This is a genomic window from Blastopirellula sp. SH421 (assembly GCF_057808535.1).
This window is the reverse complement of record NZ_CM173712.1, coordinates 3,741,661-3,799,331: the sequence shown is the minus strand read 5'-3', so window position 1 is coordinate 3,799,331 and position 57,671 is coordinate 3,741,661. Positions and strand designations below refer to the sequence as shown.

At 54.6% G+C, this 57,671-nt stretch carries 47 protein-coding genes (1 of these 47 running past the window's edge); 35 read left to right on the top strand and 12 right to left on the bottom strand.

The window, feature by feature from the left end; all coding sequences use genetic code 11:
• The 8 genes from SH421x_RS15540 to SH421x_RS15505 form a co-directional block, all read left to right on the top strand.
• Positions 1-755, top strand: partial view of a PSD1 and planctomycete cytochrome C domain-containing protein gene (locus SH421x_RS15540; protein ID WP_488850235.1) — the 3' end only. Its footprint begins 2,332 nt before the window's first position; the window shows 755 of its 3,087 coding nt (coding positions 2,333-3,087); its start codon lies off the left edge, out of view; the stop codon is at positions 753-755.
• 28 nt (positions 756-783) lie between these two features.
• On the top strand, positions 784-2,187 hold the full coding sequence (locus SH421x_RS15535) for a DUF1501 domain-containing protein (RefSeq protein WP_488856447.1): 1,404 nt from the start codon (positions 784-786) through the stop codon (positions 2,185-2,187).
• 322 nt (positions 2,188-2,509) lie between these two features.
• On the top strand, positions 2,510-3,490 hold the full coding sequence (locus SH421x_RS15530; RefSeq protein ID WP_488850234.1) for a DUF1559 family PulG-like putative transporter: 981 nt from the start codon (positions 2,510-2,512) through the stop codon (positions 3,488-3,490).
• A 22-nt stretch (positions 3,491-3,512) separates the two neighbouring features.
• Positions 3,513-3,968: a carboxypeptidase regulatory-like domain-containing protein gene (locus SH421x_RS15525; protein ID WP_488850233.1), complete on the top strand. Its 456-nt coding sequence runs from the start codon at positions 3,513-3,515 to the stop codon at positions 3,966-3,968.
• Positions 3,969-3,995: 27 nt separating this feature from the next.
• Entirely contained in the window at positions 3,996-4,997 is a 1,002-nt protein-coding gene (locus SH421x_RS15520) for a DUF1559 family PulG-like putative transporter (RefSeq protein ID WP_488850231.1), read from the top strand.
• Between the two features lie 50 nt (positions 4,998-5,047).
• On the top strand, positions 5,048-6,607 hold the full coding sequence (locus SH421x_RS15515; protein WP_488850229.1) for a DUF1553 domain-containing protein: 1,560 nt from the start codon (positions 5,048-5,050) through the stop codon (positions 6,605-6,607).
• A gap of 37 nt (positions 6,608-6,644) precedes the next feature.
• Positions 6,645-7,934, top strand: coding sequence for a DUF1501 domain-containing protein (locus tag SH421x_RS15510; RefSeq protein ID WP_488850228.1), 1,290 nt, complete (start codon positions 6,645-6,647; stop codon positions 7,932-7,934).
• On the top strand, positions 7,931-9,472 hold the full coding sequence (locus SH421x_RS15505; protein ID WP_488850226.1) for an EF-hand domain-containing protein: 1,542 nt from the start codon (positions 7,931-7,933) through the stop codon (positions 9,470-9,472). The genes SH421x_RS15510 and SH421x_RS15505 overlap by 4 nt, the downstream gene beginning before the upstream one ends.
• A gap of 68 nt (positions 9,473-9,540) precedes the next feature.
• Here the strand turns inward: SH421x_RS15505 and SH421x_RS15500 are convergent, their stop codons facing one another.
• The 9 genes from SH421x_RS15500 to SH421x_RS15460 all read right to left on the bottom strand — a co-directional run bounded on the left by SH421x_RS15500 (position 9,541) and on the right by SH421x_RS15460 (position 21,638).
• Positions 9,541-10,680 (bottom strand): ABC transporter permease, encoded by a 1,140-nt coding sequence (locus SH421x_RS15500; RefSeq protein ID WP_488850225.1) that lies wholly within the window; start codon positions 10,678-10,680, stop codon positions 9,541-9,543.
• A gap of 12 nt (positions 10,681-10,692) precedes the next feature.
• Positions 10,693-11,388, bottom strand: coding sequence for an ABC transporter ATP-binding protein (locus tag SH421x_RS15495; protein WP_488850224.1), 696 nt, complete (start codon positions 11,386-11,388; stop codon positions 10,693-10,695).
• Positions 11,388-12,995, bottom strand: a complete 1,608-nt coding sequence (locus tag SH421x_RS15490) for an efflux RND transporter periplasmic adaptor subunit (RefSeq protein ID WP_488850223.1) — start codon at positions 12,993-12,995, stop codon at positions 11,388-11,390. The genes SH421x_RS15495 and SH421x_RS15490 overlap by 1 nt, the downstream gene beginning before the upstream one ends.
• 12 nt (positions 12,996-13,007) lie before the next feature.
• Complete coding sequence (locus tag SH421x_RS15485) at positions 13,008-13,535, bottom strand: hypothetical protein (protein ID WP_488850222.1); 528 nt, start codon at positions 13,533-13,535, stop codon at positions 13,008-13,010.
• A 54-nt stretch (positions 13,536-13,589) separates the two neighbouring features.
• Positions 13,590-14,756, bottom strand: a complete 1,167-nt coding sequence (locus SH421x_RS15480; protein WP_488850220.1) for an ABC transporter permease — start codon at positions 14,754-14,756, stop codon at positions 13,590-13,592.
• Positions 14,757-15,350: 594 nt separating this feature from the next.
• A complete protein-coding gene (locus tag SH421x_RS15475; protein WP_488850219.1) occupies positions 15,351-18,899 on the bottom strand; it encodes a protein kinase domain-containing protein in 3,549 nt (1,182 codons plus the stop codon).
• Between the two features lie 15 nt (positions 18,900-18,914).
• Positions 18,915-19,520: an RNA polymerase sigma factor gene (locus SH421x_RS15470; protein ID WP_488850217.1), complete on the bottom strand. Its 606-nt coding sequence runs from the start codon at positions 19,518-19,520 to the stop codon at positions 18,915-18,917.
• A 195-nt stretch (positions 19,521-19,715) separates the two neighbouring features.
• Entirely contained in the window at positions 19,716-20,693 is a 978-nt protein-coding gene (locus tag SH421x_RS15465; protein WP_488850216.1) for a redoxin domain-containing protein, read from the bottom strand.
• 81 nt (positions 20,694-20,774) lie between these two features.
• A complete protein-coding gene (locus SH421x_RS15460; RefSeq protein ID WP_488850215.1) occupies positions 20,775-21,638 on the bottom strand; it encodes a sigma-70 family RNA polymerase sigma factor in 864 nt (287 codons plus the stop codon).
• Positions 21,639-21,888: 250 nt separating this feature from the next.
• Between SH421x_RS15460 and SH421x_RS15455 the strand changes: the two genes are divergently transcribed.
• From SH421x_RS15455 to SH421x_RS15435, 5 genes are read left to right on the top strand one after another with little or no spacing between them, the layout of a single operon-like run.
• Positions 21,889-23,226 carry an NAD(P)/FAD-dependent oxidoreductase gene (locus SH421x_RS15455; RefSeq protein ID WP_488850213.1) on the top strand — a complete coding sequence of 446 codons (1,338 nt, stop codon included), beginning with the start codon at positions 21,889-21,891 and terminating at the stop codon, positions 23,224-23,226.
• Positions 23,223-24,107 carry a DUF1365 domain-containing protein gene (locus tag SH421x_RS15450; RefSeq protein WP_488850212.1) on the top strand — a complete coding sequence of 295 codons (885 nt, stop codon included), beginning with the start codon at positions 23,223-23,225 and terminating at the stop codon, positions 24,105-24,107. Before SH421x_RS15455 ends, SH421x_RS15450 begins: the two co-directional genes overlap by 4 nt.
• Positions 24,108-24,124: 17 nt before the next feature.
• Entirely contained in the window at positions 24,125-25,444 is a 1,320-nt protein-coding gene (locus SH421x_RS15445) for a class I SAM-dependent methyltransferase (RefSeq protein WP_488850211.1), read from the top strand.
• Positions 25,423-26,517, top strand: coding sequence for an SAM-dependent methyltransferase (locus SH421x_RS15440; RefSeq protein WP_488850210.1), 1,095 nt, complete (start codon positions 25,423-25,425; stop codon positions 26,515-26,517). Before SH421x_RS15445 ends, SH421x_RS15440 begins: the two co-directional genes overlap by 22 nt.
• On the top strand, positions 26,502-27,290 hold the full coding sequence (locus tag SH421x_RS15435; protein ID WP_488850209.1) for a DUF1295 domain-containing protein: 789 nt from the start codon (positions 26,502-26,504) through the stop codon (positions 27,288-27,290). The genes SH421x_RS15440 and SH421x_RS15435 overlap by 16 nt, the downstream gene beginning before the upstream one ends.
• A gap of 5 nt (positions 27,291-27,295) precedes the next feature.
• Here the strand turns inward: SH421x_RS15435 and SH421x_RS15430 are convergent, their stop codons facing one another.
• Positions 27,296-29,845, bottom strand: a complete 2,550-nt coding sequence (locus tag SH421x_RS15430; protein WP_488856446.1) for an alpha/beta hydrolase-fold protein — start codon at positions 29,843-29,845, stop codon at positions 27,296-27,298.
• Between the two features lie 729 nt (positions 29,846-30,574).
• On the opposite strand from SH421x_RS15430, the gene malQ reads away from it, so the two are divergent.
• From malQ to SH421x_RS15320, 22 genes are all read left to right on the top strand, one after another.
• Positions 30,575-32,182 (top strand): 4-alpha-glucanotransferase, encoded by a 1,608-nt coding sequence (malQ, locus tag SH421x_RS15425; protein WP_488850208.1) that lies wholly within the window; start codon positions 30,575-30,577, stop codon positions 32,180-32,182.
• A 158-nt stretch (positions 32,183-32,340) separates the two neighbouring features.
• On the top strand, positions 32,341-32,856 hold the full coding sequence (locus SH421x_RS15420) for a hypothetical protein (RefSeq protein WP_488850207.1): 516 nt from the start codon (positions 32,341-32,343) through the stop codon (positions 32,854-32,856).
• 41 nt (positions 32,857-32,897) lie between these two features.
• Positions 32,898-33,203, top strand: a complete 306-nt coding sequence (locus tag SH421x_RS15415) for a hypothetical protein (RefSeq protein ID WP_488850206.1) — start codon at positions 32,898-32,900, stop codon at positions 33,201-33,203.
• 23 nt (positions 33,204-33,226) lie between these two features.
• Positions 33,227-33,385, top strand: a complete 159-nt coding sequence (locus SH421x_RS15410) for a hypothetical protein (protein ID WP_488850204.1) — start codon at positions 33,227-33,229, stop codon at positions 33,383-33,385.
• Between the two features lie 443 nt (positions 33,386-33,828).
• On the top strand, positions 33,829-34,836 hold the full coding sequence (locus tag SH421x_RS15405) for an AAA family ATPase (RefSeq protein ID WP_488850202.1): 1,008 nt from the start codon (positions 33,829-33,831) through the stop codon (positions 34,834-34,836).
• Between the two features lie 43 nt (positions 34,837-34,879).
• On the top strand, positions 34,880-35,755 hold the full coding sequence (locus SH421x_RS15400; protein ID WP_488850200.1) for a DUF58 domain-containing protein: 876 nt from the start codon (positions 34,880-34,882) through the stop codon (positions 35,753-35,755).
• A complete protein-coding gene (locus SH421x_RS15395; RefSeq protein ID WP_488850198.1) occupies positions 35,752-36,741 on the top strand; it encodes a hypothetical protein in 990 nt (329 codons plus the stop codon). The genes SH421x_RS15400 and SH421x_RS15395 overlap by 4 nt, the downstream gene beginning before the upstream one ends.
• A complete protein-coding gene (locus tag SH421x_RS15390; protein WP_488850196.1) occupies positions 36,741-37,808 on the top strand; it encodes a vWA domain-containing protein in 1,068 nt (355 codons plus the stop codon). The genes SH421x_RS15395 and SH421x_RS15390 overlap by 1 nt, the downstream gene beginning before the upstream one ends.
• 63 nt (positions 37,809-37,871) lie before the next feature.
• Positions 37,872-38,966: a vWA domain-containing protein gene (locus tag SH421x_RS15385; protein ID WP_488850194.1), complete on the top strand. Its 1,095-nt coding sequence runs from the start codon at positions 37,872-37,874 to the stop codon at positions 38,964-38,966.
• Positions 38,967-38,986: 20 nt separating this feature from the next.
• Positions 38,987-40,357 (top strand): tetratricopeptide repeat protein, encoded by a 1,371-nt coding sequence (locus SH421x_RS15380; RefSeq protein ID WP_488850192.1) that lies wholly within the window; start codon positions 38,987-38,989, stop codon positions 40,355-40,357.
• Positions 40,358-40,433: 76 nt separating this feature from the next.
• The gene (locus tag SH421x_RS15375) at positions 40,434-43,295 is read left to right on the top strand and encodes a BatD family protein (RefSeq protein WP_488850190.1); all 2,862 of its coding nucleotides are present in this window, start codon (positions 40,434-40,436) and stop codon (positions 43,293-43,295) included.
• Positions 43,296-43,389: 94 nt separating this feature from the next.
• The gene (locus SH421x_RS15370) at positions 43,390-44,874 is read left to right on the top strand and encodes a sensor histidine kinase (protein WP_488850188.1); all 1,485 of its coding nucleotides are present in this window, start codon (positions 43,390-43,392) and stop codon (positions 44,872-44,874) included.
• Positions 44,864-46,231, top strand: coding sequence for a sigma-54-dependent transcriptional regulator (locus SH421x_RS15365; RefSeq protein ID WP_488850186.1), 1,368 nt, complete (start codon positions 44,864-44,866; stop codon positions 46,229-46,231). The genes SH421x_RS15370 and SH421x_RS15365 overlap by 11 nt, the downstream gene beginning before the upstream one ends.
• 478 nt (positions 46,232-46,709) lie before the next feature.
• A complete protein-coding gene (locus SH421x_RS15360) occupies positions 46,710-47,669 on the top strand; it encodes a DUF1559 family PulG-like putative transporter (protein ID WP_488850184.1) in 960 nt (319 codons plus the stop codon).
• A gap of 46 nt (positions 47,670-47,715) precedes the next feature.
• Positions 47,716-48,195: a carboxypeptidase regulatory-like domain-containing protein gene (locus SH421x_RS15355; protein ID WP_488850182.1), complete on the top strand. Its 480-nt coding sequence runs from the start codon at positions 47,716-47,718 to the stop codon at positions 48,193-48,195.
• Entirely contained in the window at positions 48,192-49,394 is a 1,203-nt protein-coding gene (locus tag SH421x_RS15350; RefSeq protein ID WP_488850180.1) for a PepSY-associated TM helix domain-containing protein, read from the top strand. Before SH421x_RS15355 ends, SH421x_RS15350 begins: the two co-directional genes overlap by 4 nt.
• Entirely contained in the window at positions 49,394-50,560 is a 1,167-nt protein-coding gene (locus SH421x_RS15345) for an ABC transporter substrate-binding protein (protein WP_488850178.1), read from the top strand. The genes SH421x_RS15350 and SH421x_RS15345 overlap by 1 nt, the downstream gene beginning before the upstream one ends.
• Positions 50,553-51,608 (top strand): FecCD family ABC transporter permease, encoded by a 1,056-nt coding sequence (locus tag SH421x_RS15340; protein WP_488850176.1) that lies wholly within the window; start codon positions 50,553-50,555, stop codon positions 51,606-51,608. The genes SH421x_RS15345 and SH421x_RS15340 overlap by 8 nt, the downstream gene beginning before the upstream one ends.
• Positions 51,605-52,393, top strand: a complete 789-nt coding sequence (locus SH421x_RS15335; RefSeq protein ID WP_488850174.1) for an ABC transporter ATP-binding protein — start codon at positions 51,605-51,607, stop codon at positions 52,391-52,393. Before SH421x_RS15340 ends, SH421x_RS15335 begins: the two co-directional genes overlap by 4 nt.
• A gap of 6 nt (positions 52,394-52,399) precedes the next feature.
• Positions 52,400-53,752: an MFS transporter gene (locus SH421x_RS15330; RefSeq protein ID WP_488856444.1), complete on the top strand. Its 1,353-nt coding sequence runs from the start codon at positions 52,400-52,402 to the stop codon at positions 53,750-53,752.
• A 14-nt stretch (positions 53,753-53,766) separates the two neighbouring features.
• Positions 53,767-54,513, top strand: a complete 747-nt coding sequence (locus tag SH421x_RS15325; RefSeq protein ID WP_488850172.1) for a class I SAM-dependent methyltransferase — start codon at positions 53,767-53,769, stop codon at positions 54,511-54,513.
• A 241-nt stretch (positions 54,514-54,754) separates the two neighbouring features.
• The gene (locus tag SH421x_RS15320; protein WP_488850170.1) at positions 54,755-55,237 is read left to right on the top strand and encodes a hypothetical protein; all 483 of its coding nucleotides are present in this window, start codon (positions 54,755-54,757) and stop codon (positions 55,235-55,237) included.
• Between the two features lie 179 nt (positions 55,238-55,416).
• Here the strand turns inward: SH421x_RS15320 and zigA are convergent, their stop codons facing one another.
• Positions 55,417-56,655: a zinc metallochaperone GTPase ZigA gene (zigA, locus tag SH421x_RS15315; protein ID WP_488850168.1), complete on the bottom strand. Its 1,239-nt coding sequence runs from the start codon at positions 56,653-56,655 to the stop codon at positions 55,417-55,419.
• Between the two features lie 96 nt (positions 56,656-56,751).
• Complete coding sequence (locus tag SH421x_RS15310) at positions 56,752-57,300, bottom strand: hypothetical protein (protein ID WP_488850166.1); 549 nt, start codon at positions 57,298-57,300, stop codon at positions 56,752-56,754.
• Between the last annotated feature and the right edge of the window lie 371 nt (positions 57,301-57,671).

Here is a 57,671-nt window from a genome sequence, read left to right as displayed (position 1 = left end):
ATGACTGGAGCTTGAAGCATCTGCATCGTTTGATTGTCTCGTCGGCGACTTATCGCCAGTCTTCGCGTGTGACAGCGGATGCTTATGAGCAAGACCCGTACAATCGTCTGCTCGCCCGCGGGCCCCGGTTTCGGGTGAGCGCCGAGATTGTCCGCGACATCGGTTTGGCGGCAAGCGGGCTGCTCAACGAGAAGATCGGTGGTCGCCCGGTCTATCCGCCGGCGCCAGACTTTTTGTTTCAACCGCCGGCCAGCTATGGGCCGAAGACTTGGAACGAAGCGACCGATCAGCAGCGCTATCGCCGGGGGTTGTACACGTTTCGCTTTCGCAGCGTCCCCTATCCGATGTTCGAGACGTTTGACGCCGAGCCGGGGAATATTTCGTGTGTGCGCCGCAATCGGTCAAACACGCCGCTGCAAGCGCTGACCTTGCTGAATGAACCGCTGTCACTGGAGTGCGCCGCCGCGCTGGCGGCGCGTACATTGCAAACCGCAGGCGAGACCGACGCCGAGCGATTAGAGTACGCGCTGCGCTGCTGCATCGCACGCGTCCCGACGGCGGAAGAAATCGCGATGCTGCAAAATATGCTCGACAAGCAACGCGCGCGGATCGCCGCCGGTGAACTGGACGCTGCCGAAATTTTGAAAGCGCCCGCAGCCGCGACCGTCGCAGGAGAAGAGGCCAACGAGTTGGCCGCCTGGACGTTGGTGGCTCGCGTGATGCTGTGCTTGGACGAAACGATCACGAAAGAATAATTCCACGCAACGTGGAAGGGATAAGATGATGACGCCAAACGAGATTTCTCGCCGCTGGTTTTTGCGTGATTGTGGGGTCGGTTTGGGTTCGATCGCGCTGGCCGACCTGCTGCGCGATGACTCGACGGCTGCGGCAGTCGATCCGCTGGCGACGAAACAACCGCACTTTGCCGGGAAAGCAAAGAACGTCATCTTCTTATTTATGGCTGGCGCACCTAGCCATTTGGAGATGTTTGACTACAAGCCGCAATTAGAAAAGTTTGACGGGACGTTGCCTCCGGCGGAATTGTTGGACGGGTATCGCGCCGCATTTATCAACCCGAATTCGAAGCTGTTGGGGCCGAAGTTCAAATTTGCCAAGCACGGCAAGTGCGGCGCCGAGATATCGGAACTGTTACCTCACACGGCCAAGATTGCCGATGAGCTGGCGATCGTGAAGGCGATGAAGACTGACGCCTTTAATCATGCGCCGGCGCAGATCATGATGAACACTGGATCGCCGCTGTTTGGCAAGCCCAGCTTGGGCGCGTGGACGATGTACGGGCTAGGGGCCGAATCGCGCAATCTGCCGGGCTTTGTGGTGTTTAGCTCTGGCAAGAAGGGGCCCAGCGGCGGCTCAAGCAATTGGGGGAGCGGGTTTCTGCCGACGGTTTATCAAGGGGTTCAACTGCGCAACGTGGGGGATCCGGTTTTGTATCTCTCGAACCCGGCCGGCATGGATGCGTCCGTGCAGCGCGATACGCTGGACACGATCAATCAGCTGAATGCGCAGCGTCTGGCGGCGACCGGCGACCCAGAGATTGCGACGCGGATCAATTCGTTTGAGATGGCGTACCGGATGCAGTCGAGCGGGCCAGAGCTGATGGATTTGTCTTCAGAACCGCAGCATGTGCTGGATATGTATGGAGTCGATCCCGACAAACCGTCCTTCGCTAAGAACTGTTTGTTGGCGCGTCGCCTGGTCGAACGTGGAACGCGATTTGTGCAACTGTTTCACGAAGCATGGGATCAGCACGGCAACTTGAAGAAAGACTTGCAAGAGAACTGTTTGGCGACTGATCAGGCCTGTGCGGCGCTGGTGCAAGATCTGAAACAACGCGGGCTGCTGGAAGATACGCTGGTCATATGGGGAGGCGAGTTTGGTCGAACGCCGATGGTTCAGGGGGGCGGAGACGATGGCCGCGACCATCATCCCAATGCGTTTACGATGTGGATGGCTGGCGGAGGAGTGAAGGGGGGCGTTTCGCACGGCGAAACCGACGACTTTGGTTTCAACACGATACGTGACGGGGTCCATGTCCGCGATTTGCACGCCACGATCCTGCACCTGCTGGGGTTTGACCACAATCGATTATCGGTCAAATTTCAGGGGCTAAGCCAAAAGCTGACCGGGGTAGAGCCTGCTCGCGTGGTGCAGGAGTTGATCGCTTAAGCTTACCGCTTGCAGACTTCCGGTGCGTCATCATGGCGCGTCTTGATATCAGATCGCGTCGCTTGGATCGACACGCATGTCGATTGGGTCGACTAGCGGCACGCAAAAATGCATGCTTGCAAGCGGGTGTCAGCGACGACGAATTAGAAAATGGATTTCTTTGCGCCAGCATTTCTTCGGCTGGCGAAGCGCCCTGATTCTAACTGGGGAGTAAACATCGGCGACAACGACGATGGTTGGTATGGGATATGCAGGTTATGTCCGCAACCCATCGATCGCTTGCACCGGATCGTGAACTAGAGCAGCAGGAGAAAGCAGCAACGTGAAGAAACTTCCCCGACGTGGATTTACCTTGGTAGAGTTGCTGGTGGTGATTGCGATTATCGGCGTTTTGATCGGGCTGCTGTTGCCGGCGGTGCAGCAAGCCCGCGAAGCGGCGCGGCGATCACAGTGCAGTAATAATCTGAAGCAACTGGGATTGGGGTTTCACAATTTTGAGAGCGCCTACAAGGGACTGCCTCCGCGTCGCTTTCGCGCCATTGATCATGGATATACCGGCTGGGGAACTTTTCTGCTCCCTTACATTGAGCAGCAAAATATCTACGACCAATACAATTTTGCCTACGATTTTTACGATCCGATCAATAAGCCGGCGGTAGAAACGAAGTTGTCCGCGTTTGTGTGCCCTTCGACGCCGCGAACACGCGATACGGTGATCGCTCAAAAAGCGACCAGCTATTCGGTCAATACGGACAAAAGTACGGTGTTTGAAGTCAAAGGCTGGATTGATTACTTAACTCCCAACGGCTTTTATTTGCCGTCTACCGGTTGGGGCGCAGGTTTAACCAACGCCGATAACACGCAGCAAGCGCTGGATGATTCGTGGGGAGATGTGCCGAACTATACGCCGCGCAAGTTTGCCGATATTACCGATGGCCTGACAAACACGCTGATCTTAAATGACACGGCTGGTTGGCCTGATCTGTATGAAGGACGTCGCAACACCGGAACCGATATTACGCTTTTGAATCGTGGATCATGGGCCGGCTGGCAATCTTGGGTTTACGCACCTTATTCGCAAGACGGGACTTTGAATGCGGTTAACAATGCCGCTTCTGGCGATCTGCTGAATTGTTCGATGAACTGCGGCAATCGATTTCAGATCTATTCGTTTCATCCCGGCGGTGCCAACATCTTGTATTGCGATGGATCGGTTCAATTTGCGGTCAACCAACTGGATCCGATCAACTTTTACCGGATCTCGACCATCAACGATGGCGAGGTCATCACGACGGCGAAATAAGCTACGTTTTGCGAAAGATGCTATGCGTTGTTCAATGATCTTGCACGGGTCGATTTCATTTTGGTTGTTGATTGCTGTCGCGCTGTTGGGGTGTGGAAAAGCGGAACCCCCGTTGGGACCGCCCCCCTTTCCTGTCTCGGGAAGCGTCACCTACAAGGGAAAACCGGCCGTCGGGTTTCGGGTGTTGTTTCATCCGGTGCAAAAATTTGCTGGCGCGAATTTCTCGCCGTCTGGCGTGACCGATGAACAAGGAAACTTTGCGCTGCATTCTTATTCAGGTCACGAAGCGGACGGCGCACCTGCCGGCGAGTATTGGGTGACTTTTCAATGGCCTGATCACATCAATACTAACGAAACTGCTGAGCCGACCCCGGAGCGAGATCAACTTCGCGGAAGGTTCAGCAACCCGCAGAAGTCAAAATGGAAGGTCCAGGTCTCCGAAGGCGAGAACGACCTGGATGCTTTTGCATTGAAATAAGCAGCAAGCACGAAAAGGTATACTTGGATGAACAGAGATCTAGCTTTCCGACTATCACGACGGAACAAAGTCACGGCGCCAGGGTTTTCGCTGGTCGATTTGATCGTCGCCGCCTGCCTAGTTGCGATTGTTGTCGCTGTCATATTGCCGACGATTCAAGTCGCTACTGAAGAATCAAAACGGCAGCGCTGTACGAACAACCTGCGCGTGATCAGCAACAGTTTTCATCAAATCGCCGACGCTCGAAAAGCGTTTCCACCGCGGCGCACCGGATTTGAAGGAAAAAAAGCATACGGTGGCTGGGGAACCGAGATTCTCGCCTCATTGCACCCCCAGTTGAGCGATCGATTTGATCGCAACTACGACTTCTATGATCCGAAAAACAAAGCAGTTGTCGAAACCCAGCTCGACGAATTTCTCTGTCCTTCCGCTCCTGAGAATCGCAAGGTTGCCCTCCGTGCCAGCGCATCCGCAGGCTCACATAATGCAGATCGGGCCACCGTGTTTGAAGTCAATGCGGGCGCGAACGACTATATCTCGTCGAATGGTCTGTTTATGCCGGACTCTGGATACGGGGCCAATTGGCCTAATGAGCTGCGCGGCAACGACCATCAATCGATGACCGACAATGATTCGCTTCCCTTTCGACTAATTACCGATGGCCTGACGAACACATTTCTGATTGTAGAAAAAGCGGGCCTGCCCGAAAGTTGGCGCGTTGGCGAAAAGATCTCGGACTCGACTCCACTCGGTGGCGAGAACACGCGTGGCGCTTGGGCCGGATTCGGCTCGATTGCGTTTATGGTTTTCGATCGAGAAACAGGCACGATCCGCGGCAAAGGAGATTCCGACGACTGTGCGGTCAACTGCAACAATTACTTCGGCATCTACGGTTTTCATCCGGCAGGCGCCAACGTGTTGTTTTGCGATGGCTCGGTCCGGTTGGTGACGCCCGAGCTGGATGGATTGATCTATGGACGATTGACCACTCGCGATGATGGTCAGGCGATTGATCTGGCGGCGTTTTAGTTCGCTCGCTTGTTGTTTCTCATGGACCGTTAGTGGAATTGATCTTACGTATGATTGTACGAAGTCGCACGCCGCTGCTCATGCTGCTGGTGATTGTTGCAAATGCTGCGATTGGCAGCGCCGACCCGCCGAGCGCATTGCAACTGGCCCAGCAGATTGATCAACACCTAGCCGCCGCGCAACAGGCGGGTCAGATCACGCCGACAACGATTTCATCCGACGCCGAGTTCCTCCGCCGGATCTATTTGGATTTGGTAGGTCGGATTCCGACCGTCTCGGAAGGGGATAAGTTTTTAACTTCCCAGGACGAGGATAAACGAGCGAAGCTGGTTCATCGGTTGGTCCGCTCTGGCTCGCATTCTCGACATATGGCTACTTTTTGGCGACGAACTTGGATCCCGCAAGCTGATACGCCTGAGTTTCGCGGTTTGAGCGAAGAGTTTGAGATCTGGCTGACAATGCAGTTGACCAGCGACCAGCGCTATGACGAGATCGTGCGGCAAATGTTGACGGTGAACGCATCCGAGGATCCGTCGCAGGAGTCGGCAGAGGGAAGTGTTGTGCTAGCGACGCCTGAGAGTTTTCTCTCGGCAAGTCTCCGACAGCCGGAGAATCTGGCCGCGAATACGACTCGGGCATTCTTAGGTGTCAATCTCGATTGTGCTCAGTGCCACGACCATCCATTCTCGCGTTGGACCCAAGAACAGTTTTGGGAAACAGCCGCGTTTTTCGCTTCGCCAAAATCTGGCGAAAAGGTATCCGCCAGCGATTTTGAAATTGCGATGCCCGAGAAAACGCAGCAGGTCCAAGCAACTCTTTTTACCGGCGACGAAATACCTTGGCCAGCTGAACTGCACGGCGATAGTGGACGCACAGCGCTAGCGACCTGGGTGACGCAAGCGAAGAATCCTTATTTTGCGCGCAACGCCGTTAATCGGGTCTGGGCTAATTTTCTGGGGACCGGTTTGGTAGAGCCGCTGGACGATCTGTCAGATGAGAATCCGCCGGCTCATCCTAAAGTGCTGGAGGATTTGGCCAGCGCGTTTGTCGCGAGCGATTTTGACTTAAAACTGCTGACCGAAGCCATTGTCTTGACCAAAGCGTATCAGCGATCCAGCCGAGTATCGCCGGGCGAAACGGCGCTGGTCGATCCGACCCTCTATGCTCGCATGCCGGTACGCGGACTGAGCGGCGAGCAATTGTATGACAGCATTCGCACGGCGGCTGGCTTGCCGATTGAGCGGAACGATCTTGACCCGACCAAAGGCCGCGACGCACGAGAACGCTTTACCGGCAATTTTTTTGTCGAAGACGCGTCCCATGCCGAGCGTTCGATCTTGCAATCGCTGTCGCTAATGAACGGTGAAGTGACGCGCGAGATTGTCCAAGCCGAGGCAAGTCCTCTGCTGCAGACGTTGGTGGATGCGCCCTTTCTGAATGACCAAGAGAAAGTTCGCACCTTATATAAGGCGCTGCTTGCCCGTGATCCGCGTCCCGAAGAGGCGGAATCGTTCGCACTCTATCTGACGACGGCGTCAGACAAAGGTGCGGCGCTGGGCGATCTGATGTGGGCGCTGTTGAACAGCGCCGAGTTTAACACCAACCACTAGCAGCGATTGCTTTCGCACCTTGAAGGAAATGATCAACATGGCGAGATCGTTGAAACTGTCGCGACGCGACTATCTACGCATGGCGGCGCTGGGAGTCGGCTTGGGCGCCACATCGGGTTGGATGGAATCCTTGGCGCGACAAGCTTGCGCAAGTGGCGCGCAAAGCAAAGCGGTGATTATGCTGTGGTTGAGTGGTGGTCCCGCGACCATTGATATGTGGGATCTGAAACCGGGCAACGCCAACGGCGGCGAGTTCCAAGAAATTCAGACGGCGACGCCTGGCGTGCGAATCTCTGAACACATGCCCAAACTGGCCGCCAATTCTAACGAGTTGGCTATCATCCGTTCGATGACCAGCAAAGAAGGAGATCATGGCCGAGCAACGCAATTTGTGCAGACCGGTTACACTCCGCAAGGAGCAATCAAATTTCCGAGCATTGGCGCGCTATGCGCGCATGAAATTGGCGATCGCCAGTCGGACTTACCAAGCTTCGTCAGTATTGCGCCTGGCCGGCAACGCCGTTTGTTGGGCGGCGGCTTTTTGGGCCCAGAATTTTCTCCGCTGGTAATCGGCGGCGAAGGACGCGGCGAGCAAGAGCTGGTCGTGCCGGATCTGAATCGAATCGCGGGGATCGACGACCAGACGCAGTCGCAGCGATTGGCGATGCTGTCCAATCTCGACCAATCATTTCAAGCCGACCGACCCGATCCCGTGGTCGATGCATTGCAATCGGCGTCGCAAAAAGCGCTGCGGTTGATGCGACCAACCGCGGCGGCTTCTTTTCGGTTAGAGGATGAGCCTGCAGAACTGCGCGATCGCTACGGACGAAACACTTTCGGGCAGGGTTGTCTGATGGCTCGTCGGTTGGTGGAGCGAGGAATCTCGTTTGTCGAAGTGACGCTTGATGGCTGGGATACGCACAACGATAACTTTGCACGTGTGAAAGCACTTTCGACCACGCTCGACACCGGCTTTGCGGCTTTGCTGGACGACTTGAAGCAGCGCGGAATGCTGGACTCGACCGTGGTGATGTGCCAGGGCGAGTTTGGACGGACTCCGCGTATCAATGGTCAAAGCGGGAGAGATCACTGGCCGCAAACTTGGGCGACGGTGCTAGCCGGCGGCGGGATTCGGGGTGGTCAAGCGCTGGGTGCTACCAACGCGCAGGGAACCGAAGTGGTCGATCGTCCGGTGGTTGTGCCTGATGTGATCGCCACCGTCTGCGAAGCGATCGGCGTAAATCCGCTGAAACAGAACATGTCGAATGTCGGTCGACCGATTCGAATCGCCGACCCCAACGCCAAGCCGATCAAGGAACTGCTATGAGCCGTACGTGGGCATGTTTGTTGGCGGCATTGTTTGCCGCAAATCTGTGGGCAAGCGACTTTGAGGGCTCAAAAAAATCGCCGGCGCTCGATTTAGCTGTGGTCGGCGCCGACCAGTTGATGCACGCGCAACTGGTCATTAGCGCGGACGGGCTCGATTACGAGATGGTCTGGGACGAGAAGTTTCAGGCGATCATGGACTTCTGCGACCTGGACCAAGATCAAATATTGAGCGAGCAAGAGTGTGAGCGATTGCCTTCGGCTCGTGCGCTGCGCGAATCGGCGAGCAGCGGATTTGCGCCGGTGATTGGTCAGCCGCCGACCCTGGATGATTTAGACGGAGACGCTGATGGAAAAGCGACGCTCCAGGAGTTAACTGCTTATTATCGAAATCAGGGAGTCGGTTCGGTTGCGCTCAGAATCGGCGTCGCCCCTTTTTCTGTCGAATTGACTCAAAATTTGCTCGAGCGAGTTGATCGCGATCAAAACGGACAAGTGACCGAGGTCGAGTGGCGCCAGGCCGAGCAGATTCTTCCTGCGCTCGATCAGAACGATGACGAGCTATTGGGCGCCGGTGAATTAGTCGCGGGCATTTTTTACCCCGGCGCTTCTGGGAACTTGCTGCGCGGCGCGGCGCGCGCTGGGGATCGTCCGCTTCCCGAGTCATTGGCCAAGTTTCCGCTGGTTGTTTTACCGCAAGATCCCGAAAATGAGATCTGGGTAGAATCGCTTCGACCGCTGCTGCCGGACAGCGGAGAATCTTCTCGCGAAGCGCTAACTAACTGGCGCAAACAACCGGTCGACGCGGTGTGGCGTAGCTCGATCATGGCGAAGTCAGATGCGGCGTGGGAGATTCAGACCGCCAATGCAACTGCGGATGGGACTGACCTGAAGCGGTGGAAGTCCAGTGCGGGATGGATCACGTTACGTACCGAAGCAGGCCGTCTGCAAGCATATGCCGCCGGGATTAGAGAGAACGTCACCGCTCGATTTGACGCCGCCGACCAAGACAATGACGAGCAACTGACCAATGCGGAATGGTCGTCTGAACGAAGCGGCTTGGGGACGTCGATGGTTCGGATCCTTGATTGGAACGCGGATGAGATCGTCACGCATGCCGAGATGGAGTCTTGGCTAAAGTTACAACACAAAATCGGGGCCAATCAAGTGCTGGTGACGGCGATCGACTGCGGCCCAGGCCTGTTTGAACTGCTCGACTTTGACCGCAATGGGGCTTTGTCACGCCGCGAATTACGCGACGCTTGGAGCCGGATCGAGTCAGCAGGGGCCGTCGAAGCTGACACGATTCAGCCTGATCGACTGCCGCGACAGATTTTGTTGACTATCAGTTTAGGACAACCAACATCACCCCTCGGAAAATTACAGAGGACCGGTCCTGCATGGTTTCTCGCAATGGATCGCAACGGGGACGGGGATGTATCACGACGAGAATTCGTCGGCCCCTCGACAGCGTTCGATCGGTTGGATCAAAACCATGACGAGCTTGTCAGTCCCAGTGAAGTTGAAAATCTGAAATAAACGATTCTCGCTGCTTGGTCAGTGCTAAGGCCCCCAATACGGATCGTAGGGCAGAAACCCAGCGCCAACTATCTGTTGCGAAGTGCCGGGACCACATCGGTGGTTGCTGCTTGCCAGGCTGGGGCCACGCCGGCGATGAGGCCTGCGAGGATCGAGATGAGTATTCCTTGCAGCGCGAGCGAGAGGGAAGGGGTGAACGCGATGGCGACTGCTTCGGCGGCGACCGAAAGCTGGCTGAAGTAGAGCGTGATCATCGCGGCGATCACGCCCAGCGTACCGCCGACGAAGCTGAGGATCGAGCTTTCGGAAAGGACAAAGATAAATATTCGAACTGTGCTAAAGCCGAGCGTTTGCAGGACAGCGTATTCTTGCACGCGATCTTGGACGGCCATCACCGTGGTCGTCGCGACCAGAGCCAGCACCAGACCGACGCAGGCTAAGCCGAGATACTGGGCCATCTCTACCAGTTGCGTCAGATCGCCCAGACTTTTGGCCTGAAAGACACCCTTCGAGCGCGTGTCGGTTTCGACAGGGCCACCGCGATAGAGGTCGTCAATCGTTTCGCAAAGCAAGGCCGGATCGACGCCTGAATGGAGCAACACTTCATGCTGCGTCACCGTACCGACCAGATTTAGCCCTTTGCCGCGCTGCAAAAATTCGAGGTGCGAATAGATATAGTTTTCTTCGGCGGGATCAGCAGAACGGAAGATGCCAGCGACGTTGACTGACAGTTCACCGATCGAAAATTTTTGCCCTACCTGAATGCCGCGCCGCCGCGCGACGGCATTGCCGACGATCGCCGCATCTTGATGCGTTTCAAACTCGGACCAATTGCCGTCGATCAATTCAAAGTCGCGCGCCGTGCGCAGCTTCGCCGGAGGAACGCCGTAAAAGACGATGACGTCGAGACTCGCGCGGCAGTTGTTCGTATAGACTTGCACCGGGATGATGTCGCGGACGCCTGGCAGTTTGCTAATCTTCTGCTCATAGTCTTGCGGTAAATGGCTGGTCGCCGGACAAAACTTGTTGGCCTGAAACACGATGAGGGAGCCTTGCTCGGCTTGTCGTCGCTGGAGATCGTTCATCCCTTCGCGAATCGCGCCGACAAAGCAGAAGACGAAGATGGCGACCGCTGATCCGCTGACCGTCAGGAGGGTGCGCGAGCGATGCCGCCAGAGAGTTTTTAGCGTGTAGCGTAAAAATTTCACGGTTTACTCCGGTTAGCGCTGTAGAGCCGCGGCGGTGGTCTCAATTAACTTCCCTTGATCCATCCGAAACTGCCGTTTAGCGTGCTCGGCCGCTTCTTGATCATGGGTGACCATCAAAAGCGTGACGCCGAGTTGTTCGTTCAGTTGGCCAAGCAACTGCAGGATCTGTTCGGAGGTGGTGGGGTCTAAGTCGCCGGTTGGTTCGTCCGCGACGACCACACGAGGATGCGCGACAATCGCACGAGCAATGCCGACACGTTGTTCTTGCCCGCCAGAGAGCTGTCGCGGGTAATGGTTGGTCCGATCGAGCAAGTCGACAGCATCCAGCGCGATCTCGACGCGGCGCCGCCGTTCGGTGGTCGACATCGGCAGCAGTAATAGTGGAAGTTCGATATTCTCGAACGCCGTAAGGACGGGGATTAAATTGTGCGTCTGAAAGATGTATCCCATATTGGCGGCGCGCCACGCGGCAAGTCGCGACCGGGATAAGCGCGTGATATCGACCCCGGCGATCGAAATGGTTCCACTGTCAGGACGATCAATGCTGGCGACCAGATTTAACAAAGTCGACTTACCGGTTCCACTAGCTCCCATGAGCGAGATGAACTCGCCCGACTCAATATCAAACGACAAGTCATCCAGTGGAGTGATGAGCTCGTCTCCTTGGCGATACTGTTTGGTTACGCCGCGAATTTCGACCAGAGGCATTAGGGAGCTCCTTCCTGTGGGAGTCGCGTCAGTTGCGAGGATTTTTTGGTAGCGGTGGTGGACAGCGTTGGCGTGTCAGCGGAGATGGCGATCCGGCAGCCGTCGGTCAGTTTTTGGGGGGACGAAGTGATGACCCGACTGGTGATGTTGAGGCCGTCGTGGACCGCAACCAAGTCGCCAAAGCCGGTGGCGCCGGTTTGAATCGGGCGACGATAGGCGCGCTGTTCGCTTTGATCGGCGAGCCAAACAAAGTCGGCATTTTCGGAAGAATGGATCGCTATCGAAGGAATGAAAAGCTGCAATTCTTCCGTCGATTCGCTCGGCGCGTGGGCATGTTCTGGCTCGAGAAACGTGACATCCACCAACATCTCGGGCTTCAAGACGGCTCGCGAGTCGTCGATCGCGACTTTGACTTGCAGCGTATTTTTTTGGATGTCGGCTTCCGAACTGATGTAGAGGACGTGCCCGGCCAGTGGAGCGGAAAGGGCCGGATTTTTGATCTCGACTGGTTGATTCAGCGTCACGTGCGGCACATCTTCAAACCGCACATCCACACGAACCTGCAGCTTATCGGGCTGGTACATCGTGACGATCGTGCTGGCGTCGTAACCAAACGACTGGGTTAATTCTCCGCCGACTTTGGCGCCGGGGTGCCCTATTAACTGATAGATATGACCTGCAACCGGGGCCGCGATCGTCATCCGATCGAGCCGCAGTTGAGCTTCGGCCATCTGCACTTTCGCCTGAGCGAGTCGCGCTTTGGCCCCTTTGAGTCGAGCGGTCGTTTCACCGACCATCTTTTTTTCGTCCGCGAGTAGTTCTAATTGTCGTTGCAGCGCATCACGACGTTGGGTCAGTGCAGCTTGTTGTTTTTCGAGTGCGGACTGGCGCTGCTGCAGCTCGTGGACCAAGGCGTTGGCTGAGTCATATTCCGACTTTGCAGCGTCTACTGTGCGGCCTGCGATCGAAGTGCGAATTGATTTTTTTCTTTCAAAATCGATCTGTGCAAATTCACGCCGCGCTACAGCGCGCGACGTCTCGTAAGGGAGATTTTTGAGGAGCGTCTGGATCTCGGCGAGCAGCGCCTCGGACTCGGCCAAGTTCGCTTCTAGGTGGACAGGTTCTTCCAGACGAGTGGTTGCGGCGATCAGGTTGGACTGCGCCTCGTCGACTTCGGCTTCGCGGAGTTGCACGTCCGCTTTAACGCGCGCGAGCGTCAGTCGAGCGTCTTCGTCAATCAGTTGAGCGATCGGATCTCCTTTGGCGACTGCTTGATCGTCCACGACTAACAGCTCTTTCACAATCCCCGGCGCGAGCGCGGCGACGCGAATCGGCGTGGGACGAGGTTCAACCCAACCAGCGGCTTGAAACAACGCCGTCCCCCCGCGCTGCTGCTGAGCTCGGGCCGAGATTACCGGCGTCACCGTGACGAGATGAGGAGGAAACACGAAGTCACGCACTGACCAAGCGATCAAAGCGAGAAACCCGGCGGCAATCACGCCGGGCGCCACATACCTAGTAAGCATGTGGCGCCGCGACGGTCGCGAAGCAGGCCGATTCTCGCCGCGATCGATGGCAAGTTGCCTTAGATCAACGGAAGCATTCATGACTGTGCCTTTTTACTTCACAAAAATGTTGGTAGCCAAGATCGTCAAGTTTCCTTCCTCATCACGATCGGCTTTCCCTTGGACCACGATGGTCGAGAGTTCTTTCACACCGAGTAATTTTTGCGCGTCTTCTTTGACAACTTCACCGTTTGCATCCACCACTTTTATCAGCGCCATCGACTTTGGCAGTTTGTCCGTCGCACAGCAGTAGTCCCACGGCGTTTCACAGGCGTCACCAGGGATGTCGCTGCAGGCTTGCAATCCCATGTCGACCAGTGAGAACGCAGCGCGGTTTTCAATCCAGGGATTGGTGCTGCCGCCGATCCGGCCGACGATGGTCACTTCGGAGTCATCCGCGGCCGACTCGCGCGCTGCGGCGACGCCGATGGCTCCGGTCGGTTCCGAGGCCAAGACGTAGGCGGCGCCGGCAGCCGAGGGGCCTGACATCTCGGCCGCTTGCTGGTTACCGGACTCGGCGGAACAGCCGAGAGTCAGTGCGGTGAGGAGGCCTACAGAAATCGCGAAATGATTCATTTTCATCCTTCAATCCTTCCAAAAATGACGGCGGCGATCGACGCCGCGAACAAGGTAAACTCAAACAGCACGAAGCGCAGAAACCAGCGTCATTCGCAAGGCGCGAACCGCCGGAGGAATCGCGCCGATAAAACCAATCAGCATTCCGATTGTGCAACCGATCAAGATCGTGGTCTCATCGATTTGCAACGCGACTGCTCCCATCGTGAAACGGAGCGCGGCGCCTTTTACAAATACCAGCGCGACCGCCGTACCGATCAAACAGGCAGTCGCTGCGAGTAGCATCCCCTCTTGAATTAAACTCAACGCAATCGCGCGACGCATGAATCCGATCGTTTGCAGTGTTGCGAGCTCTGGAATGCGTCCCATGACGCTGCCGTACATCGTGTTGAGCCCGGCAAAACAACCGGCGCCGGCGACCAGAAAGACCAAGAGCCAGGCTAGCGAACGAATCGGTCCATAGTCGCGCTGCAACGTTGCGTAGTAGTCGGTTTCGCGCATCGCTTGAAGTTCGAGGTCGAGCCGCTCTTTGCAAAATATATCGATATCGGTGAAGTCACCGCCGGGGGCAAGGGTTGCGGCGATCAGGCTTAGATCTTGCCGTTTCATCGCTTGTTGCAGCTCGTCCAAGCGGCACCAAATTTCGGATTCAAACGCGGCGCCGCCGGAAGAAAAGATGCCGCTAATTTTCCAGCGACGCCCTTCGAAGTCGAGGAACTTCCCAGGCTGCAGACCATCTCTTTGCAGCCCTAGTTTGGTTGCCGCCAGCCGACCGACGATTACTTCTCCCAATTGCGGCCAATCGCCTTGTTCGAGTTCGACTTGACGGCGGACCAGTAAGACGGCGGGCGTAATGCCGCGGACGAGTCCCATCGCCGGTTGATCGAGTTGGTCGCTGCTGATTTCGGATCCGCCAAAAAGTTCGGGTGAAACGTAGCTATTGCCGTGTCGCGCTTCGAGACCTCGAACCGTGGCGGCCAGCAAATCGCTGCTGCGCATTGGGATCGAGGAGTACTCGAGGTTTTCGCCCATCCCGAGCGAAAACACGATCGCCGTACGTGCATCGCCGCTGACCGCGAGCGAGCGCTCTAGGCCGCGAATAAATCCAACAACCACCAACACCAGCACAACCACCAGCGCCAAACCGGCGCAGGTTAATATGGTGCGCATGGGCCGGCGGAACAGATTGCGGACCGCGTATTCCCACGGCAAAGCGCGAAAGAACATCACATACCCAACGAATAAACGTAGAAGCAAGACAACGACGACAGCAAAAGAAGGAGGTCGCAGAGGGCCTCAACGTTGTCGACTTAGCACAAGATCAAGATATGCAGTGCGCGCAGCGTTCCCAGCAGAGGAAGCGGCGGGGAGGATTGCAGAGAGGTAAACGGTGACCGCAAACTTTGATCGGCAGCGCGGAAGGACGCAAAGTCTATCCAGTAATCGAGCGGGGGGAGTTGCGGCAAGTCAAAGTTAGTCACGCAGTCGATGACCGCACCACCACAAATACCTTGGCAGGGATCGCTGTCAGATTGGCTTGGATCGGGCTGCTGCGGAGAACTTGGAGGTGCTTCGCGACAGCAGTCGCAAACCGTTGTGCTGCAATCGCTTACTGCCTTTGCAGGGACCCGTTCAGGGCACTTCTCACAGCAGGCAATGCCGTGCGCACCAGCCCAGCTACACCACAGTGGACAACTGAAGAGAGCGAGGATCAAAAGCTGAGAAGTAACGCGATTACGCATGGTCGAATATTGTATCTCCACTAACAACGTAGCTCGAATCGTTGCTCTCTGCAAGTTGAACTGTGTTTGCGGGGGAGCTTCATTCTTCTCCCCATTCAAAGACCGGGTAGATCGTTGAGGGATTGGCTGCGGTTTGACTCCAGCCGGTGAACGTTGGGTTTTTGGCGATCCCGCCTAACGCTGTTACGGTGGCGAACAATTGTTGTCCATTGTGGAGATTGGGCTGGCCTGTCTCCCATTTTCCTGTGTAGCTCAAGGGACGATTTCGATCGTCGCGCCAGGTCAAATCGCTTGCATGTCGCCAAGCCGCAGTCCAAAAGGTTTTGTTGGGCATGTTGGCGATTAGAAACGCTTCTTCTGCTGGCGAAGAAATCGTGACCAGCCGCGCATTGTAGGTTTGCGCTATGGTTTGGGCGAACGGAAGCGGCATCGCGGTTTCGCCAAACAGGTAGGATCGCCCGTTCCATGTTTTACAGCGCTTGGCCAGCTCAGGTGTCGGCTTGTCTGCTACCTGATAGAAAGGTCGTCCCCAATCGGCGTTGTTCAAACGTTCTCCTTGGGCGCCATCTGGCAACTGAATTTCTAAACGATGAATCTGATAAGCCGATCCATACGAGCAGACGCCAAGCATGCGAACTTCCGGCAGGCAGTCATCTAGAACGGCGGTCAGCCGACTCTCACTGCCATGCCAGGCGGCGAAAAGCTCTTTATCCATTGTTCCTTGGATATCGGTGACGCCGCTGGGACTGATCTCGACGGCGACTTCTAATCGATACCGTTTTCCATTTTCAATCCTCCATTCTTCATTGACTGCGTCTGTTGGACTGGGTCGCTTGGTGACTTGCAGGTTTTGTTGGTCGACATAGCGAATGCCAGAAAGCTTGCTTCCGTAACCGGCTACAATAAATTCAAACCCGCCGCGAGTAGTCGGTAATCGTAGGATCAAACCGTCGGAGCCGGAGATTCGCGAAAATTCAATTCCAACTTGGTAATTCCCCGTGACTGCATAGGGGACATAGATCCGATCATACCAACCGTTTCCACTGCGGATCGACGTTGCACTGCGCGACCACTTTCCTGCGATCACATTTTGCGACAGATCCACCATCGACAGCAGATCGATCCACTGCTGACTCGCAGCGGCAGCGTTTTCTGGCGCAAGCGGAACCCACTGGGGATTTCCGTAGATCACACCATGGCGATTATTGCCAGAGGAATCCTTGAGCAGCGTGCCTGATCCTTCCTGAAAGCGATAGAGCGCGAACGTTTGCTCATCGGAGGCAAACTGATATTGGGGCGTGAAGTCCGTGGTATAGCGTTCGGTTGGGGAGATTCTTAGTTGTTGAATTTTTCCTTGGTATGGCAACTCAAAGGGAACCGGCTTGTGAGGAGATTTTGCGGGGCTTGCGCCTAACGCAAAATTGAGACTGCTATAGACGCGATCCGCTTCTGCAAGGGGATAGCGTCCACGCTGTTTTCCATCAATATACAGTCGAAACTCACGCGAGTTAAAAACCGCGGTGATATTGGTAACCGTGCCGCGAGCCGGGAGTTCTGCGGTTCGAACTGTCGCGTACCTGCGAATCTTTTTTGATCGCAGGGCGACATGGATCGAAAGTTGCTTGGTGGTTGGATCTTCGGTCAAGTCCAATCCGAGACCGCCTGCTTCGGTGGTCCCGAAGAAGGTCGACATTCTTCTAGGGGCCTCGGGCATCGGCATGACTACTTCGATGGTTAAGGGAGTTTCTCCTTGGTAGCCAAAGGGAAGCTCGACGTAGTCATCGACGCCATCCAAATCCAAAGCGTAGTTGATCTGCGGTGCTGCACTGGGGGGAGGGGGCTTTGCTACAGCGACAGCATCGGCCGCAGCAGGCGGCGACTGCGCCGGCTCCCATGAGAGCTGGATGGTTGACTTGCCGCCGCTAAGGATTGTCACATCGGGGGCATTGGTCTTTAGGCCATGGTTCGCGTTGAGGAGAAATTTGTATTTGCCCGGCGGCAGCTTTGTGGTTTGCTGGGGACTTCGCAATTGGATAGGAGTCTGTTGCGCTGTTTGCGCTTCGGCCAGTATCAGCTCTTGATTGCGGAGATGGGCGACAAATTTATCTTCATCCATCATCAACACCAGCGTTCCCGGCGGCGTCGAAACTTTGTAAAAGAGGCCGCTACTAAAATAGAGGATTGCACCCAACAGCGCTGCGCCGATCGCGCCGCTGTAATAAAACAGGCCTCCGCGGCCAGCACCCGTTCGCTTTGCTTGCTTACGGGGTGAAGCGATCTCTTGCGGAGAAGACTCTTTCGCCACGATCGGCAACTGCGTCTCCAATAAACTGGTTGGCGACGTATCGTAGGCGGTCTCTGACTTTTTGAGGGATTGCGGCAGGTCGATTTCGCTTTGTAGCGGACGAATCTTTTGCAGGGCGGCGATCAACGGTGTGGTGCTGAGGTAGCGATCGGCGGGAGATTTCGCCATGCACTTTTGATAGATCGCTTCTAGTTCTAAAGGGACGTCGTTGCGAATCGTGAGCGGCGGCGCCGGCTGTTCGCGATGCCCTAACAGCTTGACCATTAGGGTCTCGCCGGCGAACGGCGGCCGTCCAATCAACAAATAGTGCAAAGTGCATCCCAAGCTATAGAGATCCGCTTGCAGCGTTACCGATTTGGCGTCGATCGCTTGCTCGGGGGCCATAAAATCAACTGTCCCCATCACGGCGCCATTCTGCGTTAGGCTCGCCTGACTGGGGTCGGTCTGAATGCGGGCGATGCCCATATCCAGGATTTTGAGAACTCCATCTTGATCCAGCAGCAGATTTGCAGGCTTGATGTCTCGATGAACTAGGCCAACGCCGTGAGCGTACTCTAGTCCCTGCGCCGTTTGCAGGATGCAGTCAATCGCCAGCGCGACTGAAAGAGGTCCGGCCTTTTGGACCAGCGAGCTGAGATCGTCTCCTTCGACATACTCCATGACAAAATAATGGATCCCATCCGCATCGTCGGCGTCAAACGCCGTGACGATGTTCTCATGTCGTAATTTTGCTGCGACTTTCATCTCTTGATTGAAACGCTCGATTCCTTGCGACTTTGCCATCGCCGAGCGTGGTAGGACTTTTAGCGCGACGATGCGTCCCATCTTGCTATGTCGCGCCTTGTAAACCTGGCCCATTCCCCCTGCGCCGATTTTATCGAGAATCACATACTGGCCCAGCTTCAGCCCGCGAGTTTTCCCATGCGCGATCGTGCGCAGTTGAAATCGCGTCAGTAAATCTTGCTCCAGCACAAGGCCAGCCAATTGATGGGCCGTCTTAATGTGCGAAGATTGAAGTAGTTCTTTCAGCTTCGCGGCGGGGATGAGGTCGGAGGCGGTAAGATAGGCTTGTAACTTTTTAAGGGTAATGTTTTCAGGCGTCAGCAAAGCGGCCCGGAGATCCTGGGGCGAAGGGAGTTGCAATTCAGCGGCCGGCGATTGGGGGCCTTCGAGCCAAGCAACCTTTTGGAGTAGTCGGGCAGACTGCTGTAACTGGGCGGCAAGCTCTGGATCGCCTTCGGCTAAAGTCGCCAGCTCAAGTGGTTTGCCGCTGGCCGTCGCGGATTCCCATTGCTCTAGCAAGATCAAGACTCGTTCGTCCATGCCGAATTGCTCCGGTTACTGGTTGCTGGATGAGAATTCAGGCGTCATCTCGGCCAGCAGCAAGCGAGCCTTGAGAAAGCGTCGCTGGATCGTTTTTGTCGATACTCCTAAGATTTCCGCCGCATCTGCATGCGTAGTGTCGGCGTACCAGATTAGCGAGAAGGTGTCGCGCAGTTCTTCGGGAAGCTTATCGACCGCTTCATGAAATTCGGCCCACTGCGCCAGAGACAGTGGAGCTTCGTCCTCGGACTGGCGCGGTAGTTCAGCCAAGGCAAAGTGAGACTGATGATTGGCCGCTTCAGCCAGCGGACCCAAATGCTTGCGGGCCAGGTCGATCAGCGTGCGACGAATCTGCAGCGTCGCCAGTTTGAAGTAGTGCTGGGCCGATTGCGGTTTGACTTTTTTTAGACTGCGATAGAGACGAATCGCCGCTTCTTGAAAGACGTCGTCCGTCTCTTCCCAACGAATTAGACTTGGGTAGGAACGCATCATCGCCTTGGTCAGGCGACGCAAACGTTCCAGCGAACGCTCAAGAATCATGTCGTAAGCAATCGCCGGACGCTGTCGTTCGGCTTCGAGAATGCGTTCGATATCTTGCGTCGTGGCTGATGTGGTTGGCACCGCAAAGCTCCGCAATAGGCATGGGCTCACCTGGGACGGAAATGATTATAACCCACCCGAAGCAGGGAGTCGCCATCTATCCTCTTTAGAGAGCGAGCGGCAGCGTCATGACTGGACAGCAATTCCGGGAAATTTTTTAGTGCTGATTCTTGGGGAGAGATAGTCGTCAGCGCAGAGGTGTAATGTTTGTTTAATTTATATTGCGCTGGTCGGTGTCGCCGATCCAATGGGGGCCAGATTGCGACGGACAAATTCGACATAAATGGGACGATCCGAGGCGCGCTCGTGTTGATAACCGTCCAAGATCTGACCGCAGTGATAGAGATAAATTCCCGGCATTTGAAAGCTATTGGCGCGGGGAAAACCGATGCCATGGCCTCCAAATAGTCCGGCGATGATTCCACGCAGCCAAACCTTGGCTCCAAACAATTGCGAGAATGTTCCTAGGTCGAGCCCAAACTGACGGTAGAGTCGACACTCGGGATCGGAAATGCGGGGCAAGTCATCCAGCCCATACTTGGCGAAAAACTGCGGGTCATCGGCGGTACCAACGTGGACCAAAATGATTCCACAGCCGGCGGCCTCGATTTCGGTGCGTTGGAGCGACAAATCGTGCGCCGCTTCACGACAGAATGTACAGCCAGAGTGTCGGAGGAATACGACAAGTTGCGGTTTTTGACTGGCCAGATCATCCAGACGTCGATCGTCATTGGTGCTTAATTCTCGAATCGGATCATCGGCTTCCGGCATCTCGTAGGCCGAACCGACCGCATGCTGATGTCGGATCGCGTTCCACAAGATAATCGTAAATGGCGCCCACCAGACAAGATCATTGGTTAGGATCGTCCAGCCAAACGTCGTCGGCAGTGATCCATTGCTGCAGGCGATGAGAAAACCAAGCGGACCGAGCAACTTCCCCACGAAGCCGACAAAAATCAAAGGCCAATGACGAAAAGCGTCTCGCGAGGCGATCAGATAGGCGAAACCGTAAACGGCGACTAGCATGCCGATGCATTGCCAGAAAGTTTGCGCAGTAGGGCTGACATCGACTTGTAGCCAAGCGAGCATCGCACTGGGAAAAAAGATCGCCAGCGCTCCCCAAATTAAATTGTATGCGCCGGCCGCCAGCAACAGTTGCTTCATCCATGCAGGCGGATGGCTTGGGGGATTCATCGCAAGATTCCAGGAGTCATGAGGACTTTAAGTCGATTGGTCATCGCGGAGCGGATTTGTGATTTTGCTTGAAGTAGGTGATTAGCTTGAGGCAAAAATAGCTTCAAACGGTTTGGCGACTTTCGCCAGCTTTTCGATGCTACGCTGAAAAATTTGCCGCGTCCGCTCTTTGCTGATACCGAGCGCTTCGCCAATTTCGCGTAACGATTTTCCTTTGCCGTCGCCATCCAATCCAAAACGCTCGCGGAGAATAAACTGCTCGCGTTCGTCGAGCGTCTGATCGATATGACTCATAATCGCTTCAAACGCGTTCAACACGTCCAAGTCAGTGGGTTGGTCGGGATCGGACACCGGCGCCGCGGCTGCTTGTAGCGCGATTTCTTCGCAGGATTCGAGTTTGCGGCGCTTGTTTCGCTTCTCGATCAGGCGAAACAAATTGCGCTGGACGGCATGGGTCGCATAGGTGCTAAACCGATAGCCGCGCCCGTAATCAAATTTGTCGATCGCATTCAGCAGGATGGCGTTCGATTCCGCCTGAAACTCTTCAAACTCATCCCGAGATAGCGATAGCTTTTGCGAGATTGACGTTACAAGGCGCAGGTTGGCGTGAGCGATTTGTGCGCGGGTCTCGGCTGCATCTTTCAATAAGCGATCGATCTCGGCAACGGTCTGCTTCGTGCTTCGTTTGTTTTTCAGGGTCGCTTGGAGAGCACTAGCGCGAAAGCGGAGAAAATTTAGCCGCTTGAAGAGAAACTGCTCTCCTTCAAAGGTAAGCAAGCGACTTTGTTCAACCGCACACAGGAACGATTCGGCGACCACCTTGGGCTCGCGGGGGGAGGGGCGATCTTCGGCCGCATATAGTTCTACATCCAGCGCAGCAAGATCCATTTCCGTCGTGGACTGGAAGTCGTCATTGGGAACATAATTAATCTTGGAGTCAGGCAACCCAATCTCAGTTTTAGGGGAGGGAGACAACCGGCGAGGAGGGGCCTAAGAACCGAAAAATTGCTGTCAGCGATGGATCCTACGCGTTTGAATCTTACTGTGTTCTTAGACGCGGCTGCCAGATTGACTACCGTAAATCTTGGTCGAAATTGAAGTTCGTTCTAATTTCTGACTTGGGTCTGGTCAAATCATGTCTTTGGTCTAGAAAACATCCATCGTTCAATTACGTGCTAGCCCACGGGAGATGCAGGTGCGAATAGCGGTTGTTGGGTCAGGAATTTCAGGGCTTCTTGCTGCTCGGCTGTTGTCGTACGAGCATGACGTTACCTTGCTAGAGGCAGATTCTCGGATCGGCGGACACACCAACACCGTCATCGCCCGGTGGAAGGGGGAAACCCACTCAATTGATACCGGATTTATCGTTTATAACGAGACAACTTATCCCAACTTCTCTCGCATTCTGGCCGATCTACAAGTCGAAACATCTCCGACTCTGATGGGATTTAGCGTCCGCTGTGACCAGACCGGGTTGGAATATAACGGCAGCTCGCTGAACGGCATCTTCGCCCAACGCTGGAATCTCGCCAGTCCTCGTTTTTTGAAGATGTTGGCCGATATCCTCCGATTCAACCGTCAAGGAGAACGAGATTTAACCACAGCGCCTGCGGAGCAGACCGTTGAGCAATATCTCTTCGAGCAAGGTTATTCTCGCCAGTTTGCTGAGAAGTACCTCTTGCCGATGGGCGCCGCGATCTGGTCTTGCCCATTTGCCGACTTCGCCCAGTTTCCGATTCGGTTTATCCTTGAATTCTATGTGAATCATGGACTATTGAGACTGCGTGATCGCCCTACTTGGCGAGTCATTCGGGGCGGTTCGCGAGAATACGTGGAGCGACTTATCGCTCCGATCCGCGACAAAATTCGTTTGAATTGTCCCGTCCAGGCGGTGCGACGATTTGCCGACAATGTGCTCGTGCTGCATCAAGCTGGGCCTGAGCGGTTTGATGAAGTAGTCTTTGCCTGTCACAGCGATCAAGCGTTAAAGCTGTTGGCTGACGCGGACGAAACCGAAACCGAGATGCTCTCGGCGTTTCCTTACAGCACCAGCAGCGCTTGTCTGCATACCGACGAGTCCGTCTTGCCGCGAAGTCGTCGGGCTTGGTCGAGTTGGAACTATCACATCCCGGCCAATGCGACTGCTCGGCCGACTTTGACCTACAATATGAATCTGTTGCAAGGGATTCAATCGCCTCACACCTATTGCGTGACCTTGAACGAAGATCATGCGATTGATCCAGCCAAGGTCTTGGCAAAATTCTCCTACTCGCATCCGCTGTTCACTACGCGTCGCGCCGAAGTGCAAAGTCGCCATCATGAGCTGATCAGGCATCGTCGTACTTCGTACTGCGGCGCGTACTGGCGGAACGGCTTTCATGAAGATGGGGTGGTCAGCGCGCTTGCCGTTTGCCGGCAATTTGGCATTGCAGATTGGTCGCTTGGTCCTCAGAGCTTTCGGGAGATCGGTACGGATTTTCAATCTCACTGTGCTGCGCAGCCTACGACTCTTCCTGCCGGAGTTCACTTGTGAGCGTAACCACGACCGAAGATATCGAGGCCTGTCAGCCAGTTTCCACTTCGGGGCAGCAAAAAAGTGGATGGGGTGATTCAGCCGGCGAGGAGATTCATAGCTGTTTGTATGTTGGCGCCGTTTTGCATCGACGTTTTTCTCCGGTCGATCACCATTTTGAGCGGAAGCTCTCGATGCTGTCGATCGATTTGGATGAAGTCGACAAAATTTTTCGTATTCCCTTTCTCTGGTCGACCCGGCGTTGGAGTTTGTTTCAATTTCGACGTTCCGACTACTTCGGACCCACAAATCGGCCTCTGGTTGACTGCGTGCGAGAGCTTGTCGAGCAGCGTTTAGGACGCCGACCTGAGGGGCCCATTCGCTTGTTAACGCAAATTCGCAGCTTTGGCCTGGTCTTCAATCCGGTATCGTTCTACTACTGTTATGACACTACGGGGAAACAGCTTGAAGCAATTGTCGCCGACGTGACGAACACGCCATGGCAAGAACGTCATGCCTATGTGATTCCATTTACGAAGGATCGAGCCTTCAGCACATTTCAAGGCGCGAAAGAGTTTCACGTTTCTCCCTTTATGCCGATGGAGATGCAGTATCACTGGCGCGTTTCGGAGCCTGGGGAACGTTTGTTGGTCCAGATTGAAAACCATGACCTAACCGGGCGAGTTTTTGACGCAATCCTCCAACTGCGCCGTCGACCACTCGACTTGCGGAACTTGCTTGGATTAGCGATTCGCTTTCCCTTGATGTCGGTGCAAATTGTCACTGCGATCTATTGGCATGCACTGCGACTTTGGTGGAAGAAGGCTCCCTATCATCCACATCCTCCGCAGCTATCCACTGGCTTACTGCCTGACAACACCGACGACATCCCATCCATTTAACCTGTCGCAGAACTTCGATGATCTCCAGCACGACTATTTCTGATAGGACTATCTCCAGCACCAAGTCATCCCACGACACGGACGTGGACGGAGCAGAGCCGCAGAAATTTTCGCCGGCGATTCAGTCTGCTGCGCCCCAGCGAAACTGGTTGCAGAACATGTCACGCCGGAAGTTGCTCCGCTGGCTTGAACATGTCGCAGGTGGCCAGATTCACTATAGAGACTCTGCTGACACGATCACGTTTGGCGCTGTGGCGGCCGATGAGTTGCAAGCCGGCTGGGTTGTGGATCATCCTCATTTCTTTACGCAATTGGCGACCGGCGGAAGCATCGGCTTCGCCGAATCTTATTTGCAAGGGGATTGGCGTAGTGACGATCTGACGGCGCTGTTGCAGATTTTTTGCCGCAATATGTCACGGAGCACCGAGGCCGATTCTGGATTAGCGGCGATCGCTCGAATGGGACGTCGTCTGCTGAGCCGATGGGATGGAAACACACGGGATGGTAGTCGTAAGCATATCGCCGCCCATTACGACTTGAGCAACGAATTCTTTGAGCTTTTTCTTGATTCGACGTGGATGTATTCGTCCGCTTATTTTGAACAACCAAACATATCGCTCGAAGACGCTTCGGTCGCCAAGCTGCAGCGGATCTGCGACAAGCTAGAGTTGTGTAACACGGATCGCGTCTTGGAAATCGGAACCGGTTGGGGCGGTTTCGCGCTGCATGCGGCTCAGCTAGGGGTAAAAGAACTGACGACCACCACGATTTCCCCTTCCCAATATCAGAAATCGCAACAGCGATTTCAGGAGGCTGGCGTCTCGGATCGCATTCGCTTGCTCAACGCCGACTATCGCGACCTGAACGGCCAGTACGACAAGATCGTTTCGATCGAAATGGTGGAAGCGGTCGGTGAAAAATATTTGGATGATTATTTTCGGCAATGTGCTCGTTTGTTGAAGCCAGGGGGAAGACTGGTGATTCAGGCGATCGTAATGCCGGAAGATCGTTATGCGTTGTATCGTCGCTCAGTCGACTTTATCCAAGCTTACATTTTTCCTGGCGGCTTTTTGCCGTCGGTTGCGGCGATGCAATCCTCGATCGGTCGCACGTCAAATTTGCGTCTGCAATCTCTCGAAGATCTGTCGCCCCATTATGCGACGACGCTGCTGCATTGGCGTCGGCAGTTCATGACTCAACTAGAAGCGGTGCGAGCTCTCGGCTTTGACGATCGTTTTATTCGTATGTGGGAGTACTATTTGTGTTACTGCGAAGCGGCGTTTCGCGAGAAAGCGGTGGGAGTTGTTCAGATTGCGTGGGACAAACCGACGTATTGAACAGTCCTAACGGCGGTTCTTCGCGACAGCCCAGCTCATGGTTCGGTATGCTCCTTGGCGCCGCAGAAAACGGTTGGCTGCCAGATCCGCTGGTGCGCTACGGCATACGTCGCTTACTGAGCGATGGCTTGAAGCAACGGCAACATCGTACCAACGAATCCTCCATCGAAAACTTTCTACGCGCGACGCTAGCGGCGCCGATCGCGGTCGTTCCGCAAAAGGCGAATGAACAACACTATGAGGTGCCGGCCCGGTTCTTTCAAAAAGTTCTCGGGAATCGGCTGAAATACAGTTGCTGTTATTGGGCGCCGGAGACAAAGTCACTGGATCAAGCGGAAATTGCAGCGCTACGCGCTACCTGCGAGTATGCCGATCTGTCTGATGGCCAGGATGTGCTAGAACTGGGATGCGGCTGGGGATCGCTCTCGATTTGGATGGCTCAAAACTATCCCAATAGCCGCATCACATCGGTTTCTAACTCGCATTCGCAGCGCGAATATATTGAGGCCCAAGCCCGCATGCGCGGAGTGACAAACCTCACGGTGATCACTGCCGATATGAACGAGTTTGCACCGTTGCAAACATTTGATCGAGTCGTTTCGGTCGAAATGTTTGAGCATATGCGTAATCATCGCGAGCTGATGCGACGCATCCATGATTGGCTTCGCCCCAGCGGCCGGCTGTACGTCCATATTTTTTGCCACCGCGATACGCCGTATCTGTTTCAGTCTGAGGGAGAACGCAATTGGATGGGGCGGTACTTCTTTACCGGCGGCATGATGCCCAGCGTTGACTTGCTGCCTCGCTGCGGATCGCCGCTCGACTTAGTCTCGCAGTGGAACTGGGATGGAACGCACTACGCGAAGACCTGTCGCGCATGGTTGCACAATCAGGATGCAGCCAAGCATGAGGTCCGCAGTCTGCTGGCCGAGACTTACGGGGCGGCCGATGCAAATCGCTGGCACAATCGTTGGAGGATGTTCTTTATCGCGTGCGAAGAGTTGTTCGGTTTTCAACGTGGCCAGCAATGGTTTGTCTCCCACTATTTGTTCCAGCGATGTCCCCAGAATTAATCGGCGTTTTATTACGCACAGCCGTCGTTATCGCCGGAATGATGACGTTGGTGTGGCTGCTCAGTCTTTGGTTGAAAGACGTTAGCATCGTCGACATCGGCTGGGGGCTTGGCTTTGTTCTGGTCGGTTGGTCCGCATTTGCGTTTGCCGGCGATCAATCTGCAGAACGCTGGCTGCTGCCGCTGCTGACCACGATCTGGGGGGCGCGACTGAGTGGATATCTGCTGTGGCGCAATCACGGCCAGCCTGAGGATTATCGATATCGTTCGATGCGCGAGCATTGGGGCAGCGCGTTTCCACTGGCCAGTTTGTTTATCGTCTTTGGATTGCAGGGGGTTGTGATGTGGATCGTCGCGCTGCCGCTGCAGATTGGGATTGCCTGTGCGGATCGCAACCTTGTTGGGCTTACAATCGTAGGCGTTCTTGTCTGGGGAGTAGGGCTGTTGTTTGAAACGGTTGGCGATTGGCAGTTGGCTCGCTTCCGCTCCAACCCAGCCAACCAAGGGTGTTTGCTTGACTCGGGGCTTTGGCGCTATACGAGGCACCCGAACTATTTTGGCGACTTTCTGGTTTGGTGGGGGCTGTATCTGATCGCCGTCGCGCAGAGCGGCGTTTGGTGGACGGCGATTGGACCGATTGTGATGTCGATCTTTTTGATGAAGGTCTCTGGCGTTACGCTGCTTGAGAAATCGCTCGCCAACTCAAAGCCGGGCTACGCAGCTTATGTAGCCCGGACGAATGCGTTCTTTCCCGGTTGGCCGCGACGGAGGTAGTTGACTTACTTCTTCGCCTCGACGGTCAACTTGCGCCGGTAGATCTGATTCCCATGCGCGATGTAGAGCGTGCTGAAATCGGGGCCCGCCAAAATGCAGGTAGTCAGCGGCTGGTCTTGATTGACCTTCGGCAAAAGTCCGCACGGTCGAAAGGTGGGATCAAACACCTGAACTCCCAATGCGCTAGTCACGTAATAGCGACCCGCTTTGTCGACCGACATGCCGTCTCCCTTGGCCGAAGCGACATAAGGGGGCGGCTCGTTGAAGCGGAACTCCCCTTTTTCATCAATGGGCAACCGCATCGGCATCGTTGGCATTTTGGCGTCCAACACTCCGCCGTCATTCACGCGGAACGTCCAGGTATGATCACCGCCGTAATCCGATACCGCCAAGGTTCCGCCGTCGTTCGAGAGGGCGATGCCGTTCGGTTTGGTGATGCCGGTATCGACCACCGTCACTTCACCGGTTTCGGGATCGATCCGAGTCACCTGCTGGGCTTGCGTTTCGGTGATCAAAATGTAGCCATCCTTGGTGACAGCTATGTCGTTGGGTTTGACCCCTTCGGCCACAGTCTTCACTTCACCGTTTTTGACATTGATCGAGATCACACGGTTCTGGGATCCTTGGCACGCATACAACAGCGAACCATCGGGGCTAAACTCCAATCCGCTGACCGATTCTTTGGCGATCACCGTTTGGGCCCCATCGACGGCGCTCATGCGAATAACGGCCGGGGCCTTCATATCGCAAAAGTAAAGGTTCCCCTGCTTGTCGGTGCAAAGTGCATCGGCAAAACCAAGCTCATCGGCGACCAATTCCCACGACTGTCCAGGGATTAGCAGATCGAGCAGCGTGTAGTCGCTGCCGAGATCATCCTTGGTGTCGATTTGGGCAACGTGGTTCTCCTTGCGCCAGAGCCATTTCATCGCGTCGGGGAAATTTGCTCCGCCGAAGTCGGAGTTGTGACCATATCCCTCGGCCGAGTCAAACCGAACGTCGTAGCCCATATACTTCAATGCCGAGGCCATCCGCTGATTGGCCCACCACCAACTGCCAAATGCATTGTCGACGTCGCCGCTGGTGTCGGCCATGTACATGCGAATCGACTTTGGCTCGGTCTTGCGAATCAGCGCCGGATAGACGTTGCCGCCGCGCAGGTTAGTAAAGCTGCCGACGCTGGAATATACCTTGCGGAACAGATCATTGCGTTCCCAAGCAGCCGTAAAAGCGCAGATGGCGCCGGAGCTGGAACCGCCGATCGCATGCAGCGCCGGATCGTCGGAGATGTTGTAATGCTTGCGAACCTCGGGCAAGATTTCTTCGTCCAGAAAGCGGACATAACGATCGCCTAGGCTATCGTATTCGAATCCACGATTCGAGAACTTCCCTTTGTTGACCGGCTTCGATTTGTCTTGACCCGGATTGAGGAAGACGGCGATCGTGGGTGGCATATCGCCGCGAGCAATCAGGTTGTCAAACACAATCGGAATCCGCCAACGTCCGTTGAGGTCACGCATCCGCTCGCCATCTTGGAAAACCATCAAAGCGGCAGGCTCATCCGCGTTGTACTGAGCAGGCACATAGATCGACCAATCGCGAATCGTGCCGGAGAAGATCTTCGACTCCCACGGCTGCATCTGTTGGACTTTGCCTTTGGGAACATCGTCGCGCGCGACCGCGTCTGGATGCGGCGTCCATTTTGGCTTGGTATTGACGACCGGGTTATGGGTTGACTTCGCGTTATCATCCCAAAGCCAGGTTAGCGCTTCCGGCAAAACTTCGCCGGCCCATTGGCCGCTATGGCCTCCCTCTGTCATGACCAACTTGTATTGATAGCCAGCAAATTGCAGTGCGGCCGCCATGTCCTGGTTACCCAGTGGCCAACTGCCATGGAGATTGCTCAGATCATTAACCCCATCCTGCAGGTAAACCTTGATCGCTTTCGGTTTGTCTTTGGTCTTGCGGATCAGCCCGGGATAGGCCCAGCCGCCGCGAATGTTGGTATAGCTGCCAATGTTGCTCAACACTTTGCCAAACTGATCGGGCATTTCCCAAGCTACGGTGAACGCACAGATCCCGCCAGAAGATCCGCCGCCAACGGCACGCTGGGCCGGGTCAGTTGAAATGTTGAGCCCTGCTAACGCAACCGGCAAAAATTCGTCGACCAGGAAGTTCGCATAGCGATCGCCTAGCGAGTCATACTCGAATGAGCGATTGCTGATCGACTTGCCGCCGGCAATCGTCGCAGGCGTCGTGCCGGGATTGACGAAGACGGCGATCGTGACCGGCATCGCTTTCTGGTGAATCAAATTGTCAAAGACGATTGGAACACGGTAGGCGCCTTTGGGATTGGCAAAACCTGCGCCGTCCATGAAGACCATCAGCGCGGCTGGTCGATTGGGATCGTACTGGGCCGGCACATAGACGCTGTAATCGCGTACCGTCCCGGGAAAGATCTTGCTCTCTTGAAATTTTCCCGAGGTGATCTTTCCCTGGGGCACGCCTGGCTGAACGACGCGAGCAGGATTCTCTGCCGCCATAGAAAAGGTGGCCATCAGCGGTACTAAACAGAGCAAGAGCAAGCAACGAAAACTGCGGTGCATGGGGGACTCCGGACTTCGTAGGGGGCCTAGGGTAAGTCGTGGGGAAATAGGTGGACTTGCTAGGAAGGGAAGGGAGGCTGGTCAAATCAAAATGGGTAGCGAGATCTCCTAGTTTAGCCCAACGAGACCCCTGCGGCGACTATTCCCCTAGGAGCCGATCGAGCCATCTGAAAGTTCGCCTCCAGTAGCTTCTCCCGACGAACGCCAGACTAGCCGGGAACGTTTTAACCATTTTTCCCGTTGACTTGAGGGCTTTGGGTGGGATCGGCAGGCATTGCCAGGGCTAGGTCCTTTGCTAGGCAAATCCCCCGAGCGAATCAGAGGGTGCGCTGATAAACCCTGGTTGAGAGCTGTGAATTGTCAAAGAGTGCGAATTGCCAATGATGCAGAGGGTCGCTTGGGAAGCTAGAAAGCGGATCCCCCCCTGCATAAGGGATACTATTTAATGGCTAACTCGGACGATTGAGTGATGGTTTTTCCGTTTAGTCAAAATAAATGGGGGCTTGCACTCTCAGGGATGTAAAGTACACGAAATCAGTTCGATTTCGACGAATGACAAACACGCGGCAGGTCGAATTACGCTCTAGCAGCATTTCGCTAACATCGCGAAACTGATGCAGCAGATTGTTCGCGCTTTGCGGAACGATTCTGATTCAACCCAAATCAATCGCAGGATCACCCATGAGTCTTCACGATTCGGCGAATGTCGCCGTCTCTCCGATCTTTCCGGCCGACTATCGCGCATCCGGGCTGTTACTGCATGTAACATCGCTTCCTTCGGAGTACGGGATCGGCGATTTTGGACCGGCGGCAAGAGCCTGGGTTGAACGTTTGCATGACGCGAAACAGACTTGGTGGCAAATCTTGCCGATCGGGCCGACCGATCGCGGCATCTCTCCCTATCAATCGACCTCCTCGTTTGCCGTCAACTGGAATTTGGTGAGCCCTGCCGATTTGATCGCAGACGGTTTGCTGCAAGCGGAAGAAGCGGTCTATCCTGCTTCTACCCATTCCGAGACCGAACTGGACTATGCGTCGGTCGTTGATTTTAAAGAGCGTTTGCTCGATATCATCCGGTCGAACTTCGCCACTCGGGCCAGCCAAGAGTTGAAGCAGGCATTCGCAGCTTTTCAAGCCGAACAAGCCGCATGGCTGGACGACTATGCTTTGTTCACGGCGTTGCACATTCAATACAACAGCGAAAGCTACTTGGAGTGGCCCAGCGAGCTGATTCGCCGCCAGCCGGCAGCGCTGGCGCAAGCCAAGCAAACGCTAAAAGCCGAGATCGAACGCGTTCAATTGGCGCAATTTCTCGCCTACCGCCAAGCGAGTCAACTACGAGATTATGCGCACACTCAAGGGGTTCAGTTGATTGGCGATTCGCCATTTTATGTTTCGCCCAATTCGAGCGATGTCTGGGCCAGTCCTGAACTGTTCTTGCTGGACGAAAATTTTCGACCGCAGTATGTGGGCGGTGTGCCGCCTGATTACTTCAGCGAGGACGGTCAATTATGGGGCAATCCGATCTACAACTGGGATGCGATGCGGGAAAGCGGCTATCGCTGGTGCATCGATCGTATTAAAGCGGTGCTGGCCCATGTCGATCTGGTCCGGCTGGATCATTTTCGTGGCTTTGCGGCTGCTTGGCGGGTGCCGGCTGAGTCCCCCACGGCACAGACCGGCGAATGGTCGCTGGGCCCAGGTGGAGAATTCTTTCGAGCGATCCTAGCCGAACTCGGCACGCTGCCATTTATCGCTGAGGATTTAGGGATCATCACACCAGACGTCAATGCGCTGCGTGACGAATTTCAGTTGCCTGGGACTCGGGTTCTGCAATTTGCCTTTGACGGAGACAAAAACAATACCTACTTGCCAGAGAATTTTGTGCCCAATACGGTCGCCTTCACAGCGACGCATGACAACAACACGACGCATGGTTGGTTTGACGACTTGTCGCCAGACGAACGAAAAGTGGTCTGCAACTTCTTTCAGCGCGATGCGTTGACGAGCGAAGAGGCGACCAGCGAGTTAATCAAAGCGACTTGGTCTTCGGTTGCAGCGGTGGCGATTGTACCGCTGCAAGATTTATTGAATCTGCCGGCGACAGCCCGCATGAATGTGCCTGGCGTTGCCGAAAGTAATTGGGGCTGGCGCTGCACCCCAGAGATGTTGGATTCGCCAGCGTTTGAATGGCTTGGCGAATTAACCAAATCCACGCAGCGAGCTCAAGAAGATGCAACCGGGATGTTGTTAGGACAATCCTCGCAGCAGTCCGCTTTGGATGCGTAGCTAAGTAACGCGAGAATAAGTTCGCGTCATGGGCTCTACTATATTTCAGAGGTGGAATCGCGTCAGCTTGCTCCCTCGAAAAAAACAGATGCGAACCGCAGTGCACCACCTCTATAATAGGGTGGAAGCTTGTTCCGACATGCAATCAGGAAGCAGCGATGGATAATCAATGCGTTGTGGCGGTCTATTTCAACCTAGAACAAGCACGCTTGGCCGCTCATATCTTGGCGCGTACCGATTTGCCAACCGAGCAGATTTCTCTCATCGCCGCCGGCCTGGAGGATTACCCTGAAATCGAAGCCGAATTACAGATCGGCGAGGATGATCAGCATGATGTTATGCTTGGCGCCGGACTCGGCAGCCTGTTTGGCGTGCTGGCTGGCGCTTCGCTAATTGTGGTTGGCGGGACGGTAGCATTAGCCTTTGGTGCGTTCGCCGGTCTGCTAACTGGGGCAATTACAGGCACGTTTTTAGGTGCAATGAGTGGTTGGGGCGTGCATGAAGGCCGCATCAAACATTACGAGTCCTTGGTCAATGCGGGGCATCCGCTATTGATTACACATGGGAATCCTGTGGAAGTCGCCAAGGCGTATCGTCTGTTGCAGCAAACAGCGATGAAGGAGCTTCACATTTACGCTTCGTCGGATGACGATGCATCGCCAGCGGTCGGATAGAATCCGGCAATCGATGATCTCACTTTGGAGAATTAGCCAAGATGACTCCCGAACAGGTTAAGCGCCAATTTACCAAAGCAGTGCAATGCCTTGTGGACGAAAGTGGACCGATCAAAGAGCGACTGCTGATCGCCTACGTGAGCCAGCTCTCGCAACTTGATCCAAAGGATATTCCGGAGACGATCACGAGCGATTTTAAGTTCGTTCGTTTGCGGCTCAGCCAGGATGAGGTGGTAGGAGACACCGGCAATGCGGCCTCTCAGCTCGAAGAAATGTCGCTGCGCGAAGCGTCTGAGATCGCCGGCAAGTTATTTTCGATGTTTCTGCGCCTGCATAATCTGCAGTAACTTACCTTTACGGATTTGCATTGATGAACCAAAGTTATTGGAACTACGTGTGGCAATTGGCTGTTTTCGTGGTCGTGATGATCGCGCTCAACTTCTTCTTTCATCTCCATATTTCGATCATTGGCAGTCTGGTTTTGACGGTTGTACTTTCGCTGGCGTTTAGCTTGATCCAGCGCAAGTAAACGGCAGACTTTTATCAACCGTCAGCCTAGTCCGCCAGCAACTTTTGAAGTTGTGGTATTGGGCAGGACCTTAAGAAATAGAACGCGGAGAACACGGTAAGAAATCAAGATCCATACGCGTTGAACTATCCATTTTAATTTGGATCGATATTTTGCCTTGTCGGAGTCCTGTTTAATTTCACAGCTGATTTCTTGCTGTGTTTTCCGTCTTTCCTTCTTTCGGAATTGCCAATTAGCGCGCTTTGCAATACGCGCAGCAGGGCACGAGCGAAGTTGGGGCAAAATGCCGCGCTGGGGTAGAATGCCGCGCGCGGTTATGGCCTTTGGGGTCATCTGAGGCTGTTTCTTGGCCTATTTATCGATTTGTCTGTTTGGCACATCGATTGCTTCTTTGGATCGGAGTCCTCCCTCATCCCTTCCTGTATTTTGCAAAAGGCGCACTCATGATTCAACCAAGTGCACAGCGTTCCCAAGTCGTCGAACTTACCGAAGAGATCAAGCTGCACAGTGCTCCGTTGCGGCGGATTGTGAGCGAGATCAATCACGTTTTGGTGGGGCAAGAAAAGTTAGTCCATCGAATGCTGATTGGGTTATTGGCCAACGGCCATATCTTGATTGAAGGTGTGCCTGGGCTGGCGAAGACCACCGCTGTGGCCAGTTTGGCGAAAGCGATCAACACCGGCTTTCAGCGATTGCAATTTACGCCGGACTTGTTGCCTGCCGACTTGATCGGAACGCTGGTTTATCGTCCGCAGGATCAGACGTTTGTCGTCCAAAAGGGGCCGATCTTCTCGAATCTGATTTTGGCGGATGAAATCAACCGGGCGCCGGCCAAGGTGCAAAGCGCCTTGCTAGAAGCGATGCAGGAACGACAAGTCACCATCGGGACCGAAACGTTTCCGCTGGAGCAACCTTTCCTGGTGATGGCGACGCAAAACCCGGTCGAGCAAGAAGGGACCTATCAGTTGCCAGAGGCTCAGACCGATCGATTTATGCTGAAAGTGATCGTTGAGTATCCCACTCGCAATGAAGAGTTGCAGATCTTGCGCCGGATGAGCAAGACCTCGGCCAAATTTGAAATCACACCGGTGACGTCTCCCGACGAGATTATGGCGGCGCGTGACTTGGTCGATCAGGTGTACGTGGATGAGAAGGTGGAGAACTACGTGGTCGACCTGGTGATGGCGACACGTTCTCCGCAGGCCTATGGATTGAACCTGGATGAATTGATTCAGTTCGGCGGTTCGCCACGTGCGACGATCAACCTGACGCTGGCCGCCAAAGCAAACGCTTTCCTGGCTGGTCGTGGTTACGTCACGCCGCAGGACGTCAAAGAAATCGCGCTGGATGTGCTGCGTCATCGCGTGGTCGTTACGTACGAAGCGGAAGCGGAAGAACGAACCAGCGCATCGATTGTACAGGAGATTCTTCATCACATTCCGACGCCGTAAACAGTGCGGTGGCAAGTTCGCATCTTCTCGGCAAGGAATAGTTATGATACCTCGCGAAATTTTTCGAAAGATCCGCCGGATTCAGATTCGTACGTCGCACAAGGTGGATGAACTGCTGGCCGGCAACTGGCACTCAGCGTTCAAAGGCCGCGGCATCGAATTTGAGGAGGTTCGACCCTACCAGGTGGGTGATGACGTCCGCACGATCGACTGGAACGTGACCGCTCGCAGCGATCAGCCCTACGTGAAACTTTTTCGCGAAGAGCGTGAACTGGCGGTCTCGTTGCTGGTCGATCTGAGTGCGTCACAAGACCTCGGGACGACGACGCAAACCAAGCGAGAGTTGGTCGCCGAGTTGGGGGCGATCTTGGCGATGTCGGCAATTAAGAACAACGACAAAGTTGGCCTGACTCTGTTTAGTGACGCAGTCGAGAAGAACATTCCGGCACGGAAAGGTTCGCGGCATGTTTTGCGGCTGATTCGTGAGCTGCTGTGCTGCGAACCGGTCGGAACAGGGACCAACTTGCGACGCGTGTTGGACCACTTTAATCGCACCATAAAACGGCGAACGGTGGTTTTTTTGATCAGTGATTTTCAGGACAGCGATTATGAGTCGGCATTGAAGGTGGCTCGGCGGCGTCATGACATTATACCCGTGGTGATCGCCGATCCGCGTGAGTCCGAGATGCCCAACGTGGGGCTGGTGCGACTGCACGATGCCGAAACAGGTCAGGTCATCACCATCGACACGTCCAGTCGGAAGAATCGGCAGTTGTACGCCAAGCTTTATGCAGAGCAGGCGACAGCACGTGATAACCTGTTTCGTCGGTTGAAACTCGATCCAATCCATCTGCAAACCGGCTGCGACCTGGTCGATCCGTTGCGCAAGTATTTTCACCAACGAGAGAACCGGCAATGAACAGAAAAGCATTTTTGTGCCGACCTAGGGGGCGCTGGCTGTTGGCCGTTGTCATTGGTTGGCTAAGCATTCATCATGCTTCCGCGGCGGAACCTGCTCGGGTCACTACAACTTCATCACAGACTTCACTGCAAGTCGCCGAACCGTTTTGGGTGGATTGGACGGTCACTGCACCAATCGGCGTCAAGGTGACCTTTCCTGGCGTCGGCGAAAAGCTGGGTGACTTTGACGTCCTCGACACGCACGATTTGTTCGATATCCCCAGCCCAGAAGTTGCGGATCTACGAACTTGGACCAGGCGATTGCAATTAGAAAGCATTGTGACGGGCGACTTGGAAGTCCCTGCACTTGAAATCCAAGTTGGCGCTGATTCGTCTCAGACCCTTCGCTCGCAAGCAGTGCCTGTCCAAGTGGTCAGTGTGCTGGAAGAACGTGGAGATCCAACGCAATTTCGCGACATTCAATCAGTGGTGGATGTGCCTGTGCCGAGCGAGCCTTCGCGCGCTTGGATAGGATGGACGCTGGCTGGGCTCTCTGTGTTGGCGCTCAGTATCACTGCGGCAGTCTTTACACGCCGCAAACAATGGTTGACGCCGGCTCAGTGGGCGACCCAACAACTGGATGAGTTGGAAGTCGCTGCGCAGCAGCAGACCGGAGATACGTCCGCTGGAGAGCTGGCGACGATCATGCAAAGCTATTTGCAGCTGCAATTTTCACTATCAGAGCCGGGGCGAACCTCCGACGAATTGTTGCAGTTGCTGACGAGCAAGCGATTGGTCGATTCTGCGGCGCTGGAACAACTGCGCGGGCTATTCGCGACGGCCGATCAGGTGAAGTTCGCCAAGTTGCCGGTTGCGGCGACTGATTTTCAAACGATGTTAACGCAAGCTCGCTCGCTGGTCGGTCAGGTTGCGGTGGAGCAATCAGTCGAGACTTCCTCAACTGATTTTGAAAAGACCGCTCTCGAAACGACGGAGACCAACTAATGTTTTATTCGCCATGGTATTTCCTGTTGCTGCTGGCGGTTCCGTTGGTTGCATGGTGGTTGTTTGCGCCTCGTCGTCGTAGTGCGATCCGCTTTAGCTCGGTCCAGCTTGCGAGTCAACTTTCACCTACATTGCGACAGCGGCTGATGTGGTTGCCGGGCGCATTGACTTTGGCCGCCGTGGTGGTGCTGGTGATCGCATTGGCTCGTCCTCGGGAAGGTCGCGAGCAAACGATCGTTGAAAACGAAGGAATCGCGATTGAGATGGTGGTGGATCGTAGCGGAAGCATGCAAGCAATGGACTTTCAGCTAGGTGACCAGCATGTCGATCGGTTGACCGCGATCAAAAAGGTCGCCGGCGACTTTGTTGCCGGGGGAGACGAGCTGGAGGGAAGATTAACTGATTTGGTCGGCTTGATTACTTTTGCCGGCTACGCGGATGGAGTGACCCCACCCACGCTGGATCATAAGTTTCTCGTTTCGCAACTAAATCACGCGCAAATCGTGACCAATCGCAGCGAAGATGGGACCGCGATCGGCGATGCGATCTCGCTAGCGGTCGAGAAGCTCAATGCACTGGATGCGCGGCAAAAAGAAAAAGTTCAAAGCAAGGTCATCATCTTGTTGACCGACGGAGAAAACAACGCCGGAGATCTAGAGCCTGTGCAAGCCGCCGAGCTGGCGCAAACGATGGGGATCAAGATTTACACGATCGGTGTTGGGACCAAAGGTCGAGCGCCAATGCCGGTTACGGATGTGTTTGGCCGTGAGAGCATGCAGTGGATGGATGTAAATATTGACGAAGAGACGTTAGGGAAGGTCGCGTCGATCACCGGCGGGAAATATTTTCGGGCGACCGATACAGACTCGCTCGCAAAAATTTACAGCGAGATCGATCAGTTAGAGAAATCGAAGGTAGAAGCCCAACACTATGTTGACTATCGCGAATTGGCGGTGCAGTCGTACGCTTTGGGATGGTTGACCCTGCCGCCGCTGTTATTGATTGCTTTTGGTCTGCTGTTGGCGCGATTTGTGCTAGAGCAAACGTGGTTGAGAGAGTTGACATAAACGCCGATCAAATCGCAATGCCGAACGCCCAAGAGCTGAGGCAGCGAGTGGAGAAAGTACAAGATGGACATTCAATTGGGCAACCCTGACAGTCTAGCGTTGATCGCATTGGTTGTAATTGGCTTGGCCGCCACCGCATGGGCGATTGCAGCAAGTCGCCGCGCTGCAACACAGTTTGCGATGGCGCCACTGCGGCGAAGGCTGATGCCTTTAGCAACTTCGTCACGTCGCTGGATCTCGGCCGGTTTGGTTTCGATCAGCTTGGTGATGATCGCGGTCGCGCTGCTCGATGTGCGGTGGGGCAAGACTTGGCGTGAGACGCCGCAAAAAGGGATTGAAGTGATGTTTGTCTTGGACGTTTCGCGCAGCATGCTGGCCGAAGATGTCACCCCCAATCGCTTGCAACGCGCAAAACAGCAGATCAAAGATATGCTGGGCGCCATGGCCGGCGATCGAGTCGGGCTGATCGTGTTTGCCGGCGATACGCGGCAGTCAGTCCCGCTGACCAGTCATTACGAGGATTTTAAACAAACGCTGGACGCGGTTGGTCCGCACACCGTGCGGAGCGGCGGCTCGCGATTAGGGGGGGCGATCGCCGCTGCGGCCAACGGGTTTATCGACACAACCAATGACCACAAAGCGATCGTCGTGTTTACCGATGGCGAAGACCAAGAGAGTAAGCCGGTCGAGGTCGCCCAAAAGTTGTTTGCCGAACAAGGGATTCGCGTCTTCACCGTTGGGCTAGGCGATTGGAATCAAGGAGCTCGGATTCCGGAGACCGAAGCAGGAGACGGCGGGTTTGTGCAATATCAGGGCCAGCAAGTCTGGTCGAAAATGAACGGTCAAGTGTTGGAGAAAATTGCTACCGAAACCAACGGCGCCTACATTCCTGCTGGAACTCGACAGGTCAACATGGCCGACGTCTATCACAATTATTTAGCCAACGTCGAACAGACCGAATTTGAGACAGCCAAGATCAACGCTTACATTCCACGCTATCAATGGTTCGCTGCGCCAGCTTTGGCACTGTTGTTGCTTGAAGTTTTTGTGTCTTCACGCAATAGCAAGTTAGCGCCCGGCGCCGCAACCAAAAGCAAGATTCGTACCAGCCGAAAAGCTGTCGCAACCAACCCACGCTCGGCGTCATCTGTCGTTTAATTTGTGAGAAACAGCCAATCATGAGATACCTCACCAAGCTATTGACCCTGTTGCTGTTTGCGACGCTTGCCCTCCCTTCGCTGGCTGCGACCAGCTCACTAGCGGCAGAGACCGATTCGGCCACGCGCATCAATGCGGCCAATGCGTTGTTGCGGGAGGGGAAGATTGAAGCGGCGATTGACGGCTATCAGCAAATTCAACCGACAAACGACGACCGCGAAACGTTGCAGTACAACCTGGGGGTGGCTCAATTTCGCGGCGGCGATCTCGCGGCGGCGAAACAAGCGTTCACTCAGGCCGCCGCTTCTAGCAGCCAAGGATTGGCTTCCAACAGCCGTTTCAACTTGGGCAATTGTTATTACAACGAGGGTTTGCAACAGGCCGAACAAGACAAAGACGCGGCGATCCAATCTCTGCAAGCGGCGATCTCGCATTATCGTGGAGCACTCCGCAGCAATCCTCAAAATACCGATGCCCGCGCCAATATCGAATTGGCCAACGAACTGATCCGTAAGTTGCAAGAAGACCAGCAGCAGGACCAGCAGCAGGACCAGCAGCAGGACCAGCAGCAGGACCAGCAGCAGGACCAGCAGCAGGACCAGCAGCAGGACCAGCAGCAGGACCAGCAGCAGGACCAGCAGCAGGACCAGCAGCAGGACCAGCAGCAGGACCAGCAGCAGGACCAGCAGCAGGACCAGCAGCAGGACCAGCAGCAGGACCAGCAGCAGGACCAGCAGCAGGATCAACAGCAGGATCAACAGCAGGATCAACAACAGGATCAACAACAGGATCAACAACAGGATCAACAACAGGATCAACAACAGGATCAACAACAGGATCAACAACAGGATCAACAACAGGATCAACAGCAGGATCAACAGCAGGACCAACAGCAGCAGGGGGATCAACAGCAAGAGCCGCAGGATTCTCCGTCGCAGTCGTCAGCGGGGGAACCGTCTGACGAGCAGAAGAAAAAGCCTGAGGATTCACCAGAGCAGGGGGATCCCCAAGAAGATTTAGGGAAGTCGATGGATCAGGAGCAACAAGCGGAACCAGAGTCATCGCCAGAGCAAGATAAGCCGCATGACAACCCTGCTAACCAACAATCACCGACACAATCCCCGCAGTCGGCCGCCGGCGAACCAACGGCGAAGGAAGAAAGCGGCGAGCCTGAAGCGGTTCCGACTGGTCAACTATCTGCCGCCAATGAGCAAGAGCAGGCGTCTGGCGAACCGCAAGCTGCGGTGATGGGGAACGCCCAGGAAGGTTTGATGTCTAAAGAGGAGGCGCTCAAGATGCTTCAAGCAGTTCGCGACCGGGACATGTTGCGTCGCATGCAACAACAGCAAGCAGAACGTGCTCGTCATGTTCCTGTCGATCGCGACTGGTAAAGAGCGTGCTCCATTTGACGCGTGGTGTGATTGATCAAGACAAAACAATACGATTTCGGCGTTGGGAGAAATAGAAATGTTCAACAAAAGAGCTTACCTTTCGGCATGGCTTGCCTTGACGGCGATCTGCTGCGGCGGGATGGCGGGCAGCGTCCAAGCAGGCGAGGTCGCGGCTCGGCTGTCGTCGCGCGAAGCTTATGTCGGCATGCCGCTGAACTTACAGCTTGCGATTTCGGATGCAAACGACTACCAGCAGCCGGCCTTGCCGCAGATCGATGGCTGCGATATTCGCTCTGCCGGCCCACCGGCGCAAAGCTCTCAGATCACGATCATCAACGGTCGCCGCAGCGAAAGCCGGAGCGTGGTGATGCGTTACTTAATCACTCCGCGCCGCGCGGGAAGCTTTGAACTTCCAGCGCTAACCATCAACGTGGATGGAAAAGAGAGGACGACTCAGCCGCAACGGTTTGTCGCAACCCAAAGCGTTACCGGCGATCTGTTATTTGTGGAGATCAGCGGCAGCAAAGAGAAAGTTTTTGTCGGCGAACCCTTGGAATTGACGCTGAAGATCTGGATCAAACCTTTTCAGGATGCAGAGCGAAACATCACATTGTCAGAAGGGGACATGTGGAACATGATCTCTGAGCAAACTGCTTGGGGTGGGTTCGTCGATCGCTTGCGAGAATTGGCCGAAAACAATCAACGTCCCGCCGGACAAGAAGTGCTACGTGATAACGGCCAGGGAGACGAACGCAGCTATTACCTCTATCAGATTACGGCGACCGTCTATCCCAAGCGGTCAGGCAAGATCGACGCTGACGACGTGCAAATCGTGGTCAATTATCCTACGGCGCTTGGCGCATCGCGGGCCTCGTTTGGCGGTCTCTTGGGAGGGAGTCCATTCGGGGGCAATTCGTTGATGTCGCGGATGATGGAGGACGATTTCTTTGCGTCTCCTTTTGGCGATCAGCTTGCGGTAACCTCGTCTCGTCCGATTGTCGGCGAGGTGAGCGTCGATGCGACTGAAGTGGCGCCTGTTCCCCAAGCAGGCCGACCGGCCGACTATCGCGGCGCGGTAGGGCATTATCAAATGATTACGCGAGCCACCCCGACGACTGTCGAAGCCGGCGATCCCATCACCTTGGACATCGGGATCATCGGCAGCGGGCCTATGGAACTAGTCCAGGCTCCGCCGCTGCATGCGTTGCCTGAGCTGACTACCAATTTTCACGTGGATGATCAATCACTGGCCGGCTTTGTGAAGGACGGAACCAAAGTTTTTTCAACCACGATTCGCCCGCGAAAAGCGGGGATTACTGCGATCCCCGCGATTCCTTTCAGCTTTTTTGATCCTGAAACGGAATCGTTTCAAACCGTCTCAAGTGAGCCGATCGCAATCACCGTCAGTCCGTCCGAAACTCTGGCCTTGGATGCGATTGTGGGAAACTCGCGTGGAGATCAATCGCACGATGCTGAATCGCAGCCAACGCCTGTTGCGGAGCTGCCTGACTTCACCAACAACCATGCGGAATCGATTCTCGTTTCGCAATCGGTACCTTCATCAATTGCTTGGTGGTGGTCGTTGGTGGTGCTTCCGCCCGGCGTTTGTTTGGCAATGCTGTTGATGTTCAATCGGCGCGAGATCATGGATCGGCTGCTTCGCTTTCAAGCTCCGCGGAAGCGCTGCGTGATGGCCCTGGAGTCCGCAACCTCGCGCGCAGCGATCGTGGATGCGTTGACCCTGTATGTCGCTCGAGCTACGCGTACACCGTGCAAGACACCCAGCGCCGCGCTAGGACAGCTTCGCCTAAGCGGAATGTATGAACTGGCCCATGAAATGGACTCTATGATGCAAGAGCTTCAATCTCGATTCGCCGCGGAGGATGCTTCAGGCGTTTCATCAGACGATCGACAAGCGGCGATCCGCTTGGTTGAAAAGCTGGATGCGGCTTTTCGATCGGTGAAAAACAGAGTGATTCGCCGCTCCCAGTCGTTGCCGCAAACCGCCTCTACCGGCGGGCTACGACGTACGCTAACGCTGATTATCGCGACAATGATACTCGCTGTCTCGGCAAGCTTTGGTTGGGCTGCCGATCAAGCTTCGAATACCGCAACAGACATCGCGCCGGTAAAGTTGAACATGCAACAACAAGCAGCTCTCTTGGCCGAAGCCAGCGCCGACTATACGCGAGCCACCGAACTGGCCGCGACTGATGCTGCCGCTGCAAAGCAGTTTTTTGAGACAGCGGCCGGCCGATACCAACTGCTGGTCGATGCAGGCGTTCAACACAGTCAACTCTTTTTGAACTTAGGTAACGCTTGCATGCAAAGCGGCGAACTAGGGCGAGCGATTGCAAACTACGAGCATGCACGAGAGCTTGATCCTACCAACCGACAGGTGCTAGCGAATTTGCGGTTCGCCAATCACAAAGTGAAAGGGATCGCCGACCATCAAGATTCGGCACGCCTTAGCGAAGGACCGATCTCGGTTGCTTGGATTTTGCATCATCTGCGGTCGGCCAATGATTGGGTGATTCAGGTCATTGGTTTGCCAGTGGTGATTGGCGCGATCCTTGCGGCCTCGCTGACCTTTTGGGGGCTGTGGATCGTTCGCGTGGCCGGATTTCGCTTTCATGTTTGGCGGTTTGCTGCGGCGCCGTTGATGCTGCTGCTGGTTTCGCTAAGCAGTTACGGTTTAGCGGCTACCGCTCCTAGCAACAGCGGCGACGCGGTGATTATTGTTGATCGGTTGACGCTGCATGCAGGGGACGGAACTCAATTTGAAGAAGTGACGGCTCTCGACCAGGCGCAAGGGCAACGCGTGGTGGCGCTGGCCCAACGCGGCCATTGGATACAAGTTCGAACCGCGCAAGGTCAGACCGGGTGGACAGCCATGAAAGCGGTCGAACCTATCCGTTCCCTGCCAACCGGTCTGTGAGCTCGATTCGAGTATATGGTATAACATGACGCGCAGCGCCGTCGGCGGATGGTGAGCAGCAGAAGTCCATCCACATGCGCACAGGCATTCTCCCATGCGATTAGCCGCCAAGCTGATCCTGATTTTTCTCTTTGCCGTGGCCGTGCTTACGGCGGCGAACACTTATATCGCGATTCACGTTCAAAATGCATCCTTTGAACGTGAGCAAACCGAGTACGCACAGCGCGTCGGAAAGTCGATCGAAAGCGAGCTTTTGTTGACGTGGGACCAGCAAGGCGATGCTGGCGTCGACGCTTTTTTGTTGGGCGAGCACTCCTCGAATCAGCTGGTCCAGATCCGATTTATTTCACTGGAAACCACCGCGCCCAAAGAAAAGCAGTCGGATACTGCACCCGATTCGTTGTCTCAGGCCCCGCATGGCCAGATAGTTTCGGTCATGGTCAATGGGAAAGGGGGCGCAGCTTGGCTGCGCACCTACTATCCTGTGATCGGCAGCGATCAACGTCGCGCGGCATTAGAATTTTCGCGGCCAGCCGTCGAACTTCAGCAGCAAAATCGTTCGGCTATCTATCGCGCTTTGGCGATGATCGGCGTGCTATCCGTTGTCGGCGTCGCTCTGGTGATGTATGCCGGCGTGACGCTGGTTGGCAAGCCGCTTGACCAGCTGATTGAAAAGACGCAGCGCATCGCGGCCGGCGATTTTTCAGATCCGCTCGCGTTCCGTGGACGGGGAGAATTGAGCCTGTTGGCGCAGGCGCTGAACGAAATGTGTGAGCAACTCACGCAACATCAGGAAACAATTCGGCAGGAATCAGCTACCCGAATCGCCACCTTAGAACAATTGCGACATGCGGACCGGCTAAAGACAGTTGGACGCTTAGCCGCAGGAATCGCACACGAAATGGGAACTCCGCTTAATGTGGTCGCCGGACGAGCCGGCTTGATCGCGACTGGCAAACTTTCTGAATCCGAGACGCGACAAAGCGCCGAAACGATTAAAGCGGAAGCCAACCGGATTACTTTGATCGTGCGCCAGTTGCTTGACTTCGCGCGGCAAAGTCGCCCGCAACGTGCCGACGAGAATGTCAGTCTGCTGGCCGAAAGAACCATTGCCTTGCTGCAACCGTTGGCCGAGAAAAAAGGGGTGACCATAACGGCCAACCATGCCGAACGGATCGTGGCGTCGATTGATCAAGCGCAGATCCAGCAGGTGTTCACCAATATCATGATGAACGCGATTCAAGCGACTCCTGAGGGGGGACAAATCGCGTTGTCGGTTTGTCGCCAATCGGAGCGCCCCCCAGGTGACGCTTCTGCGGCCGCAGCGGAGTATGTTCGTATCGACGTCCAAGACTCTGGCTGTGGCATTGACGAACAGACGCGAGAGCAATTGTTCGAGCCATTTTTTACTACCAAGGATGTGGGAGAAGGAACTGGTCTGGGACTGTCGATCGCTTTCGGGATTGTGCAGGAACATGAAGGCTGGATCAATGTCGCCAGCCTACCCGGCGAAGGAGCGTGCTTTTCTATCTACTTACCGATTCAACCTGCGGCGGCGGAAACAACCCATGCACGGTAATATTCTGATCGTGGACGACCAGCAGAGCATGTGCGAGTTGATTCAGACCGATTTGAAACTACGGTCCTTCGATTCCAGCTGGTTTACCTCGGCCGAAGCGGCTTTTCACGCTTTGAAACAAACTGATTTTGACGCGGTGCTGACTGATATTCGCATGCCGGGTGCATCGGGGATTGAGCTTTGCGAGCAGATTGTCGCGAATCGCCCTGACGTACCGGTGATTGTCATGACCGCGTTTGGCAGTCTAGAAACAGCCGTCGCCGCGATTCGTGCTGGCGCGTTTGACTTTGTCACCAAACCGATTGAAATGGATCTGTTGGCGATTTCTTTAGAGCGCGCAGTTAAACATCGGCGATTGCAGCAGCAGGTTAAACTGTTGGGCGACGCCGTCGATCACTCACGTAATTTTGGCGAGATCATCGGCGAAAGCCCGCCGATGCAGCGTTTGTTTGATCAGATATCACGCGTGGGCGAATCGTCGTCATCCGTCTTGATCACCGGTGAAAGTGGAACCGGCAAAGAGCTTGTCGCGCGCTTGCTGCATCGGCAAAGTCGGCGAGCCAATGGACCGTTTGTAGCGGTCAACTGCGCCGCGCTGCCTGAAACGCTGCTTGAGAGTGAACTGTTTGGCCACGCCAAAGGCGCGTTTACTGACGCTCGAACCGAACGCAAAGGATTGTTTCTGCAAGCCGAGGGGGGGACGTTATTGCTGGATGAGATTGGCGAGATGCCGATTGTAATGCAGGTAAAACTATTGCGAGCGCTGGAAGAGAACAAGCTGCGTCCTGTGGGTGGTGACAAGGAAATTGAATTCGACGTTCGCCTGTTAGCTGCGACAAACCGAGACCTTGAAGTAGCGGTTGAGGAGCAAAAATTTCGGGACGATCTGTTTTATCGAATTAATGTTATTCAGCTTGAGTTGCCGCCGCTGCGATCTCGCGGCAATGATATTCTGCTGTTGGCTCACCATTTTGTGACAACCCACTCCAAGCGTGCGGGAAAATCGGTCACAAGTATTTCAGAGCAAGCAAGTGAGAGACTGCTCGCGTATTCCTGGCCAGGAAACGTACGTGAACTGCGGAATGTTATTGAACGCGCCGTCGCACTGACGCGCTACGAGAAGCTGGCCGTAGAAGACTTGCCCGAAAAAATACGCGACTATCGCAGTTCGCAAGTTTTCATCGGCGGTGAAGACCCCGCCGAACTAGCGCCGATGGACGAAGTCGAGCGCCGCTATATTTTGCACGTACTCAACGCAGTCGGCGCCAACAAAACTACCGCCGCAAGAATTCTGGGCTTTGATCGCAAAACGCTTTATCGAAAGCTCAAGCAATACGGCGTCGAGGATCTCGCCTAGCAGCCTATGGATTATTTCCACAGGCTACTGCGTCACATGGATGAGACGCCATAATCGCGAAGTTAGTCGATATTTTGCGAGCCGCCAAGAGCTCCGCTTTGAAGCTGGCGAGGTTGAAGAGCGCCACGATGGCGTTTTTCAACAGGTTACTAGGACGAGAAGCCTGGCGATTTTCGTTTCTTTAGGCGCCCAATGCTAAACGCCGAAATGACCCCCTCACTTGCAAAGAAACGTATTCCCAATAGAATCGAGACTTATGGAGTGAGACGCGGTATCAATTAGCTTTGCGGCACTGAGCGCCGCCCTCGCCTAAATGACGTTTCTCCGCTGGCCTTTACGGCTTTGGTGTTATGCCGAGAGATGACTAATCGCTCTCACCAAGCCCAAAGTGGGACAGTTCTGACTTGATACGATCCCGCCGCTCAAACGCCAACTTGAAAAAATAGATTTAGCTTTAGTCCAAAGGTCATTTCTCCCCGTGAAAAACCCTATTGTCCAAGAACGACGTGGTTTTACGCTCGTTGAGTTACTTGTTGTCATTGCGATCATCGGTGTCTTGATCGCCTTGTTGTTGCCGGCTGTGCAGCAAGCGCGAGAAGCGGCGCGGAGAATGCAGTGCACTAATCAACTCAAGCAATTGGGATTAGCGATCCACAACTACCACGACACGCACCGTTCGCTGCCGTTTCCGGATATGGGAATCACCTACAACGCAGGGAAATGGGTCAGCAGTTGGGGAATCGCACTCTTGCCGCAACTGGAGCAAACCGCCGCCTACAACTTGTTCAATCCTAGTGCAACGAACGGAGTTTCGGATCAGGCTAACCAGGCGGTGATTGGCGCGCAGTTGACGATGTTCAACTGCCCTTCGACTCCGCGGGGAAGCGGCCAGATTCAAGGGATCATTGAGGATCAGGCGACCACGACTTTAAACAATACCATGGTCGCGGGTACCAGTGACTATTTCATTGCCCGTAGCTTTCGCGACGACACCATCACTCCCAGAGAAATCACAGGCGCCTTGTTTGACGGTAGCTACAAAACGACGGTTGGACTCAACGCAATCACCGACGGATTGTCGAATACGATGTTCTTTTTCGAGCGGGCCAATTTTCCCAGTGTCGTCAAAGCGAACGGCTCACCCAAAGACGCGAGTGAGTACAGCTATCCGCAAGTGGTCGATACGCACTTTCAGGGTTGGTGGGCGTCAACCCAACATGACCGAATTCGCAGTTGGAACTTTGACGGCACGATCTACTACGGTCCATGCGTCATCAACTGCACCAACGACTGGGGAGGCGCCTATGCGTTTCACTCTGGCGGTATGAACGCTTCGGCTGGAGACGGTTCAGTTCGCTTCGTGAGTGAGACGGTCGACAAGTTGATATTTCGCGCCTTTATTGGACGCAACGAAGGGGAAGTGCTAGGCGAGTTCTAGTCTGCCAATCCAAGCTCGCATTCTGTTTAAAAAGAATTAATAATCAATGAACGTCCCTCGAGTCGCTCTTTGGGCAATTCTCGGTCTTGTTTCTTTGTGCGGTTGCAATAGTCGTCCCGCATACGAGACGATTCCAACATATCCCACCTCGGGAACGATCACGGTCAATGGTGTTCCAGCCAAAGGGGCGATTGTCAGGCTCTATCCCAAAGCGAAGCAGTCAGGCGTCAATTCGCCGCTTGCTCCGAGTGGACGCGCTGATGCGGATGGGGTGTTTCAACTGACAACCTATTCGGGTCCGGATGGCGCTCCTCCGGGAGAATACGCAGTATCCATCGAATGGCCAGATCCTGCTTGGCGACCGCCGGGTGGCGGGATGGCGCCTCCGCCGCCGGATCGGTTGGAGGGACGATTTTCAGATCCGCAACGGTCGAAGATTAACGTCACGATCAAGGCCGGGGATAACAAGATTGAGCCGATAGTCCTAGAAAAGGTCACTATTTTGAAAGGATCGTCGCTGCAGTGAGCGACGATCGTCGTTGTGTCGGACGCAAATCAGTGGGGACGAAATTACGGCTACGCAAAACCTGGTTGAAGATTCATCGTTGGATTGGTTTGACGCTAGGACTGTTGTTTGTCGTGACCAGTCTCACCGGCAGCTTCCTGGCGTTTCATCACGAAATCGACCGCTGGCTTCATCCAGAAATCTTTTCGGCGGTTAGCGATGGAGATCCGATTCGATTATCCGCTGCGATCGCAATAGCAGAACGAGAGACCGCTCAGCCAGCGCGGTTTGTCGATTGGCCAAGCGAGGAGAGTGGGGTCTGGACCGTTTGGTTTCAATCCGGACCGAAGGACGTTCCCGTCTTTACGCATGTCTACGTCAATACGCACCTGCCGCAAGTAGCAGGAAAACGGATCCGAGGAGAATATCTGGCGTCGTGGATCTACCTGCTGCATATGCAGTTGCTCTCTGGAGCAACGGGAGCAACGCTGGTCGGTCTCAGCGGAATTGCATTGATGCTTTCGATTGTTTCCGGGATCTGTCTTTGGTGGCCGCTGTGGAAGCATAGTTGGCGAGCTGCTTTCGCATTACGCGATAAGAGTCGTTTCAACTACGACGTCCATAAGTTGGTCGGAATTGTCGCAGCGCCGCTGCTATTTGTCGTCGCGTTTACCGGCGTTTACTTGGTCTTTCCTCAATGGATCAAACCTTCAGTTACGTGGATTTCATCCGAGACGAAATTTCCAACAGAAGACTTGCGCTCGAAAGCGAAAAGTGATGCCGTAAAGATTGATACCGACCAAGCGGTAGCCGCTGCTGAGAGCGTTTTTGCGGATGATCAAACCAAGCGGATATATTTGCCGTTGAAAGAAGATGATCCCTACGTACTGCGCGTACGTCGCCAGGGAGAAGTACGGCAAAGTTCTGGCAATAGCCGAATCTGGATTGATCAATTCGATGGCAAAATTCTCGCCGTGCGCGACTGGAACGATAGCAGCGCCGCCGATATTCTCTTCGCTTGGCAATTTCCCCTGCACAATGGGGAAGCGTTTGGCATCGCCGGACGCTGGGTTATTTTTTTTCTTGGTTTGACGCCTGCCATCCTTTATGTCACTGGTGTTTTGCTCTGGTGGAAACGGCGGAGCGCCAAATTGCGGAAAAGCCATTCCCGGTCTTCGGTCGCGAGGACAAAGAAAAACTCTGCCGTGGAAAGAGTCTAATGCGACATAATCACAAGGTTCTCGTGATGGCGACGATCAGCGCCGTCCTCTTCGCGGGGTGTTCTAATTCGCCGGCGCCTTTGCCTGCGCCAGCAACTAGCGAAATGATCACGATTGTTGATCTCGCGGGGCGGACCGTCGCTTTGAAGCGTCCGATCAAACGCATCGTGCTCATGCGTAGTCTCTGCATGTATGAATTGGCGACGGTGCTAGGCGATGAATTAGAAGAAAAGTTGATCGGCTGGGATTCTTCGCTGAAGACCGGAGATCAAGACGCCTATGAGAAGTTTGTGCAGCGATTTCCTAAGCTGAAAGAAGCGACGGTCCTGGGAGATGTGCTGCGCGATACGGTTAGTGCAGAAGCAGTGTTAGCTTTGAATCCAGATCTAGTGATCATGAGCACGTACATGCGCGATCGGAATTCAAAAGGACTAGAGCGACTTGAGAACGCCGGCGTTCCCTTGCTTTATCTGGAATTTTCGGATCCTTTGCGTGACCCGCAGCGGAGCATACGGCTGTTGGGAGAAGCGCTTGACAAGCGGGAGCGAGCCAACGCAGCCGCGGATTGGATTGACCAACAGATATTCGGGGTAACCAATAAGCTCGAAAAGCTGGACTCGCCTTTGCCGACGATTTACCTGGAAGCCGGCACGCTAGGAGCGAGCCAATACGGAAATACGTTTGGCAGCGATGACCAGGGGAAGCTCGCCAACTGGGGAAGCGTGCTCAATCAGATTCGCTGCCGCAATATCGCTTCCGATTCGGTCTCTGGCATGTACGGAATGGGAGTGATTAACCCGGAACTTTTGCTGACGGAAGATCCGCAGGTCATCGTCATCACTGGGGCGCACTGGACAGCATTTCCAGACAGTCTGCGGCTTGGCTATTTCGCCGATCGGATGAATGCGAAGCAACGCCTGCGAGAGTTCGCCAATCGACCCGGTTGGTCAAGCATTCAAGCGGTAAAAACCGGCCGCGTTCACGCAATCCATACACGTTTTGGGAGTCACATTACTGCATTTGCCGCTGTGCAACAATTGGCGCAATGGCTTTATCCGAAGGAATTTGAACAGCTTGACCCCGAAGCGCGATTGCACGAGTATCATGAACGCTTCATGCCGATCGAGTTTAGTGGAGTCTGGATGACAAGTATCTACGATGAGTGACTCATTGCCGCAAGCCGCAAGCGGTGGATATAAACGTCTGGGGAGACGTCGGCTACTGATTGTCGCTTTGTCGATGACGCTGATTGTCATCGCTTTTGTCGGTGATATTTTGACAGGCCCGGCAGCATTGCCAATCTCAGAGGTTATAGCGACGATAGGTAATCCAAGTTCGGCGAGCGATTCGTTACGAACAATCGTTTGGACTTTTCGCTTGCCCACGGCTCTGATGGCGCTGTTGGTGGGAGCATCTTTGGGGGTGGCCGGCGCCGAGATGCAGACAATTTTGAATAATCCGCTGGCTAGTCCCTTTACGCTTGGCATTTCGGCCGCGGCCAGCTTTGGAGCGGCGCTAGCGCTGGTAGTTGGCGGAGGAACCTTTGCATACGCCTCCACGCTCCTGGTGCCGGGATTTGCTTTTGCCAGCGCTCTCTTTGGCGCGGCGTTGATTTATGGAGTCGGGCGAATCAGAGGAGGTTCGACAGAAACGCTAATCGTTGGCGGCGTAGCGCTCCACTTCATCTTCAGTTCAGGAGTCGCCTTTTTGCAATACGTCGCCTCGGATGACACATTGCAAGCGATTGTCTTTTGGATCTTTGGCAGCCTGCAAGGGGCGACTTGGGGTAAGGTTGCAATGCTTGGCATCGTATTGACTACGGCTATGCTGTGGCTGGCTACGCATGCTTGGCGTCTAACCGCGATGCGACTGGGAGATAATCACGCTCGCAGCTTGGGAGTTGATGTCGAGCAACTACGAATGTTGACGTTGGGATGGATCTCCGTTTTGACCGCGACCGCCGTCTGCTTTACAGGGGCAATTGGTTTTGTGGGGCTCGTCGCTCCTCATCTGGCACGTGCGTCAGTTGGCGAAGACCAGCGATTTTTTATGCCGCTGGCGGCTATCTATGGAGCACTGCTCGTCTCCACAGCGGCAGTCATTTGCAAGCTGGCTATCCCTGGTGCAATTTTTCCGATCGGAATCGCGACTGCGGCGCTCGGCGCCCCGTTTTTCGCGGCACTTGCCCTGCTCAAAAGGAGAGCCTACTGGTGATCCTTTCTGCGAATCAGCTTTCGTTCCGTTATGATGCGGTGCCGATACTGACCGATGTCGATGTTCAAATCGGCCCCGGCGTCACCGCGATCATTGGTCCTAATGCTGCGGGAAAATCAACACTGCTAAAGTGTCTTGGCGGATTCCTGCGACCAACAGGCGAAATCAGTCTCGACGGGAAGAATTTGCGCCAGCTTTCGGTTCGCGAGATTACGGCGTCCATCAGCTATCTGCCTCAGGATTTCACCTCCCAGGGCGTTCTCACCGTGTTTGAGGCGGTCCTACTAGGACGCATTCATCAACTTGGCTGGCGCGTCACCGAAGAAGTGACCGACCTGGTGGAACGTCTGCTGGAGGAATTAAAACTTAGCCCGATCGCGAATCGCTATGTCAACGAATTGAGCGGAGGGCAAATGCAGATGGTTTCGATCGCACAAGCGGTGGTTCGTGAACCTACGGTGCTGCTGATGGACGAGCCGACCTCGAACCTTGATCTTCGTCGGCAGTTTGACGTCTGTGGTTTTATCCGCCGCCTGACCGATACGCGTGGGCTAAGCACCGCCATCGCGCTGCATGATTTGAACATTGCGGCGCGGTTTGCCGATACTATTTATGTGCTGCAAAATGGGAAGATCCGTTGTCAGGGGGCTCCAGCGGCGGTACTCACCGAATCGATGATCGCCGAGGTATACCAAGTCGAATCCCGTGTGACCTGGGACTCTGGGGGGCGTCCGCTGATTGCTGTCTTGGGGCCTTCGCCCTATTCTTACACGGGAGAGGCTTAGCGTACTCTGACGTCCAAAAAAACTGCGAAACGAATTCTCTCGGACGACCTTCCTATTATTGCTCGATTTTATCTTTATTCGGTCTTTAAGAATCTACGGTTCTCCGATCCGTTTTTGATCCTCTATTTCTTGGACCTGCAGCTTTCCTATACAGAGATTGGCCTTCTCATGGGATGGCAGCACCTCATCACCGTGATGCTAGAGTTTCCCTCAGGCATTCTCGCGGATTCGTGGGGGCGACGCCGCGCGACGGCGCTCTGTTTCGTCTTCTATAGTCTTTCCTTTGTGGGATTGGGGATGACTCCTTTCCCTGGCGCGATTCCGCTTTTCGCATGGCTTGCCGGGTGTCTGACCTGCTTCGCTTTGGGAGAAGCGATGCGTACCGGCAGTCACAAGGCGATAATGCTTGACTACCTTGACTCGACCGATCAGGCCGAGTTGGCGACCCAATTGATTGGCCGAACGCGAGCCGTCTCCAAATACTCGTCGGGCGCAGCAGCGATATGCGGGGGCATACTGCTAACGTTTACCCGAGACTATGCGTGGCTTTTCTATCTGTCAGCGGTGTCAGCGGTTTGCGGCTTTTTTCTGCTGTTGACCTACCCTCGCCAGTTGGAAGGCGAGGCTTATCGAGCGAGACGTACGAAATCGAAGGAAAGCCCGCCGCAGGACGCAGGAGGTCTTTGGGCGATGTGGCGGCAGCCAGGCTTTTCCGCCATTTTGGTTCAATCGATTCTGTTTGAAAGCCAAACCAAGATTACGCTTAAATATTTCACGCAACCGTTTCTAAAAGTTGGTTTGAATTTGTTCGGCGTTTCGATTATCGCTCCTCTAGGCGTTTCAGGAATCGCCGCATCGGGAGCACTTTGGGTTGGGTGCATAGAGTTTGCCCGTGACGGACTTGGTGGCGTGGGAGCACGGCTCAGCTCGGCTTACGAACGCTGGTCCGGAAATCGCGTGTTCGCATTGAATCAAATTTTCGCTTGTGGTTTTGTCGCGGTTGCTTGCTTGGCGCTGTGCAATTGGAATTTGCAGTGGGGACTGTTTCCAGGGCTCATGCTCTTGTTCGGTTTGACAATCCTGCAAAACATGCGACGTCCTATTTTTGTCAGCGCTCTCAATACGAAGATGGCGAAGCCGCTACGTGCGTCGGTCCTGTCGCTGGAAAGCTTTATCCGAGCCGCCACCGTGGCGGCGCTGCTCCCCCTGATTGGAATCGCCGCCGACACATTCGGGCTGGTCGCCGTCTGGGCGATTTGTTCCGCGATTTTCTCACTCGGGTTTTTTGTAAAATTAGACGCCGAGCTTTTTTCGACGCCGACCGAGGAGACGACCGGCCAGGCTCCACCGCTTCGATAGGTAACAACGCTCTTATGAAAAATGCTGACGAATTGAAACAGATCTTCCGCGAAGGCTGGCGTAACGCCGACGTTGTCGCTCATCGAGTCGAGCGGTTCATTGAGGGTGAGTTTGGCTACGAAGCCTCGCGAGCGGCCTGGAGCCAAGCGCTACGACAAGGGACGCTTCATTGCGACGTCCGTAAAGCCCTGGATTTGGGTACCGGGCCAGGCACAATTGCTCAAATGTGGGCCGAATTTGGCTACGAAACAACTGGAGTCGATTTCTCGTCGACAATGCTCGAAGCCGCTCGGCAAGTCACAACAGGCCGCGGCCTATCGATCGAATGGATCGAGGCGGATGCAGAGCATCCACCTTTTGAGCCAGAATCGTTTGACCTGATTTCGAGTCGCGCGCTGCTCTTTACGTTGCCGCATCCCGGCTATGCCGTCGCTTGTTGGACGAGGCTCCTACGCCCCGGCGGCGTGCTTATCCTGATCGGTGAGAACAGTCCAACCGATCCAGAGAAAATCAAGCGAGGCCATCGTCCCGCTCCCAACTGGTCGCCGGACGACGAATATCGGGATGCCCTGATGCAAATGCCTTTACGCGAGCATACCAATGCAGTCGTCCGTGTCCTGATGGAAGCAGTAGGACTTCAAGAGATCTGCAATATTCCGATGCAAGACGTAATCGCCGCACGTGCGGCACATGACGCACTCGATCCACCCTACGGAGTATTGCAAGGCACGCCGTATATAGTGGTTGGGCGCAAGCTGTAGTTGTGCGGTAGTTTTGCCGATCTCGACAAAGATTGCCTAGGGAGCAATGCGGTGATAATCACCTGCAAGTCTTGCTGAATGAAAGTAGTGTTTCAACAAGCTTCAATCGAGCAATAGTTAGATGAGTCCAGCGAAACGGACCGATCGTACTCTAGCATAGCGAAAGCTTCGACAAGGTCGCAAAAAGCGTGCTATATTCTCTCACCGGTTTGTTCTCCCTGATTTAGCTTGGAGCCTGAAAATGACTTCTTCCCTGAATGCTTGTCTGATGATTGGCCTTTTGTGCTTTGTGCCCGGTTTTGCGCTCTGCGCCGATTCTGAGCATGAAGAGATGCACAAAGAGCATCAGAAAGATGTCGAAGATCATCAAGAGTGGATGAATCAGATCGGCAAAATGCGGGTTCAGCACAAGCAGGCGCTCGCCGCGCTGGCGACGCTTGAAGCCGAAATCTTGAGCCATGACGCCATTCTCGAAGAGATGGCGGAAGAAATTCGCGTCCATGCTGAGCATATCGCCGAGCACGAAAAAGAAATTGATTCGCACGACGACCAATCCCACGACAAGCTTGAAAAGATGCACGAAGAGGTGCAAGCCGAACATGCCGCCGTTGCCAAGAAACTGGCTGGCATGGAGAAAGATCATAATGACTTGATTGATGGGTTGCTGAAATTCGTGAAGAATCATTTGGGCAAGTTCCATCACGCGCATGGCGACGAAAAATAGAGGATCATGAAGATCGCAATCGTCACCCGATCACATCCAAGATACGATAACGCCCGGCCGCATGCCGGGTGTTATCGTTTCGAATGTCGTCAGAATGCCTGTCGAGTCGTAAGCCAAGTCACTCAATGGCCATCCGTGGCCATCGCTGGTGTTTTAGGTTCCGTCCTACTTGAGTGACGCTAGTCTTGTTCGCTCACTTCAACCTCCTCGATCGCGGGCAGAGGATCGGTGAAGTTCGCCCATAGGCACGGTCCCTGCACCCATTCCCAGTCGGTCAGCAGGCATTGATCCAACTTTTCGCGAATCGTTGACTCGTCCATGTCGATTCCGATAAAGACCAGCTCTTGGCGACGATCGCCGTACTCCCCTTCATAGTGCGACTGCACTTCCCGTAATAGCTCTTCATCGTCGGGCAGCAAATCGGCTGGAGCGCCGGCCCACCAATATCCGACAGGCTCTATCAACATCGAGACGCCTGCCTGAGACCACTGGTAGGCAATGTCGTTTTTTGTCGCAATCCAGGCGAAGCCCTTACTGCGCATCACTCCGTTGAGTATGCCATTATCCAGGTCCAGCGCGGCCCAGATTCGTTCGGGATGAAAAGGGCGACGTGCCCGATAGACGAAACTGCTGATACCGTATTCTTCGGTCTCCGGGGCTTCACTGCCTCTTTCGGTTGCTAACCATTCTGGATTGTTTGAGGAATCGGCTAGCTGGTAGAGCTTAGTCCCGAGCACCTGATCCAAGTCGATCTGGCCATGGGAAGCTAAAACAATGCGGGCCGTCGGATTCAAACGACGAATTAACCCCTGGATCAGTTCCAAGCGATCGGCTTCGGCCAGGTCGAGCTTATTGATCACAATCACATTCGCAAATTCAATTTGATCGACCAGCAAATCGACGACGTTTCGCTTGTCTTCCTCGCTTAAGGCGACGCGTCTATCCATTAGGTCATCCCACGACGTATAGTCGGCCAAGAAATTGACCGCATCGACTACCGTCACCAGCGTGTCAAGCTCGGCGACATCAGAAAGCCGTTCGCCAGATTCATCCTCAAAGGTAAAAGTTTCCGCCACAGGCAGCGGTTCGCTAATTCCGGTGCTCTCAATCAGCAAGTAATCGAAGCGGCCTTCCTGCGCCAGCCTGCGCACTTCCAGCAACAAATCTTCTCGCAATGTGCAGCAAATGCAGCCATTGGACATTTCGACCAGTTTTTCATCTGTTCTACTTAACTCAGCGTCACCTTGACGGACGATCGCCGCGTCAACGTTTACCTCGCTCATGTCATTCACAATCACAGCAACCTTGAGTCCCTGACGATTTCGCAGGACATGATTTAAGAGGGTCGTTTTGCCTGCCCCGAGAAATCCCGATAAGACAGTCACCGGCAATTTTCGAGGTGAAATAGGAGCGATCATAAAGCGACTTCCTGAAAGTTTGAAGCTTGTGAATGTGATTCGCGCTAATGCGACAAATCAGTGAGAGTAGCTACGGAACGACAATCTGCGACCGGCTTAACGTTGCTGGATGGGTACGTCGGCAATCATCAGTTCCGGCGTTGCGTTCTGTTGTTGGGCCCAGGGCATGACGGGGAGGCTTTTTCGTTGTTGGTTCTGTCGAGAGAACTCTCGACGCAAATTCATCTGAAAAATATCAGCGTGCTGCGGATAACTTTGAACCAGCGCTGCATGGACCTGAATCGCGCGTCTTTGTATTTCAGCCTTGCCTTGGGGCGCTAACGCCATGATTGGAATACCCTGCAATGCAAGCCGCTCTCGCCACATCGCAATCCCAGACGAATCGTATGCAGGATCAAATAAAATTGCGCCGCAGTGGAGTAAGTCATTGGCCGGTGAGATTGCCACGTCGTCCGATCTGTCTGGCGCGATTTTTTTGCAAGATTCACGGTCAAGTATGCGGACTGTAACCGCATGGTTCGCGATTCGCTTGGTAAGTTCGAGCAAATGTGGGTCGCATGCTGCGACCCATTCGCCTTTGGTCTTCTGCGGGAAAAGAACCAACGGAATAAGCAAGAGCCAAGCGAGTAGGTATCTTTGTAACATCACAGGGTCTCTTTGAACTTCGACGACCAAGTGGCAAAGGGTGTGCATCTGCAAAGTGTATGCAAGAAGGTGGTTTGAAAAAAGGGTGGCTCCCACATTTTTCCAAAACCAGATGGTGGTATTTGGGATACTGGTCCGCTAGAAGGGGATCGTTTCTTGGTCTGTGCCAACAATTTGCGCCCCCTATATTCACAATTGTGATGCGAAACGCAATTCTTTTGCAAAAAAAGAGCCGTAGTCGATTGACCTGAGAGGACTGCTGGTCAAAATAGATGCGTTGACTGTTTTTTCGCCAATAATTGTCTATGTCCTCGCGAATTCGCCAAATCGCCGCGATTGTTCAGCTTTTCACTCTGCTCTTGGTAGGGGGA

What these genes read in the sequence shown, in the direction of transcription:
- SH421x_RS15325 (WP_488850172.1), top strand. Translation starts at nt 53,767, where the DNA reads ATGAAAAATGCTGACGAATTGAAACAGATCTTCCGCGAAGGCTGGCGT.
- malQ (WP_488850208.1), top strand. Translation starts at nt 30,575, where the DNA reads ATGAGTCTTCACGATTCGGCGAATGTCGCCGTCTCTCCGATCTTTCCG.
- SH421x_RS15535 (WP_488856447.1), top strand. Translation starts at nt 784, where the DNA reads ATGACGCCAAACGAGATTTCTCGCCGCTGGTTTTTGCGTGATTGTGGG.
- SH421x_RS15510 (WP_488850228.1), top strand. Translation starts at nt 6,645, where the DNA reads ATGGCGAGATCGTTGAAACTGTCGCGACGCGACTATCTACGCATGGCG.
- SH421x_RS15405 (WP_488850202.1), top strand. Translation starts at nt 33,829, where the DNA reads ATGATTCAACCAAGTGCACAGCGTTCCCAAGTCGTCGAACTTACCGAA.
- SH421x_RS15445 (WP_488850211.1), top strand. Translation starts at nt 24,125, where the DNA reads ATGATCTCCAGCACGACTATTTCTGATAGGACTATCTCCAGCACCAAG.
- SH421x_RS15310 (WP_488850166.1), bottom strand. Translation starts at nt 57,300, where the DNA reads ATGTTACAAAGATACCTACTCGCTTGGCTCTTGCTTATTCCGTTGGTT.
- SH421x_RS15495 (WP_488850224.1), bottom strand. Translation starts at nt 11,388, where the DNA reads ATGCCTCTGGTCGAAATTCGCGGCGTAACCAAACAGTATCGCCAAGGA.
- SH421x_RS15370 (WP_488850188.1), top strand. Translation starts at nt 43,390, where the DNA reads ATGCGATTAGCCGCCAAGCTGATCCTGATTTTTCTCTTTGCCGTGGCC.
- SH421x_RS15355 (WP_488850182.1), top strand. Translation starts at nt 47,716, where the DNA reads ATGAACGTCCCTCGAGTCGCTCTTTGGGCAATTCTCGGTCTTGTTTCT.
- SH421x_RS15490 (WP_488850223.1), bottom strand. Translation starts at nt 12,995, where the DNA reads ATGAATGCTTCCGTTGATCTAAGGCAACTTGCCATCGATCGCGGCGAG.
- SH421x_RS15375 (WP_488850190.1), top strand. Translation starts at nt 40,434, where the DNA reads ATGTTCAACAAAAGAGCTTACCTTTCGGCATGGCTTGCCTTGACGGCG.
- SH421x_RS15485 (WP_488850222.1), bottom strand. Translation starts at nt 13,535, where the DNA reads ATGAAAATGAATCATTTCGCGATTTCTGTAGGCCTCCTCACCGCACTG.
- SH421x_RS15475 (WP_488850219.1), bottom strand. Translation starts at nt 18,899, where the DNA reads ATGGACGAACGAGTCTTGATCTTGCTAGAGCAATGGGAATCCGCGACG.
- SH421x_RS15385 (WP_488850194.1), top strand. Translation starts at nt 37,872, where the DNA reads ATGGACATTCAATTGGGCAACCCTGACAGTCTAGCGTTGATCGCATTG.
- SH421x_RS15340 (WP_488850176.1), top strand. Translation starts at nt 50,553, where the DNA reads ATGAGTGACTCATTGCCGCAAGCCGCAAGCGGTGGATATAAACGTCTG.
- SH421x_RS15505 (WP_488850226.1), top strand. Translation starts at nt 7,931, where the DNA reads ATGAGCCGTACGTGGGCATGTTTGTTGGCGGCATTGTTTGCCGCAAAT.
- SH421x_RS15395 (WP_488850198.1), top strand. Translation starts at nt 35,752, where the DNA reads ATGAACAGAAAAGCATTTTTGTGCCGACCTAGGGGGCGCTGGCTGTTG.
- SH421x_RS15345 (WP_488850178.1), top strand. Translation starts at nt 49,394, where the DNA reads ATGCGACATAATCACAAGGTTCTCGTGATGGCGACGATCAGCGCCGTC.
- SH421x_RS15320 (WP_488850170.1), top strand. Translation starts at nt 54,755, where the DNA reads ATGACTTCTTCCCTGAATGCTTGTCTGATGATTGGCCTTTTGTGCTTT.
- SH421x_RS15430 (WP_488856446.1), bottom strand. Translation starts at nt 29,845, where the DNA reads ATGGCCACCTTTTCTATGGCGGCAGAGAATCCTGCTCGCGTCGTTCAG.
- SH421x_RS15390 (WP_488850196.1), top strand. Translation starts at nt 36,741, where the DNA reads ATGTTTTATTCGCCATGGTATTTCCTGTTGCTGCTGGCGGTTCCGTTG.
- SH421x_RS15435 (WP_488850209.1), top strand. Translation starts at nt 26,502, where the DNA reads ATGTCCCCAGAATTAATCGGCGTTTTATTACGCACAGCCGTCGTTATC.
- SH421x_RS15515 (WP_488850229.1), top strand. Translation starts at nt 5,048, where the DNA reads ATGATTGTACGAAGTCGCACGCCGCTGCTCATGCTGCTGGTGATTGTT.
- SH421x_RS15520 (WP_488850231.1), top strand. Translation starts at nt 3,996, where the DNA reads ATGAACAGAGATCTAGCTTTCCGACTATCACGACGGAACAAAGTCACG.
- SH421x_RS15380 (WP_488850192.1), top strand. Translation starts at nt 38,987, where the DNA reads ATGAGATACCTCACCAAGCTATTGACCCTGTTGCTGTTTGCGACGCTT.
- SH421x_RS15420 (WP_488850207.1), top strand. Translation starts at nt 32,341, where the DNA reads ATGGATAATCAATGCGTTGTGGCGGTCTATTTCAACCTAGAACAAGCA.
- SH421x_RS15480 (WP_488850220.1), bottom strand. Translation starts at nt 14,756, where the DNA reads ATGTTCTTTCGCGCTTTGCCGTGGGAATACGCGGTCCGCAATCTGTTC.
- SH421x_RS15365 (WP_488850186.1), top strand. Translation starts at nt 44,864, where the DNA reads ATGCACGGTAATATTCTGATCGTGGACGACCAGCAGAGCATGTGCGAG.
- zigA (WP_488850168.1), bottom strand. Translation starts at nt 56,655, where the DNA reads ATGATCGCTCCTATTTCACCTCGAAAATTGCCGGTGACTGTCTTATCG.
- SH421x_RS15415 (WP_488850206.1), top strand. Translation starts at nt 32,898, where the DNA reads ATGACTCCCGAACAGGTTAAGCGCCAATTTACCAAAGCAGTGCAATGC.
- SH421x_RS15525 (WP_488850233.1), top strand. Translation starts at nt 3,513, where the DNA reads ATGCGTTGTTCAATGATCTTGCACGGGTCGATTTCATTTTGGTTGTTG.
- SH421x_RS15400 (WP_488850200.1), top strand. Translation starts at nt 34,880, where the DNA reads ATGATACCTCGCGAAATTTTTCGAAAGATCCGCCGGATTCAGATTCGT.
- SH421x_RS15410 (WP_488850204.1), top strand. Translation starts at nt 33,227, where the DNA reads ATGAACCAAAGTTATTGGAACTACGTGTGGCAATTGGCTGTTTTCGTG.
- SH421x_RS15465 (WP_488850216.1), bottom strand. Translation starts at nt 20,693, where the DNA reads ATGAATCCCCCAAGCCATCCGCCTGCATGGATGAAGCAACTGTTGCTG.